General features: G+C 32.9%; 51 protein-coding genes and 12 pseudogenes (1 of these 63 running past the window's edge). 45 read left to right on the top strand and 18 right to left on the bottom strand.

Annotated elements, in window-relative coordinates:
* The 3 genes from CQZ94_RS24335 to CQZ94_RS31915 all read left to right on the top strand — a co-directional run.
* Positions 1 to 631, top strand: partial view of a class I SAM-dependent methyltransferase gene (locus CQZ94_RS24335; RefSeq protein WP_142395928.1) — the 3' portion only. The gene continues 140 nt to the left of window position 1, outside the view; only the last 631 of its 771 coding nucleotides appear in the window; its start codon lies off the left edge, out of view; the stop codon is at positions 629 to 631.
* A gap of 503 nt (positions 632 to 1,134) precedes the next feature.
* Positions 1,135 to 1,599: a DinB family protein gene (locus tag CQZ94_RS24330; protein WP_181149539.1), complete on the top strand. Its 465-nt coding sequence runs from the start codon at positions 1,135 to 1,137 to the stop codon at positions 1,597 to 1,599.
* 427 nt (positions 1,600 to 2,026) lie between these two features.
* Complete coding sequence (locus CQZ94_RS31915) at positions 2,027 to 2,725, top strand: DUF7003 family protein (RefSeq protein ID WP_258166041.1); 699 nt, start codon at positions 2,027 to 2,029, stop codon at positions 2,723 to 2,725.
* Between the two features lie 166 nt (positions 2,726 to 2,891).
* Here the strand turns inward: CQZ94_RS31915 and CQZ94_RS24320 are convergent, their stop codons facing one another.
* Both CQZ94_RS24320 and CQZ94_RS24315 read right to left on the bottom strand, forming a co-directional pair.
* On the bottom strand, positions 2,892 to 5,273 hold the full coding sequence (locus tag CQZ94_RS24320; RefSeq protein WP_105587466.1) for a heavy metal translocating P-type ATPase: 2,382 nt from the start codon (positions 5,271 to 5,273) through the stop codon (positions 2,892 to 2,894).
* 1 nt (position 5,274) lies between these two features.
* Positions 5,275 to 5,622, bottom strand: a complete 348-nt coding sequence (locus CQZ94_RS24315) for an ArsR/SmtB family transcription factor (RefSeq protein WP_105587465.1) — start codon at positions 5,620 to 5,622, stop codon at positions 5,275 to 5,277.
* Between the two features lie 527 nt (positions 5,623 to 6,149).
* On the opposite strand from CQZ94_RS24315, the gene CQZ94_RS24310 reads away from it, so the two are divergent.
* The gene (locus CQZ94_RS24310) at positions 6,150 to 7,463 is read left to right on the top strand and encodes a hemolysin family protein (protein ID WP_105587463.1); all 1,314 of its coding nucleotides are present in this window, start codon (positions 6,150 to 6,152) and stop codon (positions 7,461 to 7,463) included.
* Positions 7,464 to 7,859: 396 nt separating this feature from the next.
* Positions 7,860 to 8,725, top strand: a pseudogene (locus CQZ94_RS24305) (MBL fold metallo-hydrolase).
* A gap of 326 nt (positions 8,726 to 9,051) precedes the next feature.
* On the opposite strand, the pseudogene CQZ94_RS24300 reads toward CQZ94_RS24305, so the two are convergent.
* Positions 9,052 to 9,992 (bottom strand): annotated as a pseudogene (locus CQZ94_RS24300) (nucleoside hydrolase).
* A gap of 33 nt (positions 9,993 to 10,025) precedes the next feature.
* Entirely contained in the window at positions 10,026 to 10,628 is a 603-nt protein-coding gene (locus tag CQZ94_RS24295) for a DUF2441 domain-containing protein (RefSeq protein WP_105587462.1), read from the bottom strand.
* A gap of 230 nt (positions 10,629 to 10,858) precedes the next feature.
* On the opposite strand from CQZ94_RS24295, the pseudogene CQZ94_RS24290 reads away from it, so the two are divergent.
* Both CQZ94_RS24290 and CQZ94_RS24285 read left to right on the top strand, forming a co-directional pair.
* A pseudogene (locus CQZ94_RS24290) lies at positions 10,859 to 11,344 on the top strand (DUF2798 domain-containing protein).
* A gap of 445 nt (positions 11,345 to 11,789) precedes the next feature.
* On the top strand, positions 11,790 to 12,317 hold the full coding sequence (locus tag CQZ94_RS24285) for a GNAT family N-acetyltransferase (protein ID WP_105587460.1): 528 nt from the start codon (positions 11,790 to 11,792) through the stop codon (positions 12,315 to 12,317).
* 54 nt (positions 12,318 to 12,371) lie between these two features.
* Here the strand turns inward: CQZ94_RS24285 and CQZ94_RS24280 are convergent.
* The 3 genes and pseudogenes from CQZ94_RS24280 to CQZ94_RS24270 all read right to left on the bottom strand — a co-directional run bounded on the left by CQZ94_RS24280 (position 12,372) and on the right by CQZ94_RS24270 (position 14,673).
* A pseudogene (locus CQZ94_RS24280) lies at positions 12,372 to 13,193 on the bottom strand (class I SAM-dependent methyltransferase).
* A 44-nt stretch (positions 13,194 to 13,237) separates the two neighbouring features.
* Positions 13,238 to 13,678, bottom strand: coding sequence for a MarR family winged helix-turn-helix transcriptional regulator (locus CQZ94_RS24275; RefSeq protein WP_105587459.1), 441 nt, complete (start codon positions 13,676 to 13,678; stop codon positions 13,238 to 13,240).
* A 441-nt stretch (positions 13,679 to 14,119) separates the two neighbouring features.
* A pseudogene (locus CQZ94_RS24270) lies at positions 14,120 to 14,673 on the bottom strand (histidine phosphatase family protein).
* A gap of 381 nt (positions 14,674 to 15,054) precedes the next feature.
* On the opposite strand from CQZ94_RS24270, the gene CQZ94_RS24265 reads away from it, so the two are divergent.
* Positions 15,055 to 16,005, top strand: coding sequence for a nucleoside hydrolase (locus tag CQZ94_RS24265; RefSeq protein WP_105587457.1), 951 nt, complete (start codon positions 15,055 to 15,057; stop codon positions 16,003 to 16,005).
* A 156-nt stretch (positions 16,006 to 16,161) separates the two neighbouring features.
* On the opposite strand, the gene CQZ94_RS24260 is transcribed toward CQZ94_RS24265, so the two are convergent.
* Positions 16,162 to 16,779: a TetR/AcrR family transcriptional regulator gene (locus CQZ94_RS24260; protein WP_142395927.1), complete on the bottom strand. Its 618-nt coding sequence runs from the start codon at positions 16,777 to 16,779 to the stop codon at positions 16,162 to 16,164.
* 121 nt (positions 16,780 to 16,900) lie between these two features.
* Here CQZ94_RS24260 and CQZ94_RS24255 point away from each other — a divergent pair, with 121 nt between their 5' ends.
* The 8 genes and pseudogenes from CQZ94_RS24255 to CQZ94_RS24225 form a co-directional block, all read left to right on the top strand.
* Positions 16,901 to 19,129 (top strand): MMPL family transporter, encoded by a 2,229-nt coding sequence (locus tag CQZ94_RS24255; protein ID WP_105587454.1) that lies wholly within the window; start codon positions 16,901 to 16,903, stop codon positions 19,127 to 19,129.
* Between the two features lie 437 nt (positions 19,130 to 19,566).
* Entirely contained in the window at positions 19,567 to 21,147 is a 1,581-nt protein-coding gene (locus CQZ94_RS24250; RefSeq protein WP_105587452.1) for a spore germination protein, read from the top strand.
* Positions 21,144 to 22,247: a spore germination protein gene (locus tag CQZ94_RS24245; protein WP_105587451.1), complete on the top strand. Its 1,104-nt coding sequence runs from the start codon at positions 21,144 to 21,146 to the stop codon at positions 22,245 to 22,247. The genes CQZ94_RS24250 and CQZ94_RS24245 overlap by 4 nt, the downstream gene beginning before the upstream one ends.
* Positions 22,231 to 23,436: a Ger(x)C family spore germination protein gene (locus CQZ94_RS24240; RefSeq protein ID WP_105587449.1), complete on the top strand. Its 1,206-nt coding sequence runs from the start codon at positions 22,231 to 22,233 to the stop codon at positions 23,434 to 23,436. The genes CQZ94_RS24245 and CQZ94_RS24240 overlap by 17 nt, the downstream gene beginning before the upstream one ends.
* A 135-nt stretch (positions 23,437 to 23,571) precedes the next feature.
* Positions 23,572 to 23,676 (top strand): annotated as a pseudogene (locus tag CQZ94_RS24235) (GNAT family N-acetyltransferase); the annotation flags it as partial.
* A gap of 159 nt (positions 23,677 to 23,835) precedes the next feature.
* A complete protein-coding gene (locus CQZ94_RS24230) occupies positions 23,836 to 24,348 on the top strand; it encodes a GNAT family N-acetyltransferase (RefSeq protein ID WP_105587447.1) in 513 nt (170 codons plus the stop codon).
* A gap of 102 nt (positions 24,349 to 24,450) precedes the next feature.
* Positions 24,451 to 24,654 (top strand): hypothetical protein, encoded by a 204-nt coding sequence (locus CQZ94_RS31335; RefSeq protein WP_181149541.1) that lies wholly within the window; start codon positions 24,451 to 24,453, stop codon positions 24,652 to 24,654.
* A 123-nt stretch (positions 24,655 to 24,777) separates the two neighbouring features.
* Positions 24,778 to 24,954: pseudogene (locus CQZ94_RS24225) on the top strand (DUF2935 domain-containing protein); the annotation flags it as partial.
* A 59-nt stretch (positions 24,955 to 25,013) separates the two neighbouring features.
* On the opposite strand, the gene CQZ94_RS24220 reads toward CQZ94_RS24225, so the two are convergent.
* Positions 25,014 to 25,904: a DMT family transporter gene (locus tag CQZ94_RS24220; RefSeq protein WP_105587445.1), complete on the bottom strand. Its 891-nt coding sequence runs from the start codon at positions 25,902 to 25,904 to the stop codon at positions 25,014 to 25,016.
* Positions 25,905 to 26,018: 114 nt separating this feature from the next.
* Here CQZ94_RS24220 and CQZ94_RS24215 point away from each other — a divergent pair, with 114 nt between their 5' ends.
* The 5 genes from CQZ94_RS24215 to CQZ94_RS24195 all read left to right on the top strand — a co-directional run bounded on the left by CQZ94_RS24215 (position 26,019) and on the right by CQZ94_RS24195 (position 29,869).
* Complete coding sequence (locus tag CQZ94_RS24215) at positions 26,019 to 26,636, top strand: helix-turn-helix domain-containing protein (RefSeq protein WP_181149540.1); 618 nt, start codon at positions 26,019 to 26,021, stop codon at positions 26,634 to 26,636.
* 279 nt (positions 26,637 to 26,915) lie between these two features.
* Positions 26,916 to 27,257 (top strand): hypothetical protein, encoded by a 342-nt coding sequence (locus CQZ94_RS24210; protein WP_105587442.1) that lies wholly within the window; start codon positions 26,916 to 26,918, stop codon positions 27,255 to 27,257.
* 158 nt (positions 27,258 to 27,415) lie between these two features.
* The gene (locus CQZ94_RS24205; RefSeq protein WP_105587440.1) at positions 27,416 to 27,565 is read left to right on the top strand and encodes an aspartyl-phosphate phosphatase Spo0E family protein; all 150 of its coding nucleotides are present in this window, start codon (positions 27,416 to 27,418) and stop codon (positions 27,563 to 27,565) included.
* 114 nt (positions 27,566 to 27,679) lie between these two features.
* Positions 27,680 to 28,408, top strand: a complete 729-nt coding sequence (locus CQZ94_RS24200; RefSeq protein WP_105587439.1) for an alpha/beta fold hydrolase — start codon at positions 27,680 to 27,682, stop codon at positions 28,406 to 28,408.
* Positions 28,409 to 28,468: 60 nt separating this feature from the next.
* On the top strand, positions 28,469 to 29,869 hold the full coding sequence (locus tag CQZ94_RS24195) for a protoporphyrinogen oxidase (protein ID WP_105587437.1): 1,401 nt from the start codon (positions 28,469 to 28,471) through the stop codon (positions 29,867 to 29,869).
* A 65-nt stretch (positions 29,870 to 29,934) separates the two neighbouring features.
* Here CQZ94_RS24195 and CQZ94_RS24190 read toward each other — a convergent pair whose 3' ends face one another.
* Entirely contained in the window at positions 29,935 to 30,483 is a 549-nt protein-coding gene (locus CQZ94_RS24190; RefSeq protein WP_105587435.1) for a hypothetical protein, read from the bottom strand.
* Positions 30,484 to 30,812: 329 nt separating this feature from the next.
* On the opposite strand from CQZ94_RS24190, the gene CQZ94_RS31910 reads away from it, so the two are divergent.
* The 3 genes from CQZ94_RS31910 to CQZ94_RS24180 all read left to right on the top strand — a co-directional run bounded on the left by CQZ94_RS31910 (position 30,813) and on the right by CQZ94_RS24180 (position 31,991).
* Positions 30,813 to 30,998: a class I SAM-dependent methyltransferase gene (locus CQZ94_RS31910; protein WP_258166040.1), complete on the top strand. Its 186-nt coding sequence runs from the start codon at positions 30,813 to 30,815 to the stop codon at positions 30,996 to 30,998.
* Between the two features lie 106 nt (positions 30,999 to 31,104).
* Positions 31,105 to 31,320: an SAM-dependent methyltransferase gene (locus CQZ94_RS31905; protein ID WP_258166039.1), complete on the top strand. Its 216-nt coding sequence runs from the start codon at positions 31,105 to 31,107 to the stop codon at positions 31,318 to 31,320.
* A gap of 119 nt (positions 31,321 to 31,439) precedes the next feature.
* Positions 31,440 to 31,991, top strand: a complete 552-nt coding sequence (locus CQZ94_RS24180; RefSeq protein WP_033710605.1) for a GNAT family N-acetyltransferase — start codon at positions 31,440 to 31,442, stop codon at positions 31,989 to 31,991.
* Positions 31,992 to 32,033: 42 nt separating this feature from the next.
* Here the strand turns inward: CQZ94_RS24180 and CQZ94_RS24175 are convergent, their stop codons facing one another.
* Together CQZ94_RS24175 and cspD are read right to left on the bottom strand one after the other, a co-directional pair.
* The gene (locus tag CQZ94_RS24175; RefSeq protein WP_000286202.1) at positions 32,034 to 32,219 is read right to left on the bottom strand and encodes a cold-shock protein; all 186 of its coding nucleotides are present in this window, start codon (positions 32,217 to 32,219) and stop codon (positions 32,034 to 32,036) included.
* An 86-nt stretch (positions 32,220 to 32,305) separates the two neighbouring features.
* On the bottom strand, positions 32,306 to 32,509 hold the full coding sequence (cspD, locus tag CQZ94_RS24170) for a cold-shock protein CspD (RefSeq protein ID WP_002012849.1): 204 nt from the start codon (positions 32,507 to 32,509) through the stop codon (positions 32,306 to 32,308).
* 388 nt (positions 32,510 to 32,897) lie between these two features.
* Here cspD and CQZ94_RS24165 point away from each other — a divergent pair, with 388 nt between their 5' ends.
* The 7 genes and pseudogenes from CQZ94_RS24165 to CQZ94_RS24135 all read left to right on the top strand — a co-directional run bounded on the left by CQZ94_RS24165 (position 32,898) and on the right by CQZ94_RS24135 (position 40,830).
* On the top strand, positions 32,898 to 33,794 hold the full coding sequence (locus CQZ94_RS24165) for a CPBP family intramembrane glutamic endopeptidase (RefSeq protein WP_105587434.1): 897 nt from the start codon (positions 32,898 to 32,900) through the stop codon (positions 33,792 to 33,794).
* Entirely contained in the window at positions 33,794 to 34,453 is a 660-nt protein-coding gene (locus tag CQZ94_RS24160) for a nucleoside/nucleotide kinase family protein (protein ID WP_105587432.1), read from the top strand. The genes CQZ94_RS24165 and CQZ94_RS24160 overlap by 1 nt, the downstream gene beginning before the upstream one ends.
* 259 nt (positions 34,454 to 34,712) lie before the next feature.
* On the top strand, positions 34,713 to 35,318 hold the full coding sequence (locus CQZ94_RS24155; protein ID WP_105587430.1) for a PRK06770 family protein: 606 nt from the start codon (positions 34,713 to 34,715) through the stop codon (positions 35,316 to 35,318).
* 330 nt (positions 35,319 to 35,648) lie between these two features.
* Positions 35,649 to 35,774: pseudogene (locus CQZ94_RS24150) on the top strand (MOSC domain-containing protein); the annotation flags it as partial.
* A gap of 283 nt (positions 35,775 to 36,057) precedes the next feature.
* On the top strand, positions 36,058 to 36,942 hold the full coding sequence (locus CQZ94_RS24145; protein WP_105587429.1) for a GNAT family N-acetyltransferase: 885 nt from the start codon (positions 36,058 to 36,060) through the stop codon (positions 36,940 to 36,942).
* 344 nt (positions 36,943 to 37,286) lie between these two features.
* On the top strand, positions 37,287 to 39,041 hold the full coding sequence (locus CQZ94_RS24140) for an ABC transporter ATP-binding protein (protein WP_105587427.1): 1,755 nt from the start codon (positions 37,287 to 37,289) through the stop codon (positions 39,039 to 39,041).
* The gene (locus CQZ94_RS24135; protein WP_105587425.1) at positions 39,034 to 40,830 is read left to right on the top strand and encodes an ABC transporter ATP-binding protein; all 1,797 of its coding nucleotides are present in this window, start codon (positions 39,034 to 39,036) and stop codon (positions 40,828 to 40,830) included. Before CQZ94_RS24140 ends, CQZ94_RS24135 begins: the two co-directional genes overlap by 8 nt.
* 106 nt (positions 40,831 to 40,936) lie before the next feature.
* Here the strand turns inward: CQZ94_RS24135 and CQZ94_RS24130 are convergent, their stop codons facing one another.
* On the bottom strand, positions 40,937 to 41,521 hold the full coding sequence (locus tag CQZ94_RS24130; RefSeq protein ID WP_105587424.1) for a LysE family transporter: 585 nt from the start codon (positions 41,519 to 41,521) through the stop codon (positions 40,937 to 40,939).
* A gap of 107 nt (positions 41,522 to 41,628) precedes the next feature.
* Here CQZ94_RS24130 and CQZ94_RS24125 point away from each other — a divergent pair, with 107 nt between their 5' ends.
* Both CQZ94_RS24125 and CQZ94_RS24120 read left to right on the top strand, forming a co-directional pair.
* Positions 41,629 to 42,186: a helix-turn-helix domain-containing protein gene (locus CQZ94_RS24125; RefSeq protein ID WP_105587422.1), complete on the top strand. Its 558-nt coding sequence runs from the start codon at positions 41,629 to 41,631 to the stop codon at positions 42,184 to 42,186.
* 642 nt (positions 42,187 to 42,828) lie between these two features.
* A complete protein-coding gene (locus CQZ94_RS24120) occupies positions 42,829 to 43,668 on the top strand; it encodes an exosporium glycoprotein BclB-related protein (RefSeq protein ID WP_374954558.1) in 840 nt (279 codons plus the stop codon).
* A gap of 326 nt (positions 43,669 to 43,994) precedes the next feature.
* Here the strand turns inward: CQZ94_RS24120 and CQZ94_RS31330 are convergent, their stop codons facing one another.
* Positions 43,995 to 44,162: a hypothetical protein gene (locus CQZ94_RS31330; RefSeq protein WP_181149538.1), complete on the bottom strand. Its 168-nt coding sequence runs from the start codon at positions 44,160 to 44,162 to the stop codon at positions 43,995 to 43,997.
* 152 nt (positions 44,163 to 44,314) lie between these two features.
* Positions 44,315 to 44,947 (bottom strand): cupin domain-containing protein, encoded by a 633-nt coding sequence (locus CQZ94_RS24115; protein WP_105587418.1) that lies wholly within the window; start codon positions 44,945 to 44,947, stop codon positions 44,315 to 44,317.
* Between the two features lie 100 nt (positions 44,948 to 45,047).
* Between CQZ94_RS24115 and CQZ94_RS24110 the strand changes: the two are divergent.
* A pseudogene (locus tag CQZ94_RS24110) lies at positions 45,048 to 46,072 on the top strand (leucine-rich repeat domain-containing protein); the annotation flags it as partial.
* 32 nt (positions 46,073 to 46,104) lie between these two features.
* Positions 46,105 to 46,206: pseudogene (locus CQZ94_RS24105) on the top strand (RNA polymerase sigma factor SigJ); the annotation flags it as partial.
* 39 nt (positions 46,207 to 46,245) lie between these two features.
* On the opposite strand, the gene CQZ94_RS31325 reads toward CQZ94_RS24105, so the two are convergent.
* Complete coding sequence (locus tag CQZ94_RS31325) at positions 46,246 to 46,404, bottom strand: hypothetical protein (protein ID WP_002085567.1); 159 nt, start codon at positions 46,402 to 46,404, stop codon at positions 46,246 to 46,248.
* Between the two features lie 306 nt (positions 46,405 to 46,710).
* Here CQZ94_RS31325 and CQZ94_RS24090 point away from each other — a divergent pair, with 306 nt between their 5' ends.
* From CQZ94_RS24090 to tdcB, 7 genes and pseudogenes are all read left to right on the top strand, one after another.
* Positions 46,711 to 47,304, top strand: a complete 594-nt coding sequence (locus tag CQZ94_RS24090) for an O-methyltransferase (protein ID WP_105587417.1) — start codon at positions 46,711 to 46,713, stop codon at positions 47,302 to 47,304.
* Between the two features lie 347 nt (positions 47,305 to 47,651).
* Positions 47,652 to 48,764, top strand: a complete 1,113-nt coding sequence (locus tag CQZ94_RS24085; RefSeq protein ID WP_002109928.1) for a toxic anion resistance protein — start codon at positions 47,652 to 47,654, stop codon at positions 48,762 to 48,764.
* 24 nt (positions 48,765 to 48,788) lie between these two features.
* Positions 48,789 to 49,622 carry a DUF3974 domain-containing protein gene (locus CQZ94_RS24080; RefSeq protein WP_105587415.1) on the top strand — a complete coding sequence of 278 codons (834 nt, stop codon included), beginning with the start codon at positions 48,789 to 48,791 and terminating at the stop codon, positions 49,620 to 49,622.
* Between the two features lie 85 nt (positions 49,623 to 49,707).
* Positions 49,708 to 49,981, top strand: a pseudogene (locus CQZ94_RS31900) (BadF/BadG/BcrA/BcrD ATPase family protein); the annotation flags it as partial.
* A gap of 138 nt (positions 49,982 to 50,119) precedes the next feature.
* On the top strand, positions 50,120 to 50,668 hold the full coding sequence (gene plsY / locus CQZ94_RS24070) for a glycerol-3-phosphate 1-O-acyltransferase PlsY (protein ID WP_105587413.1): 549 nt from the start codon (positions 50,120 to 50,122) through the stop codon (positions 50,666 to 50,668).
* Positions 50,669 to 50,762: 94 nt separating this feature from the next.
* A complete protein-coding gene (locus CQZ94_RS24065) occupies positions 50,763 to 52,346 on the top strand; it encodes an aminotransferase class V-fold PLP-dependent enzyme (RefSeq protein ID WP_105587411.1) in 1,584 nt (527 codons plus the stop codon).
* A 106-nt stretch (positions 52,347 to 52,452) separates the two neighbouring features.
* Positions 52,453 to 53,454, top strand: a complete 1,002-nt coding sequence (tdcB, locus tag CQZ94_RS24060; RefSeq protein ID WP_105587410.1) for a bifunctional threonine ammonia-lyase/L-serine ammonia-lyase TdcB — start codon at positions 52,453 to 52,455, stop codon at positions 53,452 to 53,454.
* A gap of 157 nt (positions 53,455 to 53,611) precedes the next feature.
* Here the strand turns inward: tdcB and CQZ94_RS24055 are convergent, their stop codons facing one another.
* Positions 53,612 to 53,941 carry a YkvA family protein gene (locus CQZ94_RS24055; protein ID WP_105587408.1) on the bottom strand — a complete coding sequence of 110 codons (330 nt, stop codon included), beginning with the start codon at positions 53,939 to 53,941 and terminating at the stop codon, positions 53,612 to 53,614.
* A gap of 258 nt (positions 53,942 to 54,199) precedes the next feature.
* Between CQZ94_RS24055 and CQZ94_RS24050 the strand changes: the two genes are divergently transcribed.
* On the top strand, positions 54,200 to 54,886 hold the full coding sequence (locus tag CQZ94_RS24050) for an MBL fold metallo-hydrolase (protein ID WP_105587406.1): 687 nt from the start codon (positions 54,200 to 54,202) through the stop codon (positions 54,884 to 54,886).
* A gap of 55 nt (positions 54,887 to 54,941) precedes the next feature.
* On the opposite strand, the pseudogene CQZ94_RS24045 reads toward CQZ94_RS24050, so the two are convergent.
* Positions 54,942 to 55,700: pseudogene (locus CQZ94_RS24045) on the bottom strand (hypothetical protein).
* Positions 55,701 to 55,793: 93 nt separating this feature from the next.
* Between CQZ94_RS24045 and CQZ94_RS24040 the strand changes: the two are divergent.
* On the top strand, positions 55,794 to 56,063 hold the full coding sequence (locus CQZ94_RS24040; RefSeq protein ID WP_105587404.1) for a hypothetical protein: 270 nt from the start codon (positions 55,794 to 55,796) through the stop codon (positions 56,061 to 56,063).
* A 73-nt stretch (positions 56,064 to 56,136) separates the two neighbouring features.
* On the top strand, positions 56,137 to 57,459 hold the full coding sequence (locus CQZ94_RS24035; RefSeq protein WP_105587403.1) for a DEAD/DEAH box helicase: 1,323 nt from the start codon (positions 56,137 to 56,139) through the stop codon (positions 57,457 to 57,459).
* Positions 57,460 to 57,671 lie beyond the last annotated feature (212 nt).

The following is a 57,671-nucleotide window of genomic DNA, read 5'->3' as shown; positions in this document are numbered from 1 at the left end:
ATGTGGAACAGGGAGAGTCACTATTCCTTTTATCGAAGAAGGATATCATATGATTGGTGTAGATATACATGAAGGTATGCTTGCTGAAGCGAAGAGTAAATCTGCGAGTTTAAAGAATGTGAAATGGTTACAGCAAGACTGCTTGCAATTGAGCGTCGAAGAAACAATTCCGTTAGCATTTATGGTAGGCCATGGATTCCAGCACTTTCTTACGAATACACATCAAAATCAATTATTAGCATCGATTCATAATGTAATAACTGATAATGGTATATTTATATTTGATACACGTTTTCCGTCAAAGGAAGAATTAATGCAACCATCTACAGAAGAATATTGGACAACTATTACAGATGAAAAGGGAAGAAGATGTGATTTATATACTGAGATGAATTATGATTCAATTCAGCAAATACAGCACTACATAACAACAAGAAGGTTTTATGAGGATAATGCGCTCGTAGAGGAACTGAAAACAACAATAGATCTTAGGTATACGTATCCACAAGAATTAGAAAGATTACTAGTAGCGAATGGATTTGAATTGTTACATATATACAATGATTGGGATGGGAATGAGTTGCAGGAGGATTGTTATTCAATGGTGGTAGTTTGCCGGAAGAAAAGATAGGGATGTTGAGTATTAGTTGATAAGTGACATAAAGAAGTGTTCCTAAGAATATATGAATATAAATTTATAAACTCTAATAAAAGTCTAGTGTTTTTAAGGTTTTTATTCGTTTTTTGTATAGTTTCTATTTTATACATATAATCGATCATTTCAGATACAACGAAACAGATGTAGCTTTAAAAAATTCACGATGCTTATAAAAAAATCCCTTTGGATCATTGTATCTAAAGGGATTTTTTATAGTGAAAAGAGAAAAGAAAATCTGAACTGAAACGTGAATTAGAACTGTTCAATAGCAATGAAATAATGTCACTAAAGGGCCAGATTGTTGAATATTTGTTATAATGAATCAGGATACAGAAAATTTTAATTTTTCTGTATTATTTTTCTGGGAAAAGTATAAAAACATAAGAGGACAGAGCAACAGTGAGAAGGTCGAAAGAATTGTTTATTTTGTTAAGTGGAAAAAGGGTGTTCAATTTTGAAAAATGAGGGGAATGCTTATGTCATCTTATTTCTTTGAAGGCGGGTTACATGGGGAAAATGCTCATGTTGATCCCTTGGAGGTGTTTGAGGGTTTACGGTGGGAGATGTCTGGTGGAAAACCCGCGAACTGTCCATATTCAGTATGGCAGATTTTAAACCATATGATTTTCTGGCAAGATTTCTATCTTTCCTATCTTAAAGGTAGAGTGCCCAATCATCCAGAACATGACGAAGACTCATGGCCCGATGAAACAGCTCCGTCAAATAAAACCAAGTGGAGTGACGCCCTATTTCTATTCAGTAAGGGAATAAAGGAAGCTGAAAATGAAGCGAAAAAAGATTTAAAGGAACTGAAAGACGTAGGATTGGGAAGGACTCGTGGTGACATTTTAGCCACACTTATGGCACACAACAGTTATCATACCGGACAGATAGCACTGATTCGGCAATTAATTGGAGAGTGGCCTCCACCTTCTTGGTGATACTTGATAGCTAATCGGTTGCCGTTTTAAATATTGAAAGTTTAACAATCGGACGCGTTTATTTAGAAACGCGTCTTTTCTTGTATAGTAAGTCATTAGATAGAAAATGATCAAACTGTATTGTGCACTAACAATAAATTGTATGTCTTTGTTTCAATTGTAAGGAAGAATAAGGGGAGCTGCAGTGGAGTGTTACGATGGGGACTGTGAAAATACAATTATAAAGAAAATGAAGGATAGCGTCATAATCAAATGTTGTTTACTGTGCCATTAGAGTTTTATATAATATACAAATAAACAAAACTGATGTTTGCCATTTTAGAGGGACATGAAAAATGTCCTTGTATTTAGATAATGTTTATGAGTTAAATAAAGAAAAACGAATGTAATAAAAATTTACTATACTAACTTTATGGAGAGTAATGTTATGAAAGCAGAAAAAATACTTAAAACACTAGATAGGTACGCGGGGGAGTTTGATTTTCCAGTACTTGATAACTATAATTTTGACTTAGCACAATCCAGAATATCTGTTTTTCGAGAGGAAGACAAGTGGCTCATTGTATTTGAGGTTGTGGGCGTTGATGCAAACCTTGAGATATCGAATAGCTTCTATGTGTATAGTAATAGCATGAGACAGCAAGGATTCTTTGCATGTTTTGATGAAATCTTAACGCTGGTAAATGAAGAGTATTGGTACGATGATGAAGATCGTTTCCTTGTAGATCCTTTTCATATGGAGCTACTTTTGAAAGGAGAACATATTACCTTAACACCAACAGTAGAAGAGTATAAGCGTTTAGGAATTGAAACAAATTCATTTCATCCTACCAAACTTATTCGTTTTTTAACTTCTATATATAAGGAGAAATTCTGGATAAAGCCCTCGGACATATTAGATGAAATCAATGCAGAATTTAAACCAAATCTATTTTATCAAACAGAAGAATGGGAACATCCTGATATTAGTGATGATCAAAAACCGAGTGAGAGCATATTCTTTCAAAGTTTAGCTAAAGCGATTGAATTAAATAATGTGAATTTGATAACTGTAGGAAAAGTAAATAATGATTGGACCAATTGGACATGGAGTGATTTTGAAAAACAAGAAGAGGATGACCTTTAAATCAGAAGATGAGGAAAAGATAGAATGTGTTGGCATAGGGTCATAGTAACTCAGCTGTTCTCACAGTAACGCTTATTTTTATAAACGCCCACTAAATGATAACATTTCTACATCCTAATTCAATTTGTATATAAGATAAGGAGCTACTAAGTAGCTCCTTATCTTATTATTTGTTTCGTAATAAACGCATACTGTTAAGGATTACAATAAGTGCAGCGCCTGTATCACTTAGGACAGCCATCCAAAGAGTAAGCCAACCTGGGAAGATAAAGGCAAGGGCGATAAATTTAATAATCAATGAGAACCATATATTTTGTTTTATGATGTGCAATGCTTTCCGACTTAGTTTCATTGTATATGGAAGTTTTTCAAGATTGTCTGCCATTAATACAATATCTGCCGTTTCCATTGCGGTATCAGTTCCTGCACCGCCCATTGCAATCCCTAGGTTTGCGGTAGCGAGGGCAGGGGCATCATTTATGCCGTCCCCAATCATAGCCACTGTTTTCCCTTCAGATTGAAGTTGTTTGACAGAATGAACCTTATCTTCTGGAAGTAAGTTAGCAAAATAGCGATCTACTTTCGCTTTCTGTGCAATGTGTTCAGCTGTTCCTTCATTGTCTCCTGTTAACATAACAGTTTCCCGAATACCTGATTGTTTTAATTCTTGAATTGTTCCATAAGTAGTAGAACGAATGGAATCTGCTACTGAAATCATTCCTAAAATGACTTTGTTCGTTCCAATAAGTATCACGGTTTGACCAATTTTTTGCATCTCTCGAACTGGTTCATTCCACATTTGAAGCGAAACTCCAAAATCTTCATATAATGCTTTATTTCCAGCATAGTATGTTTCGCCATCTATCGTTACTTGCGCACCTTTTCCTACAATGGCGCGGAAGTCTGTTCCACTTTGGATAGAAGTTTGATGCTCTTTCGCATATGCTGTAATTGCTTTTGCAATTGGATGATTGGAGTATTCTTCAATTGTTGCTGCAATTGATAATAACTCATCTTCATTACAATCCACGCTTCGTACATGCATTACTTTTGGTTTTCCTTCGGTTAATGTACCTGTTTTATCAAATGCAATAGCATTTAATGAACCTGCAATTTCTAGAGCTGTACCACCTTTAATGAGTACACCGTTTCTTGCTGCATTTCCAATTGCAGATACAATAGCAACAGGAGTTGAGATAACTAAAGCACAAGGACACGCAACAACAAGAAGTTCTAATCCTTTATAAATCCATTCCATCCAGGTACCCATACCAATAAGGGGAGGGATAATCATGACACCAATTGCTAATACAAAAACGATAGGTGTATAGATTTTTGCGAAACGATCCACAAATGCTTCTGTCGGTGCTTTCTTTTCCTGTGCTTCCTCTACAAGGTGAATAATTCGAGATAACGTAGTGTCTTCAACGAGTTTAGTTACTGTAATCTCAAGCGAACCTTCTTCATTGATCGTTCCTGCATATACAGAATCGCCAATTTGTTTATCAATTGGGATAGATTCACCAGTTATCGGTGCTTGGTTTACAGTAGAAGTGCCTCCTATAATTGTTCCGTCTAATGGGATTTTTTCACCGGGCTTTACAACAATCGTTGTATTCACTACGATATCATCTACAGATTTTTTTATAAGTTCCGTTCCAACTTTTACCCAAGCTTCTGATGGTGCTAAATCAATTAATCCACGAATAGATTCTCGTGTACGTTCAATTGATTTATTTTGTAGTGTTGCCCCTAGTGCAAATAACCAAACAACTGTTGCGCCTTCTAACCATTGACCAATTAATGCAGCACCAATAGCGGCCGATATCATGAGAACGTTCATATCAAGTGATTTACTTCTAATTGCATAAAAAGAACTTTTAGCAGGTTTATAACCACTAATACCAATGCTCGCCGCATAGAGAAGTGTAATAAGAAGAGGCGATATGGTTGTAAAACTTCCTCCAAATCCTAAAGCTAAAAATAGCCCTGAGAGAATCAAAGTTGTATTTTTTGATTTTGAAACAGGTGTTGATCCTCTACGAGCTCCAGCTAAAGTGGCTTCAAAGCCTGCGTTAGATACTTCTTTTATAATGTCATCTACATTTCGGTCATGACGAATGTGCATTTTTCCAGTAGCGAAGTTTACTCGGACTTCCTCTACACCAGAAACGTTGTATAGATGCTTTTCGATTGTTAAAGCACATGCCCCACAATCCATACCTTCTACAAGATAAGTTTGTACGCCATCTCCTGATATTTTCTGAGTATTAAGAAGAGGTGATGGGTCTTCGCATGAGCTATCATTACAGCAAGAAGATTTTGATGTCACTGGTTCTTTTGGTAGGGCTAATTCAGATGAACAACAGGTTTCCGTTTTGGTTTCACCATTACAACAAGAAGTATTTTTAGCAACTGGCACAATAGGGATCTCTTTTTTTGAAGAGCAACACGATGAAGTTCCCTTTGCTAATTTTTCTTTTGTGGGTGCTATGGAAGAATCTTGACAGCAATTCGTTTGTTTTTCGCGCTCCTTTTTATCTATCATGTCAGTTCTCTCCTTTTTGAGATAAACAACCATCGTTTTTATCACATGATGCTACTTCATTTTGTACCTCATGAAAGACAACATCGAACATTGTAAGTAACTGTTCAATTTGTGTACTGCGTAAGGAATAGTAGACATATTTTCCTTCTTGTCTACCTAGGATGATGCCGCATCCCTTTAAACAGTTCAGATGTTGTGAGATATTTGACTGATTTCCTTTAGTGATTTCTACAATTTCGGATACCGTTTTTTCACCATCCAACATACATTGAAGAATCTGAAGTCTTGTTTTATCAGCAAAGCCTCGAATAAATTTGGCTTTTATATCTAAGTCATTTGAGTTGTACAATCGTATCCTCTCCATTCGTATTAGTAATAACTAATATGTTTATTCTTTATTCATATTAGCATCGGCTAATATGTGTGTCAAAATATTTTCGAAAAGTCTGATAAAAACTACTGCACTTTGTTTTTTTACTATGAGAAGGAATGTAAATAATGAACAAAAAAACTAATATAGTTAGTGGAAACGAAGGGGATGTTATAGTGTTTGGTGCACGCATTAATAGATTTTATGTAACAGGGAAGAGAAGCCCTTTGTTTAATTTTCAGGGATACAAAATGTAAACGTTGACTGGGATTTATTTCTCATGCTAACATATAGATAATTTAATCAAGGCGGTGGAAATGTATTGGACTCAGATGTTGACTCGGATAGGTGGCTAAATGACCTCGATTTTCTCAAGGTACCTCACATCATTTTGAGAATGTAGATTGTATTCAATCTCATGTTAATGTGTATGAAATTGTAGGTATGGAAAGAGAAAATATATCAGGAGGTGAATCCTTTAGTTTCAAGGAAGCTAAGGGAGTTAGTTGGACATATTTAATTTAATCATGGTAGCGGTTTTAATCGCATGTACTGCATTTTTCGTGGCAATTGAGTTTGCTATTGTAAAAGTAAGAGGATCAAAGATTGATCAATTTGTATTAGAAGGGAAGAAGGGTGCACTGGCAGCTAAGAAAGTGACATCAAACTTGGATGAATATTTGTCAGCTTGTCAATTAGGGATTACAGTTACAGCAATGGGACTCGGGGCACTAGGTGAACCAACGATTGAGAGACTTTTACATCCTTTATTTGATAAGTGGAACATTAATCCTTCTATTGCAGGTGTATTATCTTTAGGAATTGCTTTTACCATTATGACGTACTTACATGTTGTAGTTGGTGAATTAGCACCAAAAACATTGGCGATTCAAAAGGCTGAGAAGGTTACTTTATTACTTTCGGCTCCGCTTATCTGGTTCTACAAAATCATGTATCCGTTTATTCGCTTGTTAAATGGCTCTGCAAGGATGATAACAGGAATGTTCGGCTTAAAACCAGCATCAGAGCATGATGTAGCACATACAGAAGAAGAATTACGACTGATTCTTTCTGAAAGTTATGAACGTGGAGAAATTAATCAAGCTGAATACAAATATGTAAATAATATTTTTGAATTTGATAATCGTATTGCGAAAGAAATCATGGTCCCACGTACAGAAATTATAGGGCTACATGTAGATAATTCTTTAGCAGACCATATGAAAATAATCCGTGATGAAAAGTATACACGTTACCCAGTATTTGGGGAAGATAAAGATGAAATCATTGGCATGGTGAATGTGAAAGACTTCTTTATTCGTTATATGAATAAGGAAACAAAAGAATTCAGTTCTATTCAATCGTATACGCGTCCAGTAATTGAAGTAATTGAGACCATACCAATACATAATCTTTTACTACAAATGCAAAAGAAACGTATTCCGTTGGCTGTCTTATATGATGAATACGGCGGTACGGCTGGTATTGTAACCATTGAGGATATACTGGAAGAGATTGTAGGAGAAATACGTGATGAATACGATGAAGATGAGCGTCCGCCCATTCAGCAAATGAATGAAGGACATGTTGTCGTAGAAGGTAAGGTATTAATTAGCGAATTAAATGATTTACTAGGATTACATATGAATGATAGTGATGTCGACACGATTGGTGGTTGGATTCTGATGCAGAATTATGATATTCAGGAAGGGCAAACAGTAAATAGCGAAGGATATGCATTTAAAATTCTTTCTAAAGACCCTCACCAAATCAAACGTGTTGAAATACAAAAAGAAATGTTGGAAGCAGCAACTGTATAGTTGCTGCTTTTTATTCAGCTGATAACATGGTAGCCTTCCTCATTAAATTCATTGATTGATCAACTCTTTACCTGTTAACACATTACCGAAATAGGGAATGATTGTTTCCTTTGCATTCATGGTTCAATACTCCTTCGATATTGTAAAATGTATCTCATTTATACAAATTGTAATATAATTTAAAGGCAAGTTCGTAGAGTAAAATAGATTAAAAGTAACAAATGTTGAGAAAGGATTCCCCTGTCAAAATTATCATTAGTATTTGTATTTCACTAGATAATAAAATATGTAGAATGATTTCATTTTTGACATTGTTATTTACTAGTAATCAAAATACAAAATAAAGAAATTTCTTGGCTGGAAATTTTCACACAGTCATAAATGGAGGAAATAGTTATGCAGCAAATTAAAAAAATAGGAAACTCATTTTGGTATATGACACCTGTTTCTGATACAGATAGACCTATATTAGGAATGGTCGTTGGAAAAGAAAAGACTTTGATGATAGATGCAGGTAATTCAGAAGCACATGCACAATTGTTTTTAGAAATGTTAAAAGAGCAAAATATCTCAAATCCTGATTTTGTAGCATTAACGCATTGGCACTGGGATCATATTTTCGGATTGCCTGTACTACAAAATGCATTTTCTATTGCGCATACTGAAACGAAAAAAGAGATGCAGACGCTTGTTTCTTATGAATGGACGGATGAGGCGTTGGACGCACGTGTAAAAGAAGGTACAGAAATTGAATTTTGTGTGGATTGCATAAAAAAAGAGTTCAATGAACAACCGAGAAATATTGAAATTATTCCGCCGACCGTAACGTTCCAGAATCAACTTGATTAGACCTTGGTGAAGTGACATGTGTATGAAAATACGTTGGTGGAGACCATTCATATGATTCCGTTGTTATTTATATTAAAGAAGAAAAGATATTGTTTTTAGGAGACTGTATATATGCAGATATTTTCTCTTCAAAGTGGAACTATACGACGAAACGAACGTTTACATTAATAGAAGAATTAGAGAAGTTTGATGCTGAAATTTATATTCTTTCTCATGGGAAAGCTATAGATCGAACTGAATTTTTGGAAGAGATTCGTTTGCTAAAAACAGTAGGAACTTATACGGAAACTCATAAAGGCGATGAAGAGAAGATAAAAGCAGCGTATAAACAAGAACTAGATAGAGAATTAAATGAAGATGAACTAGAAACAATAACGTACTTTGTAAATGGTTATGAAATGGTTAATCTGTAAAACCTAACTCTAATTAAATTGATGCATATTCTGACCAAATACAATTTAACTGCACAAAAAGAGTATTGAAAATTAATTCAATACTCTTTTTAATAATTAAATATCTAGTCCCAACCAATTTCTAAATTTTTTACTGGCTCATCATCTGAATTTATACCACTTTCAGGACTGGTTGTGAAAGACAATATAATAAACTTATCGTTGTAATTTCTAGCCTCTAAACAGAAGTTAGTTCTCATCCCTAAGTAAAATACGTATTATTAGCGGGATTTTTTAGGAATATAAGTTTTATAATCTCAAAATTTATTTTTCGTATAGATAGGGTTTCAAGTAGAAGTTTTCTTAGCTAATTCAGTTATATAGTCGGAAAATACATTGTGGTTTACATCATATACTACATTTACAGGTCGTCCATCAGCAGTTTCCACTGTACGCCCTTGGCTAGGTCCGTATGTATGAACAATACTATTAATCGTTTGTACTTTTGCAAGATCAGCTTTCCCAACAAACGCAGCAGTTAATACATCCCACAAATAGTAGGTAGAGTTAGTTGAAAAGTAAACGAGAGGAGGGACCATCGCATAACATTGACCAAGGAAATCGACACCAATATATTTACGGTCTTTTGCCCAGCGTTCACGTATGTCTATAGTTAGCGGAACTTGGTTTGTACTTTCTAGTGTCACTAAGTCAATTTCTATATTTGCTTCCCAAACACGAGCTACTGCTTCAGGGTCCCAAAACGAATTCCACTCGGCTGTTCCATCATGTTCAGGTTCATGTACATTGCCTGCAGTACGAAATGTACCGCCCATCCAAACTAAGCGTTCAATTTTTTCTTCGATTACAGGCGCTTCATATAGTGCACGGGCAAGATCAGTAAGAGGACCTGTAAATAATAAAGTAGTTTTCTCCTCAGTTTGTAGGAGAGTCTCTATTAAATGATGATGTGCAGGTTTTTTTGATGCAGGTGTAACAACTTTCCCAAACTCATTTAAAATTGGTAAAGCATCTACATAAAATGCATGCATCCGCCAGTCTTTTGGAAATGGGTTTTTCCCACAGAGTTGGACGCTGCTACCTCAATACTACTTTTACCAAAACGATCGATAATTTTACGACTTGCATACATTGCTGGTTCTAAATAGCAATCTGCTGGAATAACAGATACACCGGTAAGTTCAACGTTTTCCATTTGAAGTAATAAAAATAATGAAATTAAATCATCTACACCGCCATCATGATTGAAGTATACTTTATTCTTCATTGTAATCTCCATCCTATATGATTTAGTTGGGAATTAAATATGAATTGAGGAAAAGTCATCAATAATTTCCAGCACTTCAATTTTCCCATTAATCAGTAACTCAGGGAGTTCATTATTTACGTTTCCTTTCCAATACTCTCTAGCCTGTTCAATTTTTCGAGAAAAAGGAATACCATCTTCTTTCGGTAAAAGGTTCCCGTCATCTTCAAAAGAACTGCCGATTACTCGTAGTTTAACAATCTGCAAAACTTTTCGATTGTAAGAATCAAATAGCGCTTTCCATTTCAAAGCATCTTCATAGCTTTTGGAAGCATATAAGCAAGACAACCTTGAAGGGTATTCAGGAAATTCTTGCAGTCTCACCATTTCTACAATCGTTTCTCTAACCGCTCTAATTGTTTGATCCATATAATTCATTACTACTTTAGCATTTTCATTATTTATATGTAATTCCTCATTGGTATAATGACTTTTTAAAATTTCAATGGAGTCTTCGCCCTTAGAATTTAATTGTTCTCTTTCAAAAAAGAATTGATAGAGGGTATTAGTTTGATTTTTGTCAAAGTGAATGATTTGTCCGATACTCATTGTTTTCCTTGTAACGATGTGATATGCGTAAAATCCTTGTTCATTCATGGCGATCCTCCTAGTAGTAATGATCAAATATTTTCAATGTTAAATTTAGTAATTCAACATTGAAATATACAAAACCTTTATAAGTACAAAGTTATAGAGTGAAGAAGTTTGAGTGAAGAGTGAAAGAAATACACGTAAATGCTTTAAAAATGTTCACAAATTGTTCACTTACGAAGAGGATTCCACTATCGATATAATGACAAAGACTTAAACAGAAAGGATGATAGAAATTGCCAACAACAAGAAAGGAAAACCTCCAATTTGGTATGATGATGTGCCTAGGGATGGTTATCGTGATGACGTTTTACAATTTATTAATGAATGGAGCAGGAGGGCCAATTCATGTTAAGGAAGTCTTAATAGAGTTAGTAATTGGATTTATTATTGCCCTACTAATTGAAATATGTATCGTTGGGCCGTGTGCGAAAAAGATTGTATTTGCATTACCATTTGATAAATCAAAAAAAGTAATCATGATTATTGCGATGGCAACAACAATGGTAATCGGAATGGTATTCTTTATGTCATTTTACTGAATGGTTATGATGTATTTACATAATGGGTTACATGGTGACTCATTCGTTTCAATTTATTTTTCGGTCTTTATTAAAAATTTTATTATGGCGTACCCACTTCAATTAATCATTATGGGGCCTCTTGTACGTTTCTTATTTGGAAAGTTTGTTTTGAAGAATAAAGATGTTAATGAAGCGTAATTAATTTCAAATTATTTGATTATAGTAATTAAAAAATATTATTGATTCAACGTATCAAAAGAGTTTGGAATGCATGTTAGCACATGAATTATTGAAGTGATGTGAAAGTGATTTAGTAGAGAAGAGCTTAAAAATTTTATATCTAAAGAATATCAAGCTAGAGAAATAATGGACTTTGGCTATGACGAATCAATTGAAGGCTGGCGGCAATGATTTCAGTTTGTAGGAGATAATGGTACAAGAAGGGATTTAAAAGAGCTTGCTATTGTTCCGTTAAGAGAAGATGCCATGTTAGTAATTATATCGGCTACTATGGTTATTCAAAATAAGAGTTTAAAAACGGAAAACATTTTCTTTCAAACTTAAGAATAGTGCAGGGGTTATTATCGGAATATTGAATTATATAAGGTGTGAATTGTTTATTTATAATTGGGGAGGATGCAAGGTGATTGAATACAGAAAAGCAAGAGTAGAAGATGTACAAGGGATTATTAAAGTGTGTTCAGACGGTTATAGAAATACATACCCTGGTTTGTTGCCTCAGCAATACATAGAAAGTACGATTAAGGAATTTTACAATGAAGACAGGGTGAGAAATGAAATATTAAATATTAACCAAGAGTGGAATGGTTGGTTTGTTGCAAGTGATAATGGAGAAATACTCGGTGCTGGTGGAGGTGGTTTCACTGGTAAAGAAACAGCAGAGTTATTTGTAATATATTTAAATCCAAATAGAAAAAGAGAAGGTATCGGTACAGAATTACTTTCTATTATTACAAATAATCAAATTGAACGTGGTGCAAAGGAACAATGGGTTTCAGTTGCAAAAGATAATTTTATGGGAATTCCGTTTTATGAAGCAGTTGGCTTTATATATCAAGATGAAAGACCTTCATATGGGCTTCCTGTAAACGAAGATTTCACATCTATTCGATACAAACGTGAGTTAGCAAGTAGCCTAGTTAAAAAATAGGAACAAAAAGACCTCTTAAAATTGAGGTCTTTTTTTGTATAAGCTATAGATTTATCATTTTTCAAACCGTATATGAACGAACTTCAACATCTTTATTAAATTTACAATTCGCATCATAATACGCGTACTTCCATCCCAATCTTTATTTGTAGGTATATGTTTAAAGAAAGGGGAGCAGCTTAATACTTTTATGCTAGAAGACCATTTTTCTATTGATTTAGGATTGTTTACATAAAAATACATCATAGCGCCGTTATTACCAGATTTTTTTACAGTAGCATTCGAAAGATTCAGTGCGAACTTTGATTCAGCATCAAAATATAGATCTCCTCCAGGGAAACGTTTTGACATAGCAACTATGATCTCTTTTAAATCTTCTTCTTTAAAGTAATAAAACACACCTGCTGATATAAAAAGAATACCGTTGTTCGGATCATAGTTTATATCGTCAAACCAAGAAGTATCAAAAAATGATTTAGCGATGCTTATATTCCTCGGTGTATCTTCAATTAAAGTCTTGCGAAAAGAGATTGCATCGGGCAAATCAAGGTTATACTAATGTATTGTACCGTTATCAATTCTTGAAAAAGTAGTATCTAGTCCAGAACCGATATTTACAATAGTAGCATTCGGATTCTTTGTAATAAATTGTTTTATAGTATCATCAATTTTTCGTGCGCGGGCAATGTAAGTTATACATCCGTATTCACCAAATGTATCCGCTATTTTAGAGAAATCAAATTCGCATTCTTTAATAATCCGAATAGCCTCTGTATCATCTAAAATATCCTTATTTTTCTCACTGCCATATGCTCGTCCCCATAGGGGGATAAGCATAGTACCTTGAACTGATTGTAAATCTATTTCTTTAACCATGAAACATCCTCCGTTTAATAATAAAAAATATTTTTTATATATGATTAGTCGTTATTTAGCATTTTTGATAGCATTTTATTTGTTTTATACAGTCCGTAAGTTAAATCATGTTGATCTTCTTCATTGAGTTTTTCAAGATTACTAGTGAAATTATTATAAATTTGTTTCCATCTTTCATGGTGTGCTTTTTCAGCTTTATCTGTTAAGGAAATTAAAACGGCTCGTTTATCTACTGTATCTTGTTTTTTTACAATGTATCCGTTTTGTTCTAAATTACGTACTGTTACACTTAATTGTTGCTTAGGTATGTTTAAATAACTAGCGATCATTTTTAAATTTACAGCGACTTTTTGCTGGGCAATATACTCAACTACGTGTTGCTCTAAATGCGTAAATTCAGTGGATTTCTCGGATAATAGTTTGAAAGTACCTGACATATTTAATAATAAATTCATGTATTCGTTTAATAATTCTTTATTAGCCATTGTTTTTCGGTTCCTTTATAAGTTTAGTAATTATTTTATTACTATTTTTATTATAAATCAAATTATTTAATGTATAATAGTAAATATTTATTTACTATTATACTGTTTTTAAAATAGTACAAAATATAGTAGAGGAACAGTTGAAGTGTTTTTATGTGAGGAGAATGTAATGAGTATAAAATATTACTTAATATATATATAACTAATGAATCTAATGTCTCTTTCAGAGATTATGTTATAAATAATTTTATGGTAAAATCTTTTACATAATGAAATAAAGGGGCAGTATTCCATGGGTCAGTTCTCAAATAGTTTATTAGTTTTGTTTGTTCTTATAGTATTTAGCTGTATATTTTTTGGTTGATAATACAATGTTACGTATATGAAAAGAAGTTATCTCAATTAGAGCGAGACAACTTCTTTTTTTGTTATCGTGTCACTTTATTTCAATTTGGAATCAGTAATAGGTGATGCTTGGAAAGTAAATACTTTATATTCTCCATTATTAGATGAAAGTTTTAAAATGTTATTATCTTTTGGTATCCCTTCAAAATAAGCTCCAATACAACCAGTAGTACATCTATGACCTGAAAGTAGAATGTTACATTAGGTATTATATCTTGATTCTAATTCGTACATAAAATGGAATACCCTTGCGAAAAAGCTATGTATGTCTTCAATTCTTTTATATATTGTTGGATCAGGGATCATTCCGTTCATTTGAACTTCATGTTTTTTCAACGTGTCCGCTTTTCCTAAGTCGAAAACATCTAATCTTGTATCAGGAATTGCTTTTAAATTAGTGACTATTTCTGCAGTTTGAATTGCTCTTGTTTGCGAGAAGAAAACACGTAATCAAATTTAATGTTTTGTAGCAATACTCTTAATTGTTCTGCTTGCTTTATCCCAATTTCATTTAATGGTAGGCCGGATCTTCCTTGTAATCGATTTTCTTTATTCAAATCAGTTTGTCCGTGTCTTATTACATAAATCATTATTGTTTCCTCCTTCTTATACTATATAGGAAAGTTCAAAGTGACTCTTTTAATGATGTATTTCTTCTGAATTACATTTGTGAATTTCTACTATTAATTCTCTTAAAGTAATTTCAACCCTTCAAAAATGAATTAGGAAAACTAAGATAATAAATAATATGCTGATGTACTGTTTGTTTGAAAAATGACAGTTAAAATTTTTTTAGAAACGCAGCATTTAAGGAAATGGTAGGTAAGTATATTGAGTTAAGGTTTGCAGTTTTTCAAGAGGCGTTCTTGGTATGGCATATAAAAAAATATTAGTAAATGGAATGTACTTTTTAGTAATACATAATATGTATTAAAAGTCTAATATCAATTTTGTAATTTGGAGGAAGATATATGCAAAAAAAGGTCCTCTTGTTTACAGATTTGGGGATTGATGATGCGTTTGCTATTTTATATACATTTTTTCGTGAAGATATTCAACTAGTAGGTATTGTCGCTGATTATGGAAATGTATCGAGGGAAAAGGCTATATGGAATATTAATTATTTAAAGTATATTGCGGGGAGACAGGAAATACCTGTTTTTCTAGGTGCTTCAGTTCCTTTAACCGGTATAGCTGTCGAATCTTTTCCAGAAGTGCATGGAGAAGCGGGACTAGGGCCTATTATTCCGCCTCAAATTAATCTTCCTGTTTATCCAATTCATGATATTTATCAAGTTATAGATTTACATTTAGACAATCTCACTATTATTAATCTAGGAAGACTTTCTTCTTTGGCAACTGCATTCGTTTTAAATCTACCTAAAATGCAAGAGGTAAAGGAATACATTTGTATGGGCGGGGCTTTTTTTTATCCGGGAAATGTAACAGCTGTGGCTGAGGCTAATTTTTTTGCAGATCCTTATGCGGCAAATTTTATCGTGAAACATGCAAAAAATTTAACGATTATTCCATTAAACGTGACTCAAAGTGCTATTGTTACACCTGAAATGGTTCAACAAATTGATGCATTTCATCAGCACACAAAAGATCCCGCTGGACTTTTGATTAAGCCTATGTTGGATTACTATTATAACTTTTACTCTAAATCAAATCCTGGTATACAAGGTAGTCCCATGCATGATTTTGTAACGATATGGTACTTATTAAACCGAGATGCCGTTCATCTTTCTAAAGTACCTGTTAAAATCATACCAGATCAAGGAGAAGGTTTCGGTCAAAGTATTGCTGATTTTCGTTTTACGACAAATCCAAGCTATAGCATACATAATGTAGCCTTTCAATTTAATTCTGAACGATTTAAGCAGGATATTTTAGATACATTCTTAAAGAAAAGGCGATAGTTGATGAGAGTGATGGATAATGTACAATAAGGAAGGGGATTTTCAAAAAACAAAGCAATTAGTTTACAATACTGATTGCTTTGTTTTTTGAAGAGTAAAGAAAAAATATGTAGGCACTACTTATTATAAATAGTAAATTCAGTTTAGAGTCATCTGTTAATTACTCAGCCCATTCCAATAAAATGAAACAATTTCTTTTGCTAATTCATCTATATTTGCAAGAATAGGATTGTGATTCTCATCCTTAAAATTCCCAATGGATAATAAAGCTACGAAAGCATGTGCAGCTAATTTTGGATTCCCTTTAGGTATTTCTTCAATATGCATCGCATTATCAATTGATTTTTCCAATACCTCATACATGTTATCTTCGGCATTTTTTAATTCCTTTAATTGCTCTTCAGATAAGGATAGCTTTGCATCTTTCATAAAGTTCTTCATATCAATGTCCGTCGTTGCGTGTAAGTATACTGTAGCAAAGTCCAATAATCTTTCTTCCAAAGTCTTATTTGTAGAGAGAATTTGATCCATATTTTCTCTTATACGCACCATCATTTGGATCATAGTAGCGGTAAATAAATCAGCTTTTGTTGAATAGTAATAGTAGACGGTTGCTTTTGTAACACCACATTCTTTCGCGACCTCATCCATTGAAACAACTTGATAATTTTGAGTGAGAAATAACCTAGTTGCAACTTCTAAAATGGTTGCTTTTGTAGACTTTGTATTTTTATTTTGACGAGGCCTTCCGAGAGGACGTTGTTTTTGTTCCAAATACATTCGCTCCTGACATTTAGTATTGAGATAATTATAACATAATTTTTAATCATTCTTGATTAATTAACTGACCAGTATATATAATTAATATTGGAGGGAAAAAGGAAGGTGGGTTTTTATGAAAAAGCACCCGTTACATATGTTAGGGAAGCTTGTAGCAGGGAAGAATACGCAATGGATAACATTAGCGGTATGGATTCTTATTACATTAGTACTTTCATTTACGTTACCACAAGTAAATAGTACGAAAGAACCGAATCCGAAAAATTTACCTGAAACAGCAATGTCACAGCAAGCGGAAGAACTTATGAAAAAAGAGTTTCCTAATAATGCAGGAAATCCGTTGTTAGTAGTATGGCATCGAGAGGGTGGATTACAGTCAAAAGACTATAAACTCATACAAGACGTTTATAAAGAATTAAAGGCTAGTCCTTTAAAAGAACAATCAACATTACCACCATTTGATACAATTCCAGAGCAAGTATTATTAAAAAGTGCATCAAAAGATGGTACATCATTTGTTACACCAATATTTTTTAATAAATCTGCTGGAACGGATATATTAAAAGGTAATTTAGAAGAGTTACGAAAAATAGTGAATAGTAAAGTGGATGAAGATCCATTTAAACAAAAAATTACCGATTCTGGTTTACATGTTCGATTATCTGGACCTGTAGGTATTCAAACGGATGCGGTAAGTTTATTCAGTCAAGCTGATGTGAAATTATTAGTTGCTACTGTACTACTCGTATTAGTTTTATTAATTTTACTGTATCGCTCACCAATTTTAGCAATTTTACCATTACTTGTTGTTGGCTTTGCATATGGAATTATCAGTCCGACACTGGGCTTTTTAGCAGACAATGGATGGATTAAAGTAGATGCACAGGCTATATCGATTATGACAGTCTTACTGTTTGGAGCAGGAACGGATTACTGTCTATTTTTAATTTCAAGATATAGGGAGTATTTACTAGAAGAAGAAAGTAAATATAAAGCGTTGCAACTTGCGATAAAAGCATCAGGCGGAGCAATTATAATGAGTGCACTAACTGTAGTATTAGGATTAGGAACATTATTACTTGCACATTATGGAGCCTTTCATCGATTTGCAGTACCATTTAGTGTTGCTGTTTTTATAATGGGAATCGCTGCATTAACAATTCTTCCGGCATTATTATTAATTTTCGGTAGAGTTGCATTCTTCCCGTTCATACCGAGAACAACTGCAATGAATGAAGAGTTTGCGAAAAAGAAAGTTTTAAAAGTAAAAACTACAAAGGGGGCCTTTAGTAAAAAGATTGGTGATATTGTTGTACGTAAACCATGGACAATTATTATGCTAACTGTATTTTTATTAGGGGGATTGGCTTCATTTGTACCACGTATTCAATACACATACGATTTATTAGAATCATTCCCGAAAGATATGCCATCACGTGAAGGATTTACATTAATTACTGATCATTTTTCAGTTGGAGAATTGGCACCAGTAAAGGTTGTGGTTGATTCTAAAGGAAAAGATGTACCTATTAAACAAGAAATAGAGAAACTATCTTTTGTTAATAAAGTGAAAGAGCCAATGAAGGGAAAAGAAAATAATCAATTACAAATGTATGAAGTCTCTTTAGCGGAAAATCCATACTCAATTGAAGCATTAGATCAAATCCCTAAATTGAAAAGTAGTGTAGAAAAGGTATTGAAAGACGCAGGGATTAGTAATGCTGAGGATCAATTGTGGATTGGCGGGGAAACAGCTTCATTATATGATACAAAACAAATAACGGAACGTGATGAAGCGGTTATTATTCCGGTTATGATTAGTATCATTGCTTTACTATTACTCGTGTACTTACGTTCTATCGTTGCGATGATTTATTTAATTGTAACTGTCGTTTTATCATTCTTCTCAGCTGTAGGAGCAGGATGGATTGTGCTTCATTTTGGTATGGGAGCTCCCGCAATACAAGGCGCTATCCCATTATACGCATTCGTATTTTTAGTTGCTTTAGGAGAGGATTATAATATCTTTATGGTTTCTGAAATATGGAAGAATAAAAAGAAACAAAATCATTTAGAAGCAGTTAAAAATGGCGTTATACAAACAGGTAGTGTAATTACATCCGCAGGTTTAATTTTAGCAGGAACATTTGCAGTATTAGGTACGTTACCAATTCAAGTTCTTGTTCAATTCGGTATTGTGACAGCAATCGGCGTATTACTAGATACGTTTATTGTGAGACCATTATTAGTACCAGCAATTACAGTTGTATTAGGACGTTTCGCTTTTTGGCCAGGAAAACTTTGGAAAGAAGAAAAGCAATTACAAAAAGAAGATACTTTATAAAAGAAGGTTGCCGATAAAGTCAGTAAAACTGATTTTTAGGCCACCTTCTTTTTTGTTGGTCTGATATAGAATGATCTTTTTGAATATGCAACGAAAAAAATAGATGAAATGTATGATGAAGTTTTAAGTGCATTAAAATTTTTCTTATCAGACATAATAATTCATAAGAAATTCCAATTGAGTGAGGAATTTCTAAAATTATGTATTGTTATAGGATGATTAAAATGTGGGACACGATTGTTTTGTATGTACCTGAGTGGAAAGTTTTTATACAAGCCTTTATCGTACTTTTCATTCCATATATAATTTCAAGATTTTTTAGTTGGATTCGCACATTAGAAAAAGAATAATATAACGAACTATACGGGGCATTTAAGTGAGAATAAATATTGATATGTAAAGAAGAGTAGTATAGGAAGTTTTTTTGAGAAAGAGTGATGAAGGTGAAAGCGCAGGATTCAATAGTTAATCAAAGCCAAGAACAAGACAATACATATGAGAATAACACGACCAAAGTTTCTGAAGACTATTTTACAGGTGATTTCAACTTAGATTTAGAGGTTATAAAAAAAGAAGCTCTTGATAATTCGGACGTGTATTGTCGAGAGTTTAATATCGGCGGGACTAACATCCAGGCAGTTCTTGTTTTTGTAGAAGGGCTGTCAGATAAAGATCTTATTGATACGCACATTTTGAAATCATTAATGTGTAATTTTTTTGATGAGTATAAAGATGATTCATCTTATAAGGAAGAAAGAGTTTCAAAAGAGTTTATTAAAAACCGAGTTCTTCCTATTAGTGGAGTGGAAGAGGTGCAATCTGTCCAAAAAATGATGTCAAAAGTGTTGAATGGTTCAACGGCATTATTAATTGATGGATTATCAGATGTTTTCATACTTAATACAAAAAAAGGAAAAACACGTAATGTTGAAGAGCCAGTATCAGAAGGATCGGTCAGAGGTCCACGGGTAGGTTTCACAGAAGTTTTGTCGGACAATACTGCTTTGTTGCGCTTACACGGTGAAAATGAAGGATTATCATTAGTGAAATTTCATGTAGGAGAACGGGCTAAGAAAGAGTTGGTTGTTGCCTTTATGAAAGAGATTGCTGATTCGGAATTAGTAGAAGAAGTTAAGAAGAGAATTCAGAAAATTAATATTGATAACGTGCCAGAGTCAGGTTATGTAGAACAACTAATTGAAGACAATTATCTTAGTCCTTTTCCGCAAGTACAGAGTACGGAACGCCCTGATAAAGTTATCGCTGCATTAATGGAAGGAAGGGTTGCAATTCTATTGGATGGAACACCTTTTGTATTAATTGTTCCGGTTACATTTAGTATGATGATGCAATCACCCGAAGATTATTATGAACGTTGGATACCAGGTACGCTGATTCGGCTATTGCGCTTTGGAACAGCTATTATTTCTCTATTTGCTCCCGCTCTGTACATTTCATTTATTTCATTCCATCCTGGATTGATTCCAACTAAGTTAGCCATTTCAATTATAGGAGGGCGAGAAGGCGTCCCGTTTCCTGCAATTATAGAAGGATTATTTATGGAAATTGCAATTGAAATTTTACGAGAAGCAGGGCTACGACTACCTAAGCCTATTGGTTCAGCGATGGGAATTGTAGGAGGATTAATCATTGGGCAATCAGCTGTATCAGCTGGAATTGTGAGTCCAATAATGGTAATTGTTGTGGCGGCCACAGCTATTTCTTCTTTTGCACTTTCTCATTATAGTACAGCAATTCCATTACGTATTCTTCGCTTTGTAGCTATGTTTTTCGCTGCGATATTTGGGTTATATGGAGTTATTTTATTTTTCCTCTTTATATGCAGTCATATTGCAAGGCTTAAAAGTTTTGGTGTCCCTTATGCTAGCCCAGCTGTCTTATATCAATTTACTGATTGGAAGGATTTTATTGTTCGTATGCCAATTCAGATGATGAAGCGGCGTCCGAAAATGTTGAATTTAAAAGACTATGTACGGAAAGGAAGTGAAGAGGAATGATTACGAACTCAAAGGATAAAATTCCTACTTCACAAGCAGCTGTTATTCTTATCAATTATATACTTGCTATCGGAATTCTCACTTTACCTAGAACCGCGGCTGAGAAAGTGAATACACCTGATGTTTGGATAACTGTTATTTTAGGTGGATTAATTGCGATGGTTGCGGGTGTAATTATCGTGAAGTTAAGTCAACAATTTCCTGAAAAAACATTTTATCAATATAGCCAAGAACTTGTAGGGAAATGGCTTGGGGTGTTAATTAGTTTATTGATTATCAGTTACTTTTTTACACTTTCGTCATTTGAACTTAGAACGTTGGAAGGTATAACAAGTTTCTTTCTACTAGAAGGTACGCCTGACTGGGCTATTATTATGCCATTCATGTGGATAAGTCTATATTTAAATTTAGGCGGAATAAATGCGATAGCACGTTTATTTGAAATTATTTTTCCAATTACAGTTTTCATTTTCTTAGTGACATCTTTTATGAGTATTGGAATATTTGAACTCAATAATCTTCGTCCTGTATTAGGACTTGGGATTGTTCCGGCATTAAAAGGACTAAAAACAACAACTATGGCATATTCGGGTGCAGAAATTATGTTGTTACTTTTAGCCTTTATGAAGAAACCATCTCAAGCTGTAAGGGTTGTTATAATTGGCACTATGATTCCGTTACTTTTTTATGTCATTACAGTTGTAATGGTTATTGGTGCGTTTTCTATCGATGGGGTATTGATGAGAACATGGCCTACAATAGATCTTATGAGAAGTTTTGAAATTCAAGGTTTAATTTTTGAACGGTTCGAATCTTTGCTATTAGTGATATGGATTATGCAAATCTTTGCAACATATACAATCTGTTATTATGCAGCTGCTTTAGGGTTATCACAGCTCTTTAATAAAAATATTCATTCCTTTTTGTATGGATTACTCCCAGTAATATATATCGTTGCCGCAATTCCGAAAAACATAAATGAGGTATTTGAATTTGGAAATTTGATTAGCAACGCAGCGATAATATTATTTGGTATTCTTCCGATTCTTCTCCTAATGATTTCGAAGGGGAGGAAAAAAAAGCATGAACCAAAATGTTAAAGGTAGAAAAATTATTATAAGAATAACGTCAATAGTTTTTCTCTTATTACTTACAGGATGCTGGAGTAGTCATGAAATTGAGGAGTTAGGTTTCGCTGTAGGTATAGCAATAGATAAAGAAAAAGAAACAAAGATTGAGAAAGAAATTGAAGAAAAGGGCGGCGGATATAAAAAGAAGAATTTGATAACAACCACCTATCAATTTGTTAAAGCACAATCATCATCAGACGGAGGAAAAGGTGGAGTATCGCAACAAAAAGCTTATATGAATGTTGCAGAAACAGGAGATTCTCTTCATCAATCAATACGTGAAGTTGCATTGAGAAGGCAAAGGCCTATCATTTTTCATCATACGAAAGTAATAGTTGTAAGTGAAAGTATCGCCCGAACATATAATTTAACGCAGTTATTGGACATCTACGTTCGTGATAATGAGATGAGACCTAGTTGCTTTATTATGGTTAGTAAAGGGCTAGCTAGTGATGCGTTAAAATCAAAAGAACCTGGGGAAATTCCAGCATTTCGCTTGATTGATATCGAGGATAATCAATATAGATCCTCACGAATTTTACCGCCGATGCCACTTGCAAAACTACCAGGAAAGGTGAAATCTGGGGCGAGTTTTCTTTTGCCAAATGTGATTTCTATAAACGGAGAAGTGAAATATGTAGGTGCTGCTGTCATTAAAGGGGGTACAAAAAAACTTCGTGGCTTTTTAAACGAGAATGAATTGGAAGGGTTAATGTGGATAACTGGAAAAGGGAAAAGTGGGTTGGTGAAAAGTTATGATAAAAAAACGAAAAAATTGGTTATGTATGAAGTGAAATCTATGAAAAGTAAAATTACGCCCCATGTTAAAGGGGATAAAATCTCATTCGATGTCAATGTGCAGTCTGTGGGCCGGTTATCCGAAAACTGGTCTGAGTCAGAGGAAGCTTTTAAAAATACATTTCTCAAAAGGGCGGAGCAATCTGCCCAACAAGAAGTGAAGCGATTAGTGAAACATACATTACAAAAAATTCAAAAGGAATATAAAACTGATGTTGCTGGCTTTAATACTAGTTTGAAAATCGAGTATCCAAAAGTATGGAAGAAAGTTGAAAAGGATTGGGATAAAGTGTTTAGTAAGACGCCAATTAAATATAATGTGAAATTAACAATTGAAGATTATGGTACAGAAGGCGCTTAATGAATGAGCAACATGAAATATAAAAAAGCTCTAAATCGTGGACTTTTATTAATGTTCACGATTTAGAGCTTTTATGTTATGCAGGTCTAATTGTATTAAATCGATTAATAAATATTAAACATTTTATTTTAATGTTCTCTTAAAAATGTTGAAATACAAAATAGTGATATAACTGGTATGAAAATAAATAATATTCCTGTAGAGGAACTACTTGAATTATATAATCGGGTGAATAGTTAAATTCAAGTCGCTTGGATTTTTGCATAGAGTGTTGAGGTTGAAAAGTTATTATTATACCGAAATAATTGTATGAAAATGACACAATTAAATGAGGTCAGGAAGGATTTTTACATAACATATTAGAATATCTATATGATTATTTGAATGGAGGGGAGAAAGATGGAGATTAATGTAAGAGCAGTAGAAGTACAAGATGCTAGGGCAATTCATCGTATATGTATTCAAGATGAAGTTTTACCTTATATGGTTTTCTTACCTAGTATGCGTGTAGACGCGATGGAGAATAGAATTCGAAATTTAGCACCCAATCAATTTGAATTTGTTGCAGAATTTGATGGAGAAGTTGTTGGATTTATCGGTTTAACCCAAAGTCCAGGACGTAGATCTCACTCGGGAGATTTATTCATTGGAGTAGATAGCGAATATCACAATAAAGGAATTGGAAAAGCGTTACTTACAAAAATGCTTGATCTTGCTGACAATTGGTTAATGTTAGAGCGAGTAGAACTTGGTGTATTAGAAACGAATCCCGGAGCGAAAGCTTTATATGAGAAATTCGGATTTGTAGAAGAAGGTGTAAAGGTAGGTAATTTGAAGGCTCATGGAAAGTTTATTAATGAAATCATGATGAGTCGTTTTAGACCAAGTGGTTTTATTGTACATAATATATAGAGATATGAAATGAACGGAAATATTGATTTAATATGAGAAAAAGTATGGCGAAATTACGTCATGCTTTTTTTATATTAAAAGGTAGGAGCAATTTTTTATCCAATGGAATGTTTAGTAGGTGAAACATTAGGAATCATCTTGATCCGGAAAGCATATGACTTAATAGAATCTATTTCTATGTGCAAGGGGAATGAACAAAATGGACATAAACATCGTATTAAAGGTGTAGATCAACCTGCGCCAAAGTATGAGATAGAGAAATGTATATGTGAAAATTTCAAAAACCTTGAAAAAATCATCGCATAAGTATATTTAAATTTTATGTATTTTCATACATAGTATAATTGAGCATTCAAGGAACAAGGAGTGATTGTAATGTCGACAGACCAACCTATTCCTGGACATTTTATTATGGACCCATAGCGGGCTATGCTGTTGCCACCGGAATTGAAAGCAGCTCCATCTGAATCATTAACAGAACAATTATTTATTGAAAGATCTATAACTGAAAATAGATTTTGGTTACGTATTATGAAAGAGCATGCATTGTTTCTTGGTGAGGGGTTTAATCGTAACGATAAAAATTTAATTCAGCAGGTGGAACAATCTCCGCAATAATAAATAAACAAGAAAAGCATGACAAACTAATGTCATGCTTTTCTTGTTTATAAATTGTGATTTGATTGTTTCGGGTGTAATAAAAATAGTGCTAATCCAATGAAAATAAGTAGAATTCCTAGTCCTTGTTGTAAAGAAATTGTTTCATCTAAAATGAAGTAGGCTAGAATACAAGTTCCAATTGTTTCTCCCAAAATACTCATCGAGATAACCGTAGCACTCATCCATTTTAATAACCAATTGAAAATTGTTTGTCCTAAAATCGTTGCAATGAATGCCAGACCTATAAAGGACCACCATGTTTGTGCAGTGTAATTGAAGAAATATGACTGCTGTGTGTAAGCAAATATACCGAGAAAGAGTGAACTACTGCCATAACTAATTACCGAGTACGGTATTAGGGATAGGTCTTTACGAACATGTTGACTAATGAAAAAGTAAGCTGTTATGACGCCAGCAGCAATAAAAGCTAAAATATCGCCGTATAAAGCCTCGCCACTAATTTGAAAATCTTGCCACCCAATCACGATACTTCCTGAAATTGCAATAAGGCAGCCTATAATCGCACCTTTCGTAAACCGTTCCTTAAATAAAAAATAACCACCGACCATTGAAAATAAAGGTTGCAACGTTACGATAACTGTAGAACTTGCTACAGAAGTATACTGTAATGATTCAAACCATAGGACATAATGAGCTGCTAGAAATAATCCAGATAAGAGTCCAAATCCCCATTGCTTTTTTGATAATGAGCGAAGTTCGCTTCGATTGTTTGTATTAAATATTAGAAACGGTAAAAGAATTACCGTAGCAAACAATAATCGATAAAAAGCAGTGATTGCTGCAGGGGCATCTGCTATTTTTACGAAGATTGCTGAAGTAGATAAGGCGAACACACCGAAAAATAAGATGAAATATGAAAGAATAGGTGATTTCAAAGTTTGTCCCTCCGTTTGGTTGTTTATTATAATGAACTGTATATAATATAATGTACAAAAGTTAGTATATAAGCCTAAGATGAAATAAGGAAGGATTAATTGTCACTGTTTAGTATGTCAGCACAAAAGGAACGAAAGATGTATTATGATGGACGAAAGGAAGGTGTAACAATGATTCATTATCGACTAGGTCAAACTGTTTTAAGTTATCGTAAGAAAAATAATATGACAATTCGTGAATTTGCTGATTATGCAGGAATTAGTACTTCACTTATTAGTCAAATTGAAAGAGGACATGCCAATCCTTCTTTAAATGTATTGGAATTAATAGCGAAAGCATTAAATGTACCGCTATTTACTCTTTTTATTAATGATATTGATACAGACTCGCTTATTTCTAAGAAGAAAGATCGGAAAAAAGTATATCGAGAAAATAATGATCATATTGTTTACGATGTATTAACACCAGATTTTATGAAAGCTCGTATTGAAATGCTAATGATGGATTTAAATGGACGTGCAAATACAACAGAAAGTCATTATTCTCACGAAGATAAAGAAGAAATTGCTGTTGTAATGAAAGGGGAAGTGTATGTGGAATTGGAAGGGAATGAATATTTTTTAGAAAAAGGAGATGTTGTGCGTATTCCACCGAACGTGAAACATAGATTTTTGAATAAGAGTGAGGAAATGAACCACATCTTATTTGTATTAACACCTTCTTTAAGCTAAGGAAGTAGCTTAAGGATACATACTAAGTGAAAGTATCAATTACGTAAAGATTCGCGTGTATAATAAAACAGCTTTCTATAAATGCATACACATTTGATTTTCACTTTGTATGTTTAAGAAGATGAGAGATTTGACAAAAGAAAAAAACAAAAATAAGATAGAGATTCTAAATTTAAATTAAGAGTAAATGGCACAAATTCATAAGCTTTAGTAACATATTAATAGAAATACGAAATTCTTCTGTAAAAAAATTATTCTTTACGTGAGAGGATGTAGAATATGTTCGTTTCTGTTACAAGAATGCGTTTAAAAGGCATCAGAATGTTACCTAATTTTTTCGTATATACAACGAGAGCATTTTTACAATCTAAGAATGCAAATGGATTAATACATTCTTCATCTCAAAAAGAAAGATGGCATACATATTGGACGTTAACGGTTTGGGAGAATAAAGAGTATATGAAAGCGTACCGTAACAATGGTAATCATTTAAAGGCAATGAAAGTTGCAAGGGATATAGCTAGTGAATTAGAATATACGAATTGGGAACATGATACGATTCCTAAATGGGATAATTGTAAGGAAGTATTGCATAGTAAGTATGGTAGAGAATTAATATGATTTGTAAGAAGGGACTTAGTTTAAGTCTCTTTTTTTGTTAGTAGTATATTGTTTTTTTAAATATGTAAGATTTTACATTAGTATGAGACTTTTACTTATTATGTAAGTAGGCTATACTAAAATACATATATTTTAAAATTGGAGCGAATAAAGACGACATGGAATTAGTAAAGTTAGAAAAAGTAATTGAATTGAAAAAAGAAGAATTATTGAATCTAGTCTCAAATTATGGACTTCAACATGAAAAAGTAATAGCACTTAGCCAAGAAATAGACAAATTGATAAATTGGTTTATGTTTATAAAATAGAGAGAACTATGACATGATTTGAAAATGTTATAGTTCTTTTTTATTTGGTAATTTGGAAATATATTCGATATACTAGTAATTAACGTAATATTCTGTTTAACAGGAGGGAGATACATGATATTACATACACATATTTCAGGCGAAGGGGAACCAATTGTATTTTTACATTCTGGTGGTATGACAGGTTTAGTAGAATTCGAAGAGCAGGTAGAATTTTTTCGCGAAAAAAATCATCAAGTAATTCGTCCTGACTTAAGAGGACATGGGAAATCTGGGGGGACATTAGATAATTATTTTCTCCGCTCTGCTAAGGATTTAAATGATACGCTAGTGTATTTGCGAATAAATAGATGTCATGTGGCAGGTGTTTCACTTTGGGGATTAGTCGCTTTATTATTTGCAAAAAAATATCCAGATAAAGTGAGTACATTAACTATTTCAGGTATCTTTCCGGTTAAGCGAGATAATTGGGAAGAGTCTCAGGAGTACGAGGCAAAGTGCCATCAACAGCTGATGGAAAATGAAGAAGTTGTAACTTATATGAATCAAATTCATGTAAAAAGTGACTGGAAAGGGTTACTTGAATCGTGGCAAGTTAAGGAGTGGTACCCATTTCATGAAACAAGTGATGTAGCTAACCTTAAAGTACCTACACTGTGTATTGTTGGAGGAGATTCAGAAGATGAAGTTACAGCTGCTACAACCTTTAAACAATTAAACAATAATATACATATTGCTGTTATTCCGTTTGCAGGTCATTTAGTGCATAACGATCAACCTAAAATGTATTCATATATAGTGTCTAATTTCTTACAGAATGATCAAGCTGCTAGTCGAGTATGATGATTTTTGGTTATAATAATAAAGGAATTATTAATTGTATCGGTTAGGAGCGCAGCAAATATGAAAACAGTCGTTGTCATCGGTGGAGGTATTACCGGACTTTCTACTATGTTTTATTTAGAAAAATTAAAGAAGGATTATAATATAGATTTAAATTTAATCCTGATAGAGAAAGAAGAGTATTTAGGTGGGAAGATCCACAGTGTGGAAGAAAAGGATTTCATTATGGAATCAGGAGCAGATTCAATCGTAGCTCGTAATGAACATGTTTTGCCGCTTGTAAAAGATTTAAATTTAGAAGATGAAATGGTATATAACGAAACAGGTATTTCTTACATATACACTGATAACATATTACATCCAATTCCTTCTGACACTATATTTGGGATTCCTATGAGTGTTGAATCATTATTTAGCAGTACACTAGTCTCAACGAAAGGGAAAATTGTTGCTTTAAAAGATTTTATAACGAAAAATAAAGAGTTTACAAAGGATACATCACTTGCTGTATTTTTGGAAAGCTTCTTAGGAAAAGAATTAGTTGAAAAACAAATCGCTCCTGTACTTTCAGGTGTATATTCTGGTAAATTAAATGAACTTACTATGGCATCTACATTGCCATATTTACTGGATTATAAAAATAAATATGGAAGTATTATTAAAGGTTTTGAAGAGAATAAAAAGCAATTTCAGTCAGCAGGAAATAAGAAATTTGTATCATTTAAAAGTGGACTTTCTGCGATTATTAATCGCTTAGGAGAGGTATTGACTGAAACTGAAATAAAAAAAGGTATTGTAACGACAGCTGTAAGTAAAAAAGATGATCGATATGAGATATCTTTTGAGAATTATGAGGCAATACAAGCGGATTATGTCGTTTTAGCAGCTCCGCATAATATCGCACAAACTTTAGTACAGTCTAATGAGTTAAATGAGCAATTTAATAAGTTTAAAAACTCGTCTCTTATAAGTATTTACTTAGGATTTGAAATACTAGATGAACAACTACCGGCTGACGGCACAGGATTTATCGTAACGGAAAATAGTGATTTACATTGTGATGCTTGTACATGGACGAGCAGGAAGTGGAAACACACATCTAGTAAACAAAAGCTGTTAGTAAGAATGTTTTATAAGAGCGCAAATCCAGTATATGAAACGATTAAAAATTATAGTGAAGAAGAATTAGTACGAGTTGCTTTATATGATATTGAAAAGAGCCTCGGAATTAAAGGTGAACCGGAAGTAATTGAAGTTACAAATTGGAAAGATTTAATGCCGAAATATCATTTAGAACATAATCAAGCTGTTCAATCATTACAAGAAAAATTGGCCTCGCTTTATCCTAATGTATACTTAGCTGGTGCTTCATATTACGGTGTAGGAATTGGTGCTTGTATTGGAAACGGAAAGAATACTGCCGATGAAATAATTGCTACATTGCATGGACAGTCAAAATAATAATGTTGAATACATATGTAAATAAAATGTCCCTCCAGTAAAATGGAGGGACGTTTTATTTGTATTTATTTCACATTAATTGAAACACTTTTATGTGTTTCTTTATTCTCATTAATTGTTAATGTAATTTTGCCAGATTCTTTAAAGGAATACGGTGAGAGCCGATAAAGTTCTTTAATACTATGTTTTTCTTTTAATTTATTTGTAGGAATTAATGTTATATTAGGCTTCCATGTTTCCTGTTTGCCTGAAGGATAGTCTATAATTATTTCTGGATTTTTTAAATGCATTGCTTCCCAAGAGACAAAATACAGTTCGATTTCTGCATCTTTTTTTAGTAATTCTTCTGAGAAATAACCGAATTCGCCAACATTACCGAAAACAGTGTAATTTTGATTTTGTAATTTTATATCTAAATAACTAGGTTGATATGTTACTGCGTGATAAATCCCATATGAAATAGAGAGTGTGGCAGCAATTAAAATACCAATTGAAAATGTCTTAAAGCTATTTCCTTTAAAATTTGTCATCATAAATGAGTTTGGTGTGAATTTTTTTGCGAATAAAAAAATGAGTAAAATGAGCAAGAGGGATAAGCCGATGAAAATATACATAGGAATTTTACACCTCCATAAGAAAAAATCTTATTTTCTATATTTTAACATGAATGTATGAATTAGGTTGTCGCTTTAGAAGGGAAAAGTGGATATGGTATCGAAATTATAAAATAGCTTAGTACGAGCGGAGTGATAGAAATGAAAAGAATAAAACATATTTTTAAGTGAAGATGAGAAAAGAGTAACAGGAGGGGTTGTAATTGATACGTACTCTTGAAGCGACACAAAAATTATTTAACGATTGGGCCAAAACTTACGATGAAAATTTACAAGAAGCAACAGGTCCTTTGTATGGCTAGAATCATAGTTTAATTGAAGCGAAGGAAATGATTCAGCTAAATAAGAGGAAAAAGATTATTGATATTGGAATAGGGACAGGCACATTTGCTTCATTAGTGAGCAGTGATAATAATGAGAATGTAGTAGGAGTAGATGTGTCTGGAGGAAGGGATGTTAGAAAAATGAAAAGTGAAATATCCCAAATAGCAATTAAATCTAGGTTCATTTACTAATACAAATCAAGAAAATGAAGCGTTTGATTTAGTTATTTCAAGTTTCTGTTTCCATGAGGTGCTACCTTCAAAAAGGAAGCAAGCTTGTGAAGAGGCGTATAGAATTTTGAAGAATGAGGGAAAGTTTCTTCTCTTAGATATTATGTTCGCATCTCAGTTTGCATTAAATGAAGCGAGAGAACGAATTGGGAAGAAATGTGATAACGCAGAAGCATATCCTTTCGTTAATGAGTTAGATACTCTTCTAAGAGAAACAGGGTTTTCAAGTGTAAACTGGAGACAAACAGCTCCATGTCATTGGGCGTTAGTTGCATATAAATAGAAAATGAGGAAAAGAGTCGCTAGAAATGTTTGATTTGTGGGACATTGAGGACTTTCCTAATTATAAATACTTTTTCTGCTATAATAAATTAGTAGAGAGAAAGGAGTGATCCTATGGTTATGGCATTTCCTATATTAGAAACGGAACGCTTGCGCTTAGTTGAAATAGAACAATCTTATTGTCAAAAAATATATGAAATATTCTCATTGGATGAGGTAACGTGTTATTACGGTATGAATTCTTTTACTGAGTTTGGACAAGCTTCACGTATGATTGAATCTTTTTCGAAAAATTACTTTGAGAAAAAGGCAATGCGTTGGGGGATTGTATTAAAAGACACAAATACTTTAGTAGGAACAATTGGATTAAATAATTTACAACTTTGGAGTAAACGCTCAGAGATTGGATATGATTTGCATCCTCGTTATTGGGGGAATGGTTATGCTTCTGAAGCTGCTCGAGAAATTATTACTTATGGATTTCGAGATTTAGGTTTATTTAGAATTGGAGCTATTACATATCCTGAAAATATAACTTCGTGTAATATGTTATCTAAATTAGGTTTTCAACAAGAAGGGCTGTTACGTGGATACATTCATCAAGGAAATAAACAACACGATGCATTAATGTATTCTATTGTACGAACAGATGTAGAGGATATTCATTATTAATAAGAAGCCCCTCTTATTTTAAATAAGAGGGGCTTATAAAAATCAACCTATTTTAGGTAATAAACGTTCTCCGCTTTTCATACTACTTTTACATAAAGGGCATTTAGGCTCTTCTTCAAATGAAAAGTTCTTTCTCATCCATCCTAAACAATCCTCTGATTCACATTCCCAAACAGGGGTTTGTTCTGGTGGTACTTCTGCTACATCGTTCTTTCGATTGCGATACATGTAACCACTCCTTTTATGTAAAAATTTTTAGTTATATATTAAAAAGGTTGTTAACCGAGCTGGTAACAACCTTTTTATTGTTTGAATTATAGCTTTACAACGTTTTTAGCTTGAGGTCCACGGTTACCGTCTTCAACTTCGAAGCTAACTTCTTGACCTTCGTCAAGAGATTTGAAGCCGTCGCCAGTGATAGCTGAGAAGTGAACGAATACGTCGCTACCGTCTGCAACTTCGATGAAACCGAAACCTTTTTCGCTGTTAAACCATTTTACTTTACCTGTTAATGTCATGGTAATGCCTCCTAAAATTTAAAAAGATTACAATATGATCGGCCTTATTCGATTGAAAATAAAAGTTCACATATTATCAAAAATCCATAAGGAGTACAAAACATTCCTGATTGATACTTGATAATATGCAAAGAAAATATAGTGTTAAATTGACCTTAATTACTATCTTACAACAAATGGTGGGAAATAGCAAGTGCTGGTAATACCAATAAGTAATATGAGGAGAAATTGGTAAAAGGCACAAAGACATCTCTTTTATTTATATATTATTCCAAATCTGGATTTATTCTAAACCAAGATCATTTATATTAAAAAATAAGTTTAAAGGAAAGGCTATATATATTTTAAGAATACTGGTGAGTACAATAATTAGGAGGGGGATAGAATATTGCAAAATAAACAATTTAAAATAATTGAAGCAGCAAAAAAAGGAAGAAGAAAAGTTCATCCTTTTTTCGCTGTTATACTTGCAATTGTATTTTTAACTTTAGGTGAATTTTTCATATTATTTATGCTGTTTTTACCGAAAGCAGAAACGATATTTATAAAAGCGATTTATAGTAATATTGAGATGATATTAACGTTTGGTGGGGCTATATTTTTTGTGTTTTTATGGATTAGATTTGTAGAGAAAAGGTCATTTTCATCCATTGGTTTTTGGAGAAATCAATGGATGAGAAGATATTTGAGAGGTGCGTTAATAGGATTTGTCTTTATCTCAATACCAGTAATTGTACTCATATTAACAGGGAATGTAAAACTCCAAATGCAACATATTACGCTAACCACCATATTTGGTATTGTGGGATCTTTAGTTGCCTTTTTAATACAAGGCGCAACGGAAGAAATTGTTGTACGAGGTTGGTTATTTCCAGTTCTTTCTGTTAGAAGTCGTATGTGGATTGGGATTACCGTGACGTCCTTTTTATTTGGTTTTCTTCATTTACTTAATCCAGGCATTACAATACTTTCAATTTCGAATATAATATTAGTTGGTGTATTTGCAGCTTTTTACGTTTTAAAAGACAGTAGTCTTTGGGGGATATGCGCGTGGCATTCAATTTGGAATTGGGCGCAATATAACGTCTATGGTTTTGCAGTTAGTGGCATGACGATATATTCAACGCCTCTTTTCAAACCTGTAACAAATGGATCGGAAATCCTTCATGGAGGCTCATTTGGAATTGAAGGTAGTATCATTACAACAATAATGCTTTCTATCGCTTCAATCGTTTTATGGAAACAGTTATGGGGGAGAAAAGCGAAGCAACGAGATATTAGTTAATGAAAGTGGGAGAAACAATGGGGATTATAGCGTTTGAAGGAGCGAGCGCTGTTGGGAAAAGTACAACATGTCGTGAACTAGAAAAAAATTATGGAGCATTCATTATACCTGAAGTGAATTTTTTATTTGAAAGACCAAAAAATGAACATAGAACATGGTATTTTGAAAAGCAAGTAGAGCGCTGGAATATAGCAGTGCAGAAGTCGAAGCAACATGAATTAGTAATACTTGATGGGGATATATATCAGCCACTTAGTTATAATTGGTGTTTTCATTTTGATATATTTAATCAGCCATTATCCTTAATAGAAAACTTTTATAAAGAAAAGATGATAAATAGGGAAATTGGTTTTCCTGATCAATATTTTTATTTCTACACGGGTGATGAAGAGCTTAGAAAACGGAAAGAATCTGATCAAACGAAAAAAAGAAGAAACTTTGAAAAACATATACATATATCTAAAGCATTTCAGCGGTATTATGAAAATTTAAATAACGTTGCAGAAGGCTACTGCAAGTTAATCGAAGCGCAAAGTATAAGAAACAATGAATTGGAAATTATGAAAAGTGTAAAGGGATTGAACATTCATGAAGAAAGACGTTTTGATGTTTCGAGACTAGATGCTATTACGAAGTGGTTAAAAGAGAATCGTGCGTAATAAAAAACAATGACTGTCATATATGGCACTCGTTGTTTTTTATTTTTTAGCATTATAAGTACAAGGGAAAATTGAATGTAGAGAAGAATTTTTATCATTTAACAGAATAATCTTTAAATTTGACGAAAAAAGAAATACAATATAAGGAAATATATATAATAAGATAGGAGATGGAATTATATCTTATAAGTTAGGATGTTCTCTTTTGAAAGGAAATTTAAGAAGTAAGAACTGAGATATCGAGGAGGAAACATGCAAGATGAAAACACTATTTAAAATATTAGGGATTATTGCTGGGATGGTAGTAATTGGAGTAGGTTTAACGTATGGAATATTGTATTATTTAAATCATAGTAAACCAACTGTGAAAAAGACATCAACAGCTGCTCCAGCAGTAGAAGTGTTAGCTGATAGTAATGTGAAAGCGGAAGATGCAAAGCTTTTAGAGAATGGTAACTATTCATTACCGAATAGTGGTTTTAATAAAAATTTTAAATGGACTGATGAGAAAATACAGACTGCATTACATGAAATGGCACACCAAAAAGCGAAAGCAGATCAAAAATGGGGATATATCTTTATTACACAAGAGCGTATTGAAAGTTTAATTGAAATTGTAAATAGCAATGATCTTGTGCAAAAAAGTACATATGTAGATATTTTAGAACGATGGAAACAAGGAAAGTATGAAAAGGTTGATGTTGATCACAATAAAATTTGGAAGATGCAAAGTGGGAATTTAGGCGAAGGAAAAGGAGTAATGTCACAAGCGGAGCAAAAAGAATTAATTAATCAAGTGTTTATGCAAAAAGGTACATATTCAGGTAGTACATTAATTGCAGGTGGGGGACAAACTAATAAATAATGTACATATTTATTTTGAAACACCTTTGTTGGTATAAATGCAAAGGTGTTTTTTATTGATACAAGAAATAAAAAAGAGATTATTCTATTAGGTTGTTGTGTAGCGGCTACATAGGGGAATCTCTTTCGTTCGTTTAGTTTTGTAATAAATGTAATGTTATTTTTTTGCTCAATAAATTCACGGGTAGCAGTGCGCATATAGTTATCTTTTCTATAAATAAGTTATATATATATTGTTGGAGTGAGATTTTCAATATGTATAGCTTAAATGTGTTCGTTTTGTAAAATGTCTATATTTGTTTTGAAGTTTTGAAAAAGGAATGTAATTAGAATGACTAAAGTATATGAAGTACGCTCTCTAAATATAGGATTGCCAAAAGAGGTATGTATGGTAGGGGAATTTATTCAAACAGGGGTAAATAAAAAGCAAGTAAAGGAACCTGTTTTTATCATTTTTAAAGCTTAAAGGAACAAAAAAATAAATAAATTTTTTTTATAAATGGTGCATTTCTATTAGTAAAAACTAGTTAGAAAGCACTATTTTTATATAATAAACTTATTAATATTCAACAATCTTAATATTGATTTATTCGACTTAAGTTTAAATAGTCAAAACATAAAATTAATTAGATAATTTTTTTATGTTTTATGATACTATATTGAATTATAAAGACTATTATTTTTTGGGTAGATCTTATAAGCTTATATAATTTAATGGAATCGACGTATGGAGGTACAACATGGGTAATGTTGAAAAAATTGCAAATATTCTATCAGAAGAACCGAACAGAGAGCAGTTATTTCCTTTATTTGAAGAAGTGTTTGGGATTACAAGTCAAACATTACATGATTTTTCAGGGAAAGGATATTGGGATTGTACATTTAAAGCATTCTCATTTTTACAAGATGATAATGCGATTGCAAATGTTGCGGCATTTTCACTTCCGTTACTAATTAATGGTAAAAAAATAAATGCAGCGGGTATTCAATCAGTAATGACACATCCGGATTTTCGTAGACAAGGGCTAATGACACAATTGCTTAATAAGATGATAGAAGAAATTGATAAGCAATTTGAATGTGCTTTCTTGTTTACTGAAACCCCTGAACTATATAAATCATTTGGATTTCAAATTGTGCAGGAATATCTGATGACTATACCGTATGATAATAAGAATAATAAAGATTCTATACTTAGAAAGTTAGATTTTTATAATGAAGAGGATAGAAATTTAATAAATGAAATCATTGAAAATTGTCAAAGGCTTTCTAATATGTTTTCGACACTAAATTATCAACCCTCGTTTTATTTGAAAATGTATGACTTAAAATGGAATGAGAAACTGTATTATTCTAAGAAACTAGATGCGATGATCGTTTATGAAGTAGAAGATGAAAAGCTAAAGTTATATGGAGTATTTGCTCCAGTACTTCCGATTTTAGATGAATTATGTGAGGAAATCTCTGAATCATTTACAGAGATTGAATTTTATTTTTGCCCAGATCAATTAGGGATTGATGATGTACAATATACAGAATTACAGTCTAGTAAGTATTTGATGGTTCGAAGTAATAAAGAATTAGATTTTAAAGGATATAAATTCCCAGTTTTAACGGAGTTTTAAATATTTATATAGATGCTTTTGATGGAGGATAAAGGTAATAATCCTATTAAAATAAGTTTTTACACGTGAAACCCATCTAAAAATAATGATTCGCGATTGAATTTTACAATTGAACAAATATAAATAAAAAACCGCATTCTTTCTATTAAGAATGTGGTTTTTGTATTTACGTAAGATAAAGCACATTTATTGACCGGAAAGTCATAAATGCTTATCATTTAATAATGTTAAATATTAATTTGCATAATATAATAGGACTAATGAAGAAATTACAGACTATATCGCTTAAATAAGGAGGAATATGAATTATTCAATGGTAATTTCATGAGAAAAGGAGATTATGTATGAAATCATTTCGCAAGTTATTACAGTATTTAAGACCATACATGTTCTTCGCCATTATTGGACCACTATTTATGGTACTGGAGGTTGCGATGGACTTAATTCAACCGACTATTATGCAGCACATTATTGATGTTGGAATTGCAAACCGGGATTTGAATTATGTAATAAAAATGGGGCTTCTTATGATAGGGGCAGCAGCAATCGGTTTAGTTGGAGGACTTGGTTGTATGATGTATTCTACAAGAGCTGCTGTTAATTTCGCTACAGACATACGAAAAGATGTGTTTGCGAAAATAGAAACATTTTCTAGCAAAAATCGTGATTCATTTGGAACAGGTAAATTATTAACAATCGTGACAAATGATATTACATCTATTCAATCGGCAATGACGATGACGTTACGTGTACTTGTCCGTGGACCGTTATTATTTATTGGAAGTATCATTATAGTCTTTGTAACAGCGAGAGACCTATTTCCAATTTTACTTGTTGTGGTACCCGTATTATTAGTTGCAATTGTATTGATTGCAGGTCAAGCGAGCGGTTCATTTAAACGAGTACAAGAAGCATTAGATAAAGTAAACACAAAGCTACAAGAAAATTTATCAGGTGTACGTGTTATAAAAGCATATGTAAGACAAAAATATGAAATCTCACAGTTTGAGAAAGTTAATACAAGTTTAACTGAAATAAATATTCGTGCTATACAAATTATTTCATTGATGATGCCAATTATTATGCTAGTTGTAAATAGCGGGATTGTAGCAACTTTATGGATTGGTGGCGAGAAAGTTTTTAACGGTACACTCCAAGTAGGGGCCATTTTAGCTTTTATTAACTATTTAAATATCATTTTAATGTCACTTATGTCTATTAGTATGGTATTTATTCAAATTGCCCGTGCTTTTCCATCAGCTGATCGTGTACAACAAGTCTTACATACTGAAATTGATATTACAACTGAAGGCGACGTATATGAACCAAAACAAGTGGATGGTAATGTAGAGTTTAAAAATGTTAGCTACAGTTATACGAAAAATAATGAATATGTTTTAAAAAATATTTCATTTACCGTACGTAAAGGTGAAAAAATAGGGATTATTGGATCTACCGGAAGTGGTAAATCTACATTGGCGAAACTATTGCCACGACTTTACGATGTTGATCAAGGTGAAATATGTATAGATGATGTTAATGTGAAAGCATACGATTTGCAAAAACTTCGTGCTTCCATTGGCTTCGTTCCACAAAAGGCACTTCTTTTTTCAGGCAGTATAGAAAAGAATTTACGTTATGGCAAAGAAGATGCAACTTATGATGAATTGGAATTAGCATCTTCATCTGCTTGTGCGACTGAGTTTATCAATAAGCTGGACGACTCTTATCAATATAACTTAACACAAGGTGCAACCAATCTATCTGGCGGTCAAAAACAACGTATATCTATTGCAAGAGCCCTAGTGAGAAAGCCATCTATTCTTGTATTAGACGATTCTACATCGGCAGTTGATGCGAAGTCAGAAGCTGTAATACAGGAAGCGTTAAGGACGAAATATAGTGGCACAACGACATTTTTAATTGCATCAAAAATATCTTCTATTATAGATGCTGATAAAATCCTCGTTTTGAATAACGGTGAATTAGTTGGAAATGGTACGCATGAGGCTTTATTGGCAACTTGTGAAGTGTATCAGGAAATTTATCTTTCCCAAGGTGGCAACCTGCGGCAAGAAGGAGGGGAAGAGCGTGCGTAATTTTCAAGGACAATTTGGAAATAAAGGTGGACGTAATAATCCGAAAACGGGAAAAGTAAAGAATACTAAAGGAACTATAATGCGAATATGGAACTATATGGGGTATCAAAAAGCATCTCTTATGTTCGTTATTATTCTTGTATTTATTACGACATTACTCGGTTTACTTGGGCCATATTATATGGGGGTCATTATTGATGAATACATTGTACCGAAGGATTTAAGTGGGACAGCAAGAATGTGCATGCTGCTCATTGTAATATATGGGATAACCGTATTGTTAACATGGTTACAAACATTTGTAATGATTAATGTTGCATTAAAGACGATACAAAAAATACGACAAGATATTTTTGATAAAATCCAAACGCTTTCTCTAAGATTCTTTGATGTACGTTCGCAAGGTGATTTAATGAGCCGTGTGACAAATGATATTGATAACTTAAATCAAGCTTTGACACAAAGTGTTGTGCAAATCATTTCATCAGCGTTAACATTTATAGGTGTAACAATTGCGATGTTTTCATTAGATTGGATTTTAGCGATTGTAACTTTAATTACAGTACCTCTTATGTTTTTCGTTACAAAAAAACTAGTTGCTTATAGTGGTAAAAACTTTGCGAAGCGTCAAAAGGATTTAGGGGAATTAAATGGATTTATCGAGGAAGCTATTACAGGTGCAGACGTAACTACGTTATACGGAAAAGAAAAAGAAACCGTACATAACTTTAATGAAATTAACGAACAGCTAAGAATTTCAGCAACGAAGGCTGAAACGTTTTCAGCATTTATTTTTCCAAGTATGAACTTTATTAATAACTTAGGAATGGGGCTTGTAATTGGAACTGGATCGGTAATGGTATTAAACGGAATGACAACGGTAGGTGTCATTGCAGCTTTTATTAATTATTCTCGACAATTTTCAAGACCACTTAGTCAATTTGCAACTTTAATGAATACGATTCAAGCGGCAGTTGCTGGAGGAGAACGTGTCTTTGAAATTATGGATGAAGTACCAGAAATTCAAAATAAAAAAGATGCAGTACTTGTACAAAATTTACAAGGACATGTTAGGCTTGAGAAAGTTTCATTTGGATACGCACAGGACAACATGATTTTAAAAGATGTGAGTCTCGAGGCGAATCCTGGGGAGACAATCGCTTTAGTCGGTCCAACTGGATCAGGAAAAACAACAATTATTAATTTGTTAACTCGCTTTTATGACATTCAAAAAGGGCAAATTAGCATTGATGAAAAAGATATAAAGGATTATGATATTAATTCTTTGCGGAGTAAAATAGGGGTTGTTTTACAGGATACGTATTTATTTGCTGGGACGATTATGGATAATGTCCGTTATGGACGATTAGATGCAAGTGATGAAGAAGTAATTAATGCAGCGAAGGCAGCATCTGCACATTCTTTTATTAAGCATTTACCTCATCAATATGAAACAGAAATCGCTTCAGAAGGTTCGAATTTAAGTCAAGGACAAAAACAACTCCTTGCGATTGCACGAGCGATATTAGCCGATGCAGATATATTAATTCTCGATGAAGCTACATCTAATATTGATACGAGAACAGAATTACAAATTCAAGCAGGATTAAATAATTTAATGAGAGGGCGAACGAGCTTTGTAATTGCTCATCGACTGAAAACAATTGAAAAAGCAGATCAAATACTTGTAATAAAAGATGGAAGTATTTTAGAGAGAGGAAATCATGAAACTCTCATGGAAGATGGAGGGTTTTACTTTGATCTGTATACGAGTCAGTTTAAAATTTAACGGAAATATTGATGTGATGCGGTTTCTCGTGATAAGAGAAACCGCATTTTTTTTGTATTCGTAAATATTTGCATCTGAATACTCATGAATTAAAATGAGTATAGAACTAGTTAATGACAATTGAAATGGCGCTAAACACTAATAAAACTGCCATAATAATGTTAAACGTTCGGTTATGTTTTAATAACAGTTTTTGAAACATCGTCCCGAATAGACACCAACTAAACGTACTCATTAAACCGATTATGCCTAAAAATAATGAAAAGAAAAGGTAACTAGAATATGAATGGTAGTAAGGGAGAATAAAAGTTGATACTACAGTCAGTCCGAATAAAATTCCCTTTGGGTTAACAAATTGAAGCATAATTCCTACTAAAAATAAGTTTTTATTACTTTTTTCATTTGTATCTGTATTGCCTTTACTAGTGAGTATTTTAAAAGCTAAATACAGCATGTAAGCTACACCTAAAAATTTTAAAGGGAATTCAATTAATGGCAGAATATTTATAAGTACAATATTAAAGAAACTACATAATGAAGTGATAATAAAAAAACCGAAAGCCACACCTAAGCAAAATGTAATGCTTCTTTTTAATCCATATTGCTTGGCGTATGTCATAGCTAAAAAATTATTAGGGCCTGGTGTGAAGCTACTAACAAAGACGAATAATAAAAAAGAAAATATAGGCATTTCAAAACCCCCTTTGAGTTTGTATGTTATAATGACCGAAAAGAACAATATAACGTGTGCTTTTTATTATACATAATGGTCGTTATATTGTATAGGAGTGTTTTTTTATGGAGGAAATTCAACTTATCCTTGCAAAAAATTTAAAAGCTATTCGAGAAAAAGAAAAGCTGAGCTTAGAAAAAGTTTCTCAATTAAGTGGTGTAAGTAAAACGATGATTGGACAAATTGAAAGGGGAGAATCTAGCCCGACACTAACTACAATTTGGAAAATTGCTAATGGTCTGAAAGTGTCTTTTACTTCTTTAATCAATAATCCACAGCCAGATACGAAAGTTGTTTTACGAAATGATGTTCAAGTATTGTCTGAAGACAATGGGAGATATAAAGTGTATCCTTCGTTTCCTTTCCAAGATGATAGACATTTTGAAATCTATACTGTTGAAATTGAAACAGAAGGAAAATTAAGTTCTGAAGCGCATAAAGAAGGAACTGAAGAATTTATAACGGTGTTTGAAGGAGAATTAACAATTGAAGTAAATGATTGTCAATATAAATTAAATAGTGGAGATTCAATTCGCTTTAAGGCGGATAGACCTCACAATTATAAAAATTTAGGAAGAACATTAACTCGGTTGAGTATGACTATTTATTATCCAGCTTCATAAGCTTGCATTTACATTAAGAATATAAAGAAATACGTATTGATAAAACCATGTATAAGAGATGGTTTTATTTTTTTGTAATTTACAAAAAAAAGACACTCATTTGAGTGTCAACATAGTATTGCTCTCGCGTATAGGATTGGAGTATGTTTCTCAAATACGTATTGAGATGGTTCGCAAAGGAGAAACTGTCTTCATAAATAACTTAACATTGATAGCGTATAGAGTAAATTGATAATGTTTATCCGGAATATTTAGTATAGATATTTTCTACTATCTATATAGGGGAATGGCATTTAAAGGTAAGAATAAAAAATGAATCATTTATTAATCAACTAGTATAATTGTTAGTCATTATTTTGGGGATTTTCTCTATCTTTATTTTTAATTAAAATCACCTCATTTTTATGATAAAGGAGATACTTTTCATATATTCTATTAATAATATTTTTTATAGTAACGGCATGCTGTTTAAAATACATTCATTTTTAGTAAGTTACATTAAATTTGATTTTGTACAAAGATTTTAATCGAGAGATTAATAGTATTTTTTTTAGATAATCCTTTTAACATTTCGGAACATTTAACATTTAATAAATACTATAGAAGGGAGGTACAAATTTGAATCGATATGACAAATTACCAATGTCTAAGGAAGTTATGGATTCTAAAAATATTGGTCCTACATTTCCACCTCTTCCGTCTATTAATTTTCCAACCGGAGCGACAGGAATAACTGGCCCAACCGGAGCAACAGGAGCAACAGGAGCAACAGGGGCAACAGGAGCAACAGGAGCAACAGGGGCAACAGGAGCAACCGGAGCGACAGGAATAACCGGAGCAACCGGAGTAACAGGCCCAACCGGAGCAATCGGAGCGACAGGAATAACAGGGGCAACCGGAGCAACAGGGGCAACCGGAGTAACAGGCCCAACCGGAGCAATCGGAGCGACAGGGATAACAGGCCCAACAGGAGCAACAGGTCCAACAGGCCCAGCAGGAACCGGAACAGGTCCAACAGGCCCAGCAGGAACCGGAGCAGGTCCAACGACGGGAGCAACAGGCCCAACAGGTCCAACAGGAGCAACAGGCCCAACAGGAGCAACAGGTCCAACAGGAGCAACAGGAGCAACAGGAGCTATTATTCCATTTGCTTCAGGTACAACACCATCTGCGTTAGTTAACGCTTTAATAGCTAATACAGGAACTCTCCTTGGATTTGGATTTAGTCAGCCTGGCGCAGCTTTAACGGGTGGAACCGATATCACATTGGCGTTAGGTGTAGGTGATTATGCATTTGTAGCACCACGCGCAGGGACTATTACGTCATTAGCAGGTTTCTTTAGTGCAACAGCATCAGGGATCGTACCTGAAGCTATTCCAGTAGCTGCTGGAGATAAAATACTGTTATATGTTTCATTAACAGCAGCAAGTCCAATAGCTGCAGTTGCTGGATTTGTAAGTGCAGGTATTAATATCGTCTAATTTGGTACAATGTTTAGTTGAAGTTTAAACAGGGATTTGTATATAGCCCTTCCTGATGAAATTAGGAAGGGCTATATTTTTGTGGGGAATAAGTAATAAATCAATTGAAAAATTACTCTTTGTTAAGTTGGTATAAAAGAAAAATTGAAATTTATGATTTACACTTTATAGTTCATGGAATAAGTTATATCTTTTAGAAAATTCTCCATCAGCAAAAAAAATGAATTCTATAAAAAACAGAATTCATCTCTTAAATATACTATATAGTAGGGTAGCATTTTGTATATCGTGCGCGGTGAAATGTCATTGTTCAAATTAGTAATAAACTATTTATTTTTATTACAATTACAGCCTTTTTTCTTTACATAGCCTTGTTGAGCTAAATCTCTTTCCGATTGTGAATTGGAAGATTGAGAACCGGAAGATTGAGAGGATGTTGAAGAACTATTATTTTTATTATAAGAATAGTTTTTTCGAGAGTTATAATTACTCATAGTACTATCACCTCCAATTAAATATATAAATATTATATGTATGTACTCTATTAATTGTTACGAAAGAGAATACGTAATTGGTATATAAATAAAAAATCTCCGAGGTATTTTCCAAGGAGGTGAATAATTTTTTTTGCTAGTAATGAATGAATTTAATACCCCCAATAAGGAGGGAAATAGTATGAGTCTTGGTAATATAGATTTTGTTGTTGAGAAGGGGCTTGAGTTGATTGGTTTATCGTTCCTCGGTTTTGATTACAATTTGTTGGTGGTCCAATTACTGTAGTGGATTGAATTGGAGATATGGCTTGTTTCCATTGTTGTTCATTGAGACAATAAGTATGAGCCATCATGTTGGCGGGAGTCAATCTTAAAATATCAGACCCAAAAATGACTTCTGGGGTTGGGGCATCAAAAATGGCTAATAAATGAGTATTATCTGCTGTAGCAATTTCGTAATGCCACCACGCTTGTGGAATATTAGCAACTTGCCCTGGTTTTATCGGTAAGTTTAATATTTGATTCGTAAATGGATTAAGTAAAGAAACGACAGCGGATCCTGAAATACAGTAAACGAGTTCAGCTGCATTTTGATGGATATGTGGTTCTACAACATTACCTGTACTTAAATATATATCTAATAAAGAAGTGTTTTTTAATGTATTTAATTGTTTGATGCCAAGTACGTTTATATAATTTTGGGCATCTTTCTTAAAAAAATTACTTTTATTTAAATCATGGGTGAAATTGGTTGAGGGGGAAGTGTAGTCAATATTCGAAGTCAATTGTATTACCTGCCTTTCTTATGTTGTATTGCAATCTAAAATTAGGGTATGAGTCTAGTTATTGGAATGTGAAATGGTTTTATTTTGTTAAAAATAAAACCATTTCACAATTCACCGAGAGGAAGAGTATTTATATTGGAGTTATGGTACAAACGATAATATACATTTTTTAGACGCATTATTTAATATTGAATTACCTGTCTTACATCCTAATTGTATATTTCAGTCTGAAAATAATGTTAAAGATTGGTATGATAGTTTAAATGAAAAATGGAAAAACATCGTGGGATCTCATGAACGTGCGAGTAAATTTATTAGAGAGAAGAGATTATATTTAGGCGGAAATGATTTAGTAGATATTAGTCCATTACAGATGTGTACTGAAGTAAGGGAGCTAATTTTAACTGGAAATGAAATTAAAGATATAACAGGATTAGAACGGATGGCTTTTTAAAGAAGTTATATTTAGTAAATAACTCAGTTGAAGATTTAACGCCAATAGTCCATTTGCAGTATTTGCAAGAATTGAATATTAAGAAAACAAATGCAAATACTCTATCGGTACTTGTAGAAATGCCGTCATTAAAAAAATTGGATATTTCAAATACTGATATTAAAGATTTTTCGTTACTACCGCAGTTTCGGAAGTTAGAATCGCTTTCTTTACATATTTCAAATCGTGAGCAGCTCATTGCAATTTCAGAAGTAGATACTTTAAAGCATTTACGTATTTTAGCCTTAGAAAATGTCAATGAAGTGGATTTACTCGTTTTACAAAACTTAAATAAATTAATAACAATTGAATTTGAAAATAGTATTATTGATAATTTTAATTGTTTTAATAATAATACAGTACTACAAAATATAAAGTTAAAAGATACAAAGGTAAAAGATGGATCGGCATTAGGTAGAATGAAAGGGCTAAAGGAGTTAGAATTAGATGGAGCAACAATTGGAAATCTTGAAACGGTTTGTTGTTCTAATTCATTAGAAACATTTACAGGGGCGTTTGCTCAATTTAATATGCTAAAAGACTCTTTTAGTAGAAAAATAGATTTCTCAAAAATAATAGGAGAAATGAGTGAGGAAGAACGTGAAATTTGGTACCAGTATGTAAGTGAGTAAAGAAAAAAATAATATTATATGGTAACGAATCGTTCAATTATGTGCTTTCATTTGCATTTGAGAATGAGAAAATTTCAATCATTTATATGATGGTTAATCCTGAAAAACTTATGCATTTAAATGTGAAAATATAAAATAAAGACGCATTTCAACAGAAATGCGTCTTTATTTTATTACTTTTCTAACATTTCAAGAGGTACATCTTTTTCTCCAGCTACCTCGAATTTAATTTCCCCGTCTTCTTCATAAATGCGTTTAATAATCGGTATAGTTATCATTAGTTTTTTATGCTGTTTACGTCTTCTAGCAGCATCTAAGTTAATCACGTTCATGTGCAAGCATCCTTTCTCACATAAATATATAAACAAAAGAAAATGCGTCCGAAAAGGGCGCTTATTTGAATTAGAAATACCGATTCATTTAAATGGGGTATAGATTATTTTATAATTGCAGTCTGATTGTAAAATAATGTGAATCAAATAATTGCACGTAGAAATTAACTTTACCAAAAAACGAAACAATATGCTATAAAAAAAATTAAATCTTTGTCATATAACGAGAAAAAGGTTTTCGTTTCGCATATAATGAAAAGTAGACGGGCAGCAAGAGCTTATTCATCATATTGCTTTTGAAAGGCGATGAAAAAAATGGATACTTTAGATTCATTATTATCTCAACTTGAACAATATGGAGAAGAGCATGATCGACATAAAAAAACGCGGGAAGAAAAATTACGGAATATTTCTCGTGAGATGGGACAATTTTTATCAATTTTAGTAAAAGGGTGTAATGTAAAAAAAATTTTAGAAATTGGAACTTCAAATGGTTATTCTACATTGTGGCTAGCAAATGCGGTAGAAGAAACAAATGGGAATGTTACAACTGTAGAGCTTTCTTCAGAACGAGTTGGGGAGGCACTTGAAAATTTTGGGAAGGCAAATCTTACACAGCGAATTGATATTCATAATCAAGAGGCAGGAGCATTTTTAGATTCGCAAGTAAATCATTCATTTGATTTTATTTTCCTAGATTCAGAGCGTACGCAATACATGTGGTGGTGGGAACATATAAAACGTATTTTAGAACCAAAAGGTTTTCTTGTTATTGATAATGCAACTTCTCATGTGGAGGAATTAGCAGAGTTTATAAAGATGATTGAAGAAGATGATACGTTTGAAACGGTGTTATTAGCTTTTCAAAAGGGAGCATTTGTTGCGCGGAAGAATAATTAGAAGTGGGCTTAATGTAATTATCACATTGAAAGATAGCATATGTCAAAAGATAGAGCATTGTATAAATTTAAGAAGGTAAATAAATGGAACTTCAAATTAATATTCAGTGGTGATAAGTAAGGTAATTCGTAAAGAATCCGCCTTCAGCATGTTATTCTCTAGGTCTTAAGTCTGAGGAAAATAATGACGAGAACAGGTATACTTATACTATGAAACAGGGAATGACTGCATAAGCAGGTATTTCTTAAAAAATCGATTTCAAGCAAGCAAAATGTATATGAAATACGATATATTAGATGAAATATAGTGCACATAAATTCGCACATATAAATAAAGGAGCGATTTTGTTGACTGAACTCGAAAAAAAAGAACCTGTATCGATTGTGAAAGATAATAATGTAGAAGTAGTAGTGGATACAGTAATAAAAGATGCAGAACTTGAAGAACTGAATAAAGAAGCAGATCTTTATGTACAAAAGTTAAATAGCGAGCAAAATACAGATTTATCAAAAGTATTGTCGCAGCTTGGAGACTTAGGGGATAAAGAGCAGCAAGCGGCAGGACAAACGCTATCAGCTTTAAAACGTCCTGTGACAGCGATGATGAATGGAAAGAATGAAGAAATTCCAAATACATTGTTAGAATTACGAAAAGTCGTATCAGAACTTGATCCAAACTCATTAAAAGCAACTGGTATGAAGAAACTTATGTTTAAAGTGTTCAAGAAAAACCCGCTTGAAAATTACGTGCATAAATATCAATCTATAGATAAGCAAATCGAGGAGATTATAAGATCACTTCTCATTGGCCGTGATAACTTGCAAGAGGATACGGTTGGTCTTGAAATGTTAAAAGAGCAATCACACGATAAAATTCACGCTCTTGATAAACAAGTATACTTAGGAAGAAAACTTGCTGGTATGCTTGAAGCTGAGAAACAAAATCCAGAACGTCAAAGGGATATTCCGTTAATAAATGATGCATTAGAAAAGATACTTGTCCGTACTCGTAATATGCAACAAGCAAAAAGTGTATTATTACAATCTATCGCGTCTGTAGATATCATTAAGAAAAATAATGAAAAGTTAGCAGAGGCCATTCGTAATGCGATTACGATGACACAAAACGTTGTAACGGTTTCAGCTGCAATTCAGCTCGCATTAACAAATCAACGTAAAACAATTGATGCAGTTAATGCGACAAATGAAGCGATTGAATCAATGGTATTAAGCAATTCTCAAGCATTAAAACAAAATACAGAAGAAACAACAAAACTCCTAGAAAATCCTGCAATTAGCATGGATAAATTACGTGAATCATTCCAAAATGTATTCGCTGCTATTGAAGCATCTGAGAAATCGTCAGAACGTATTATCGAGTCTAGTAAGAAGTTTGTAATTGAACTAGACACATTTAATGATGAGATGAAGCAGAAACTCATTCAGCGTCCAAGGAAATAACAGATCATTAGAGGAGGTGAAAAAATGAGTTTCATTCAAGGAGTATTATTATTATTAGGGTCATTACTTTTAATCGCATTTACTGTCGTTGTTTTAGTTGTATACTTCGGACGTAAACTTTATTTTTCATGGACGAAACCATATAAGAGAGCGCAAGATTCCATTGAAAAATTATCGAACAAATCAACACCGTTTTTACAAGAATTTACGCAGCACCCACTCTTTTATCGTTGGATTCGTACAGAAGGGAAAAAAGAACAAAATACATTAAATACACTTTTCTGTACATCGGGCCAACGTACGAGAGAGCAAGTTTTCTCAATGTTACCGAAAGAAAAGCAGAAAAAAGTGCATGTGATGGCAAAAACAACGAAAAAGCTTACGAATGAAGATATTGATATTGCAACAATGAAGGTGAAAGATTTCCTGAGACAAGAATCACAGCAAACTGTTAAACCGACAGACTTATCGTTTTATAAATTGTATTTTTATGATCGATATCCAGATGCATTAAATACAATTCAAGCATATAAACGTTCGATTAATCCTTCACTACAAAGAACGGTTGATGACATTACAATTTCAGTATTAAATGCACTTCCGTACTATCAAGAACAACGCATGTTTGAACAACAACATAAACTTGAAACGTTCTTAATGAAAGATTTAACAGCGATGTTATCATTAGTTGTACAATTACCACCATCACAACGTCCTGAAAAAGAAGAAGAATTAAAAATATACTTGCAAAATTTCCAAAAAGAAATGGAAGTAGTAGAGCGTGATATTCGCGACTCCATTGATCACGATTTGAATGTGAAGATGAGAGCAGCGACAGAGAAGTTTAAGAATAAATAGAAAAAACCGCCTTAAAAGTTGAATGTTTCGGCTTTTAGGCGGTTTTTTGTGAATTTGAGGAAGTTGATAATTTAAAAAATTGTATGCGAGAAAGAGGAATGATGACGAAAATGAAATTATGATGCAAGCTGGTAAGGAATTGGCGAGTATTACAAGTAGATGTTTATAATAAGATGCAATTTGAGTTATCAACTTCAATTACAGTTAGTGGAAGTATGTTGTGTTCAGTGTCTGAAGCATATGCTGAATTTAAGAAATGCTGTGAGGAAAGTACGGGAGAAGTTACATTTGTATCACAATCAGAAATGGCAGCGAAAAGAACATATTATTTGATGAAGGATATATACATTAAAGTGTAAATAGCCTGATGAGAATTTTTGTATGATTTGTAAAAATATGATGTTAAAATATATAAAGGGATGTAGAGTCAGAAAAGTACAATGTGCATAGTAATTGAATATTGTATAAGTATTTCCATGTAGAAAGTGAATGATTACATGATTAATAATATGCAGTTGTTGTATGTAGTGGCTTCTTATTTGTTTGGAAACATATTGACCGCTTATATATTAACAAAATGGAGACATAACGTTGATATTCGTGATGAAGGAAGCGGAAATCCTGGTGCAAGAAATATGGGGCGAGTATATGGAAAAGGGTATTTTGTCGCTACATTTATAGGTGATGCGATCAAAGGTGCAATTGTAGTTTATATAGCAAAATACCTTTTTGAAGATTCTATATTCGTAATGTTATCTTTTATGGCCGTTATAATTGGACATATTTACCCAATCTTGTTTAAAGGTAAGGGTGGAAAAGGCATTTCAACATTTATTGGGGGATTAATAGCATTTGATTATTTGATAGCGTTTACCCTTTTATGTATTTTTATTATATTTTATTTAATATTTAAAGGGTTTACGAAGCCAGGGTTAATTACAATTGCTTGTTTACCAATTTGTATGATTTTTTATTCGTATTCTATTGTAGTTACTATACTAAGTTTATTAATTATTATACTTATTTTATATGTAAATCGGGAATAAAATGAAATTTAAATAAGTGGAGGAATCTCCACTTATGTTTTATATTAATTAGTTAGATTGCGAGCCATTAGTAGAGAGATAAGGGAGATATGACATGGGGTTAATTTATAAGGTTGCTGATCAAACTTGGGAATTTGAAAGTATACATAAATTGAACCATAAAACATTTGTAGAAGAGATTCCGCAGCATGAAGAAACGAAAGAACATTTTCGTATAGATCGATTTCATGAAGAAAATACATATTTAATTTGTTTAGATGGGGATAAGTTAGTAAGTATGGTCGCGGTGCGGGGGAAACGACCATTCTCGTTAGATTATAAAATCTCAAATTTAGATTTTTATTTACAAGAGCATGGAGAAAAAGTATATGAAATCCGTTTACTCTCAGTAGAACGTGAATATCGAAATGGAAGAGCACTGTTAGGTTTAATTCGCTTTTTACATCGTTATTTGCTTCTAAATGGATATGAATTAGCAATCATTTCAGCCACAACACGTGAGCTGCCTTTATATGAGCAATTGGGATTCAAAGCTTTCTATACGTTAGTTGGTACAGAAGTAGCAGCTTTTCAGCCAATGTATGTTACACCTGCTATGTTTGAAGAGTCGGATGTTGGGGGAATTATGACGAAAGAATATACGTTTTTACCCGGACCAGTAGACATTGAAGAGAATGTTCAAAAGGCATTTTCTACTAAGCCTATTTCTCATCGCTCTAAGTCATTTCAAGTGATGATGGGAAATGTAAAAAAAAGATTACTTCAAATGACAAAAGCAAAACGTGTACAAATTATGTTAGGAACAGGGACGCTAGCGAATGATGCAATTGCTTTACAGTTACGTTTATTAAAAGGTAAAGGACTAGTTTTAGCGAATGGGGAGTTCGGTAATAGATTAATTGAGCAGGCAAAACGTGCACATTTAAATTTTGATACGTATAAAAAAGAAATGGCAGAGCCGTTTATTTATACAAAATTAGAAAAAATAATGTTAACTGGAGATTATGAATGGATTTGGTTTGTTCACCATGAAACATCAACTGGAATGTTAAATAATTTAGAAGAGTTCACTGAGCTTAGTAAAAAATTTCAAATTAAATTATGTGTGGATTGTATAAGTTCAATTGGAGCGACTCCAATTGATTTGAAGAATGTGTATTTCGCAAGTGGTGTTAGCGGGAAAGCAATGAAATCATATTCAGGACTATCGTTCATCTTTCATAATCACTTTATTAAGGTAAACGAAAAAATCCCTGCGTATATGGACATCGGTATGTACGAAGAGAATGGTAGTATTCCATATTCTCATTCGTGGAATTTAATTTCTGCACTGCAAGAATCCTTGAAGGGGTTCGATGAAGAAAATGCGTATGTGAAAATAAAGGAAACCTATGCTTTTCTAGAACAAGCTATTATTGATATGGGGTTAAAATTAGTTTCACTTAAAGAACATGCCGCTCAAATTGTTCTTACCATTCAATTAAACGAAGGGCAGTCTTCTAAGGCAGCAGGCGATGCATTAGCATTACAAGGATATATTGTTCATTATGAATCAGCATATTTACAAAAGAATAACTGGATCCAAATAGCATGTCTGAATCACTATAAAGAACGTGATATGAAGAGGATGTTGAATTGTTTACAGATGTGCGTATTAAAGAAGGAGCTACAGATATAAAGAGTTTTTTCTTAACATAGATGGTTTTGTATAAAGGGGCTACTACTTACGAAAACTTAGGAATGACAATAGAAGTAGATTATAGATCATTGGAAGAGGTGTTAGTATGATAACTAGAAAACTACCATTACATATAGCAGACATTAAAAAAGCTCAAAAAATTCTAGATAGAAATGCTCGTAAAACTCCACTAGTAAAATCTTTTTATTTGACTAGTAAAACGGGTGGAGAAATTCACTTGAAATTAGAAAATATGCAATTAACGGGTTCTTTTAAATTCCGTGGTGCGTTTAATAAAATGTCGCAGCTTACAGATCAAGAAAAAGAGAGAGGCGTAATTGCATGTTCGGCAGGTAATCATGCACAAGGAGTTGCATTATCTGCTCATTTACTCGGCATTAAGAGTAAAATTGTGATGCCAATTACTGCACCTCAGGCGAAAGTTGAGGCAACTCGAGGATATGGATCTGAAGTAGTTTTATACGGTGAAACTTTTGATGACGCGAAGGCAAAATGTGAAGAAATTATACAAAAAACAGGAGAAACATACTTACATCCATATGATGATATAGAGGTAATGGCTGGTCAAGGAACAATTGGTTTAGATATTCTCGATGATATGTGGGATGTTGATACTGTAATTGTACCTATTGGTGGAGGCGGAATTATTTCTGGTATTGCTGTAGCATTAAAATCTTTTAATCCATCCATTAATATAATTGGTGTCCAAGCTGACAATGTTCATGGAATGAAGGCATCTTATGATAAAGGGGCAATCGTAGAACATTATGAGGCACCTACTATAGCGGATGGTTGCGCAGTTAAAATACCAGGGGATTTAACTTTTGAAGTTGTACAAGAATTAGTAAATGATATTGTAACAGTATCAGAAAAAGAGCTGGAAATAGCGATGAAAGATTTATTACAACGTGGAAAAGCTGTAGTTGAAGGGGCCGGTGCACTAGCTACTGCAGCTCTGCTTTCTGGTAAAGTTGATAAATATATTAAAGGGAAAAAAGTAGTAGCAGTTATATCCGGTGGAAATGTGGACTTACAACGTATATCGAGTGTATGTGAGAACTTTTTTGTGGCAAATGAAGTGAAATGATGTTTTGAATATGAAGAAGAGCTAAGAGATTATCTTAGTTCTTCTTTGTTGTTAAAAGCAATTAATTTAATTACATTGTATATAAAATCTATAGAAATTTAATGCGAATCATGTACTTATGCAATGAAAAAAGACAGGGAAATGACTGCCTTTTTTATTATGCGTGTGCTGAAGCAAATAATGATTCCATCTTTACTTTTCCTTTTTCTCTAATTTCAGCATTTGCATGTTGCATGACAAACTTATGAGCCAAGGCAATTGCTAAAACATCATCTAATAAACCAATTCCGATTATCGCAGCTATATCTGGAATGAAATCAATCGCCCATACGTAATAGGACAAAGCAGCTAATATAATGAGTTTAGCTTTAATAGGTAACCCCGTCTTTTTCAAAGTGTAGTATAAAATAATACTTTCATACACACTAGATTTACCTATATTTGCTGAACTTTTTTTGAATTTCTTCCAAAGTGTCTGTTTCTCCATATAAACACTCCTTTTACAAAAACATAGATTTTTTAAAAGGATAGACAAAAAAGAGAAAGAATAATCAATTTCATCATTTTTTCCTATTGTACATTTCGATAAGTATAAACGAATACCTGTTCAAAATAAAATAATATTTGTTAAGCGGAGGTGAAATGAAACGACTCACATCGTTTTGTTACATGGCATATATAATAAAATGTATGTGGACGATTCAGTTATTATTAAATATTTAATAAGCGGTATGGGGGAAGAAAAATGAAGATAATAGAACTACCAATTGAATTCGAATTTAACGGGCAAAAACAATGTATTTATCCGAGTTTAATTATATTACATAATGAATTAACATTAGTCGATACAGGATATATAAATTTTTTACCTTTAATTGAAAATGCAATATTAAAACATGGATATGAGATGAAAAACTTAAAAAATATAATTATTACCCATTATGATGATGATCATATAGGATCTTTATATGATTTCAAAGTGAAATATCCTCAAATTAATGTTATTGCTAGTAAAATTGAATCAAATTATATTAATGGTGAAATAAAATCAGAGAGATTAGTTCAAGCTGAAGAAATGCTAGAACGTATGCCGAATGAAGAGAAAGAATTTGGCGAATGGTTTATACAGCGGTTAAACAATATAAGACATATTTCTGTCGATGAAAAGGTATATGATGGTCAAATGATTTTGAATAATAAATGTCAAATAGTAGCAACGCCTGGACATACTTCGGGGCATATTTCATTATATTTTCCAAATTTGAATTGTGTAATCACGGGAGACGCAGCCGTTCAAGATAATCGAGAATTAGTAATAGCGAATCCGCACTTTTGTTTAGATATAGAAAAAGCGGAACAGTCTTTAAATAAAATTAAAAATCTTAAAGCAGTAAGGTATTATTGCTATCATGGAGGAAAACTTACTTTATAATTACTGTATAAAATAATAAAAAACCTATCTTTCCTATATCGAAAAGATAGGTTTTTCAATTCATAGATTCTGCAATATGAATTAAATCATTAGCATTGTATTTTCCTTTTATATGTAGTTTGTTGCCAATTGCGATGTTATATTGAAAACCGTCTTTCTGAAATATAAGCTCATATGCTAAATCAAAATGAGAATTATATAATGCTTTCATATTATTTCTTAAATTGTAGAACTTAGTTCCTTTATGTACATATTGGTCTAATTTATTTTGAATTGGTGAAACAGTGATTTTTAAAACCCCATTAATATCTTCATTATTGTAATGTAGTTCCAAGTAATTGTTATAGATGTAACCGTGAAATTACTGAATTTCAAATGGGAATTTTGTCGGGGTTAGTATATGCTCCTTAAACTTCAATTCATATTCTTTTACAATAGTAGCTTCTTTCATAAACGGATTAGTTCCATCATAAATTTTATTAATGTGAGATATTTTATTGTTTTTTGTTACTATTTCTAAAATGAAACCAATAGTATATACATCACTAGTGTATTTGAAATAAGCGATAAGAATTGTAGTATCCTCTTTAGGAGACGGTACTTCTATAATTTTATGAAGATGTTTTTCTTTTTGGAAAGTAGGTATTTTGAGTCCTTCTGTTACATATGAATGCATTAATTTTTTATCATTTTTGAGTAAAGCATGTTTAAATTTATTAATCACATTGGTTTGTGGTTTAGCCATAATAATTGTGGTGGATTGAAAATATAGTAAGAAAAATATGCAAAAAATCTTTATTAATTTAGTGGTCAATTTTATCACCTTATAACTATCTTTCCGTAAAATTGAAATATATATGTATAGGAGAACGTATATACTTTAAAAGAGGTTATAGGGGGAGAGAAGATGGGTTTATTATTTGATGTAATAGCAGATATAATTTTATTTTATCCCCGAAATGATATGAAATTAAAACATCATATTGCGAAATTAAGCGAATTTGAGTGGTTTCGAAGGTTACACGAAGATACAAAGTATACAAGTTTAATTTGGATTAATAGAAAAATTAAGAAGTATATTTTGACTTCTGCTAATATAGAAGCATTAATAAAATCCGAGAAAAAGCAAAAAGAATTTGTTCAACTTGTACATGGTGAATATAAAAAGAGAAGGTAAGAATTTTTTTATTTTTCATATTTGGCGAAACAAATGGTACAATGGAAGCTAATGTGAAAAATAAGGAAAAGAAGTGGTCTATTTGAAAAATTTTTTAGAATTAGGAATTAGTGAAACTTTTAATCATACATTACGTGAAAATGGAATTGCTGAAGCGACGCCTATTCAAGAGAAAGCTATACCGGTTGTTATGTCAGGTAAAGATATAATTGGTCAAGCTAAAACAGGAACAGGTAAAACACTTGCCTTCGTTTTACCGATTTTAGAGAAAATTAATTCAGAGTCAAGCGATGTTCAGGCTTTAATTGTTGCGCCAACAAGGGAACTGGCACTACAAATTACAGCTGAAATTAAAAAGATGCTTGTTCATAGAGAAGATATTAATGTGCTTGCGATTTATGGCGGGCAAGATGTTGCACAGCAATTGAGAAAACTAAAAGGTAATACACATATTGTTGTAGCAACACCAGGACGATTACTAGATCATATACGACGTGAAACAATTGATTTAAGTAATCTTTCTATGCTTGTACTAGATGAAGCGGATCAAATGCTTTATTTCGGTTTCTTATATGATATTGAAGATATCTTAGATGAGACACCTGACAGTAAACAAACGATGTTATTCTCAGCAACGATGCCAAAAGATATTAAAAAATTGGCGAAGCGTTATATGGAAGAGCCGCAAATGATTCACGTACAAAGTGAAGAAGTAACGGTAGATACAATAGAGCAGCGTGTCATTGAAACGACAGACCGTGCAAAGCAAGACGCACTTCGCTTTGTAATGGATCGTGATCAGCCATTTTTAGCAGTTGTTTTCTGTCGTACAAAGCTTAGAGCAAGTAAGCTGTATGATAATTTAAAAGGGTTCGGTTATAACTGTGATGAACTTCACGGTGATTTATCACAAGGAAAACGCGAACGAGTAATGAAGAGTTTCCGTGATGCGAAAATTCAGTACTTAATTGCAACTGATGTAGCAGCACGTGGACTTGATGTAGACGGTGTAACACATGTATTTAACTATGATATTCCGGAAGATGTAGAAAGCTATATTCATCGCATCGGCCGAACAGGGCGTGCTGGTGGATCTGGTCTTGCAATTACGTTTGTTGCAGAGAAAGATGAAAGATATTTAGAAGAAATTGAAAAAACACTTGGTGCACCCTTGCAAAGACAAGTAATAGAACAACCGATGATAAAACATGTAGATGAAAATGGAAAACCGCAAAAAAAGCAATTTGATAAACCGAAGAAGACAGGACAATATCGTCAAAGAGATAGCAGTGAAGGTTCAAAAAATGGTTCAAGAAATGATAATCAACGATCGTTTAATAAGCCAAGTAATAAGAAAAGTAGTGGAAAGCAAGGTCAGCAAAGACGTGGGCGTTAAATCCCAAAATAGTAATCGGGATAATGACAATCGCTGATATATTTCGGGATACGGTCGATATATTGTGAAAATCGCTGATATATTTCGAGTTGCGGTCGATATATTCGAAAAATCGCCGATAAAATTTCATAAATAAAAAAAAAGAGACGCAAAAAATTAAAATGTACCCTATAGAATAGACACTTAAAAAAAGTCTATTCTATAGGGTATTT

Source organism: Bacillus sp. MYb209 (assembly GCF_002975175.1).
GTDB lineage: Bacteria > Bacillota > Bacilli > Bacillales > Bacillaceae_G > Bacillus_A.
The sequence above is the reverse complement of the archived record's forward strand: the minus strand, read 5'-3'. Positions and strand labels throughout refer to the sequence as shown.

Excerpts from the sequence above, each read along its gene's own strand:
- CQZ94_RS24330 (WP_181149539.1), top strand. The coding sequence starts at position 1,135 with ATGTCATCTTATTTCTTTGAAGGCGGGTTACATGGGGAAAATGCTCAT.
- CQZ94_RS31915 (WP_258166041.1), top strand. The coding sequence starts at position 2,027 with ATGAAAGCAGAAAAAATACTTAAAACACTAGATAGGTACGCGGGGGAG.
- CQZ94_RS24320 (WP_105587466.1), bottom strand. The coding sequence starts at position 5,273 with ATGATAGATAAAAAGGAGCGCGAAAAACAAACGAATTGCTGTCAAGAT.
- CQZ94_RS24295 (WP_105587462.1), bottom strand. The coding sequence starts at position 10,628 with ATGAATGAACAAGGATTTTACGCATATCACATCGTTACAAGGAAAACA.
- CQZ94_RS24275 (WP_105587459.1), bottom strand. The coding sequence starts at position 13,678 with ATGGCTAATAAAGAATTATTAAACGAATACATGAATTTATTATTAAAT.
- CQZ94_RS24265 (WP_105587457.1), top strand. The coding sequence starts at position 15,055 with ATGCAAAAAAAGGTCCTCTTGTTTACAGATTTGGGGATTGATGATGCG.
- CQZ94_RS24255 (WP_105587454.1), top strand. The coding sequence starts at position 16,901 with ATGAAAAAGCACCCGTTACATATGTTAGGGAAGCTTGTAGCAGGGAAG.
- CQZ94_RS24250 (WP_105587452.1), top strand. The coding sequence starts at position 19,567 with ATGAAGGTGAAAGCGCAGGATTCAATAGTTAATCAAAGCCAAGAACAA.
- CQZ94_RS24245 (WP_105587451.1), top strand. The coding sequence starts at position 21,144 with ATGATTACGAACTCAAAGGATAAAATTCCTACTTCACAAGCAGCTGTT.
- CQZ94_RS24240 (WP_105587449.1), top strand. The coding sequence starts at position 22,231 with ATGAACCAAAATGTTAAAGGTAGAAAAATTATTATAAGAATAACGTCA.
- CQZ94_RS24230 (WP_105587447.1), top strand. The coding sequence starts at position 23,836 with ATGGAGATTAATGTAAGAGCAGTAGAAGTACAAGATGCTAGGGCAATT.
- CQZ94_RS31335 (WP_181149541.1), top strand. The coding sequence starts at position 24,451 with ATGGAATGTTTAGTAGGTGAAACATTAGGAATCATCTTGATCCGGAAA.
- CQZ94_RS24215 (WP_181149540.1), top strand. The coding sequence starts at position 26,019 with ATGTCAGCACAAAAGGAACGAAAGATGTATTATGATGGACGAAAGGAA.
- CQZ94_RS24210 (WP_105587442.1), top strand. The coding sequence starts at position 26,916 with ATGTTCGTTTCTGTTACAAGAATGCGTTTAAAAGGCATCAGAATGTTA.
- CQZ94_RS24205 (WP_105587440.1), top strand. The coding sequence starts at position 27,416 with ATGGAATTAGTAAAGTTAGAAAAAGTAATTGAATTGAAAAAAGAAGAA.
- CQZ94_RS24200 (WP_105587439.1), top strand. The coding sequence starts at position 27,680 with ATGATATTACATACACATATTTCAGGCGAAGGGGAACCAATTGTATTT.
- CQZ94_RS24195 (WP_105587437.1), top strand. The coding sequence starts at position 28,469 with ATGAAAACAGTCGTTGTCATCGGTGGAGGTATTACCGGACTTTCTACT.
- CQZ94_RS24190 (WP_105587435.1), bottom strand. The coding sequence starts at position 30,483 with ATGTATATTTTCATCGGCTTATCCCTCTTGCTCATTTTACTCATTTTT.
- CQZ94_RS31910 (WP_258166040.1), top strand. The coding sequence starts at position 30,813 with ATGATTCAGCTAAATAAGAGGAAAAAGATTATTGATATTGGAATAGGG.
- CQZ94_RS24180 (WP_033710605.1), top strand. The coding sequence starts at position 31,440 with ATGGCATTTCCTATATTAGAAACGGAACGCTTGCGCTTAGTTGAAATA.
- CQZ94_RS24175 (WP_000286202.1), bottom strand. The coding sequence starts at position 32,219 with ATGTATCGCAATCGAAAGAACGATGTAGCAGAAGTACCACCAGAACAA.
- cspD (WP_002012849.1), bottom strand. The coding sequence starts at position 32,509 with ATGACATTAACAGGTAAAGTAAAATGGTTTAACAGCGAAAAAGGTTTC.
- CQZ94_RS24160 (WP_105587432.1), top strand. The coding sequence starts at position 33,794 with ATGAAAGTGGGAGAAACAATGGGGATTATAGCGTTTGAAGGAGCGAGC.
- CQZ94_RS24155 (WP_105587430.1), top strand. The coding sequence starts at position 34,713 with ATGAAAACACTATTTAAAATATTAGGGATTATTGCTGGGATGGTAGTA.
- CQZ94_RS24145 (WP_105587429.1), top strand. The coding sequence starts at position 36,058 with ATGGGTAATGTTGAAAAAATTGCAAATATTCTATCAGAAGAACCGAAC.
- CQZ94_RS24140 (WP_105587427.1), top strand. The coding sequence starts at position 37,287 with ATGAAATCATTTCGCAAGTTATTACAGTATTTAAGACCATACATGTTC.
- CQZ94_RS24130 (WP_105587424.1), bottom strand. The coding sequence starts at position 41,521 with ATGCCTATATTTTCTTTTTTATTATTCGTCTTTGTTAGTAGCTTCACA.
- CQZ94_RS24125 (WP_105587422.1), top strand. The coding sequence starts at position 41,629 with ATGGAGGAAATTCAACTTATCCTTGCAAAAAATTTAAAAGCTATTCGA.
- CQZ94_RS24120 (WP_374954558.1), top strand. The coding sequence starts at position 42,829 with ATGTCTAAGGAAGTTATGGATTCTAAAAATATTGGTCCTACATTTCCA.
- CQZ94_RS31330 (WP_181149538.1), bottom strand. The coding sequence starts at position 44,162 with ATGAGTAATTATAACTCTCGAAAAAACTATTCTTATAATAAAAATAAT.
- CQZ94_RS31325 (WP_002085567.1), bottom strand. The coding sequence starts at position 46,404 with ATGAACGTGATTAACTTAGATGCTGCTAGAAGACGTAAACAGCATAAA.
- CQZ94_RS24090 (WP_105587417.1), top strand. The coding sequence starts at position 46,711 with ATGAAAAAAATGGATACTTTAGATTCATTATTATCTCAACTTGAACAA.
- CQZ94_RS24080 (WP_105587415.1), top strand. The coding sequence starts at position 48,789 with ATGAGTTTCATTCAAGGAGTATTATTATTATTAGGGTCATTACTTTTA.
- plsY (WP_105587413.1), top strand. The coding sequence starts at position 50,120 with ATGATTAATAATATGCAGTTGTTGTATGTAGTGGCTTCTTATTTGTTT.
- CQZ94_RS24065 (WP_105587411.1), top strand. The coding sequence starts at position 50,763 with ATGGGGTTAATTTATAAGGTTGCTGATCAAACTTGGGAATTTGAAAGT.
- tdcB (WP_105587410.1), top strand. The coding sequence starts at position 52,453 with ATGATAACTAGAAAACTACCATTACATATAGCAGACATTAAAAAAGCT.
- CQZ94_RS24055 (WP_105587408.1), bottom strand. The coding sequence starts at position 53,941 with ATGGAGAAACAGACACTTTGGAAGAAATTCAAAAAAAGTTCAGCAAAT.
- CQZ94_RS24050 (WP_105587406.1), top strand. The coding sequence starts at position 54,200 with ATGAAGATAATAGAACTACCAATTGAATTCGAATTTAACGGGCAAAAA.
- CQZ94_RS24040 (WP_105587404.1), top strand. The coding sequence starts at position 55,794 with ATGGGTTTATTATTTGATGTAATAGCAGATATAATTTTATTTTATCCC.